Below are 55,087 nucleotides of genomic sequence, written 5' to 3' on the forward strand. Positions count from 1 at the left end.
GGCGTAGTCCGACCAGGCGCGTACGCCGGGGTTGCGCGGCGGCAGCTCGGTGTCGGCGCCGACCAGGCCCAGCTCCTTCTGCCGCTCCAGGCGGTCGGACCGGGTCGCGTCCCAGCCCTTCTCGAAGACCGGCACGTACTTGTCGACGTACTCCTTCGGCACGTGGTGCGGGAAGTGCGGCGCACAGAACGCGACGTACAGGAAGAACGGCTTCGTGGCGTCACCGTTGCGGTGGTCGTGCACGTAGCCGATCGCCTTGTCCACGATGTCGGCGGTGAAGTGGTAGTCCGGGTCGTCGGGCTGCTCGGTCCAGTGGTTGTCCTCGATCAGGTCGGGGCGCCACTGGTTCGTCATCCCGTCGGGGGTGCCGTAGTAGCGGTCGAAGCCACGCTGCAGCGGCCACTGCGCGAAGGGGCCGGCGCCGGTGAACTGGTTCATCGGCGTCAGGTGCCACTTGCCGACCCCGAGGGTCGTGTAGCTCTGCGACTGCGCCATCTCGCCGATGGTCGCGGTGGAGTGGTGGAGCTCGCCGCGGTAGCCGGGGTAGCCCATCGCGAAGTTCGGCAGCAGGCCCATGCCGGTCGCGTGGTGGTTGCGCCCGGTGAGCAGGCAGGCGCGGGTCGGAGAGCACAGCGGCGTGACGTGGAAGTTGGTGTAGCGCAGCCCCTCGGCGGCCAGCCGGTCCGCGGTCGGGGTCGAGATCTCGGACCCGAAGCAACCCAGGTCGGACCAGCCCAGGTCGTCGTACAGGACGTAGACGACGTTGGGGGCTCCCTCGCGGGCTCGCACCGGTGCGGGGAACGACGGCGTCGACTCGGCGAACGTGCGTCCGATCATGGGCTGACGCTAGCAACTATTGGCAACAGTTGTGCCAAATGATAGAACTCGACGCATGACGACCACGGCGTCGCACGTGTCGGTGGCAGTCCCCGTCGACGTGGTCTGGGACCTGCTGGCCGGCTTCGCCGACATCAGCCGCTGGGCGAGCAACGTCTCGCAGAGCAGCCTGCTGACCGCGGGCCCTCCCGGACCGGGGACGGTACGCCGGGTGCAGGTCGGCCGGGCCGCGCTCCGCGAGACGATCACCGTCTGGGAGCCGGGGCGCGAGCTCGCCTACGACATCGCCGGGCTGCCGGCGATCGTCACCGCGGCCAGCAACACCTGGACGCTCGCGCCCGACGGCACCGGCACCGCCGTGACCCTCACCGGCACGGTCGCGACCCGCGGCGGCCCGCTGCTGGACCGGTTGGTGGCGCGTCAGGTCGGCAAGGCCGGCGACCAGCTGACACAGAGCCTCGGGACCTACCTGAGGAGCCAGCCATGACCAGCCCTGCCGAGCAGAGGCCCGACGTGGTCATCCTGATGACCGACGAGGAGCGCGCGGCCCCGCCGTACGAAGGGCCGGAGCTCACGGCCTGGCGGGAGCGCACACTCGCCGGCACCCGGTGGTTCCGTGAGCACGGCGTCTCCTTCGAGCGGCACTACACGGGCTCGCTGGCGTGCGTGCCGTCGCGCCCCACGATCTTCACCGGGCACTACCCGGACGTCCACGGCGTCACCCAGACCGACGGGCTCGGCAAGGCCGCCGACGACAGCCGGATGCGCTGGCTGCCGCGCGGCGAGGTGCCGACGCTGGGCAACTGGTTCCGGGCCGCGGGCTATGACACCCACTACGACGGCAAGTGGCACATCAGCCACGCCGACCTGCACACGCCGGACGGGCGCCGCGTCGAGACGAACACACCCGCGGGCGACGTCATCCCCGACGCGGTGCAGCAGTACGTCGACGCGGATCCCCTGGCGCCGTACGGCTTCTCGGGCTGGGTCGGGCCCGAGCCGCACGGCGCGAGCCTGTCCGACAGCGGCCTGCGCCGCGACCCGCTGATCGCCGACCGGCTGGTCGCCTGGCTCCAGGACCGCTACGCGCGGCGACGGGCCGGCGACGCGGACGCGCTGCGGCCGTTCCTGCTGGTCGCGAGCTTCGTGAACCCGCACGACATCGTGCTCTTCCCCAAGTGGGTGCGCCGGATGCCGATCGCGCCGAGCCCCCTCGACCCGCCGCACGTCACCGAGCCGCCGACGGCCAACGAGGACCTGGCCCTCAAGCCGGCCGCGCAGATCGCCTTCCGCGAGTCCTACCCGTCGGCGTACGGACCACCGTCGGCGATCGGCCGCATCTACCGGTCGAAGGCGCAGGCCTACCGCGACCTGTACTACCGACTGCACGCCGAGGCCGACGCTCCGCTCGACCGGGTACGACGTGCCGTCACCGCCGGCTCGAGCGATGCCGTGCTGGTGCGGACCTCCGACCACGGCGACCTGCTGGGCGCGCACGGCGGGCTGCACCAGAAGTGGTTCAACCTCTACGAGGAGGCCACCCGGGTGCCGTTCATCGTGGCCCGGACCGGCGCTGCTCCGACGAGCGCGGCGACCGTCGCCGACCCGACGTCCCACGTCGACCTGGTCCCGACCCTGCTCGCGGCCGCCGGCATCGACGCCGACGCGGTGGCCGCCGAGCTCCGGCGGGACTTCAGCGAGGTGCACCCGCTGCCCGGCCGCGACCTGATGCCGGTCGTCTCCGACCCGGCGCTCGCCGACGCGGACCGTGCCGTCTACCTGATCACCCGCGACAACATGCTCGAGGGCGACACCGGGCTCTCCGGCCTGGCCCGCCAGCTCGGCCGCAGGGCCGACCCGCCCGCTCCCCTGCGGATCCAGGTCGCCGCCCACGTCGGCGCGAACTTCGAGGGCGTCGTCGCGCGGGTCGATGGTCATCTCTGGAAGCTGGTGCGCACCTTCGACGACCCGGCGACCTGGACCGAGCCCGGCCGACGGCACCTGGCCGCCAACGGCGCGGCCGGCCCGGAGTACCGGACGGTTCCCGTGCCCGACCAGTGGGAGCTCTACGACCTGACGGCTGACCCGGTCGAGGCCCTGAACCGGTGGGACGACCCGACCGCTCAGGCCGCCTTCGACCACCTGCGCGACCGGCTCAAGGAGGAGCAGCGCCGCTGCGTCCCGGAGCGCAACCACCCGTGGCCCTACGTCGCGCGCCGCCAGGGCGAGCCCGACCTGGTGCGCCCGCCGAAGCCGGCCCGTGCGCTGCGTCGGCTCGCGCAGCGCCTCGGCATGCACCCGGACGACGCGGACGCCGTACCGCAGGAGGCTGCTGGTCGTCGGGCGCTGGTGATCGCCACCAACCACGACCGCCTCGGCGACGGCACGCCGACCGGTGTCTTCGCCTCGGAGCTCACGGTCCCCTACTACTACTTCGAGGACGCCGGGATGTACGTCGACGTCGCGAGCCCGCTGGGTGGCGTGATCCCGGTCGACCCGATGTCGCTCAAGCCGGTGCTCCGCACCACGGCCGACGACCGCTACCTCGGCGACGACATCCTGGCCTCCAAGCTCCAGGACTCCCCGGCGATCGCCGACGTCGAGGTCGGCGACTACGACCTGGTCTACCTGGCCGGCGGCTGGGGCGCCGCCTTCGACCTCGGCGACTCGGAGCCGCTCGCCGAGCAGATGACGGCGGCCGCCGCGGCCGGCCTGGTGATCGGCGGTGTCTGCCACGGCCCGCTCGGCCTGGTGAACGCGAAGGCGCCCGACGGACGACCCTTGGTGGAGGGCCGGAAGGTCTCGGCGGTCACCGACAAGCAGGTGCGCGAGCTGCGGATCACCTCGACGCCGAGGCACCCGGAGACCGAGCTGCGCAAGGCCGGCGCCGTCTTCGAGTCCGCGACGCGGTTCCGCGACCCCTTCGCCAACCACTGGGTGGTCGACGGCGACCTGGTCACCGGGCAGAACCAGAACGCCGCCCCGATGGTCGCGCGCGAGATGGTCAGGCTGGTGCTGGCCCGGGAGGACGCACGGTGACCGACTGGACCGACCTCAGCGCCCGCGCCGCCTTCGAGTCGCACCGGTTGGTCGGCTGGATCTTCTGGGACCCGACCGCCGAGGCGGAGAGCGCCGAGCTCGGTCTCGACGTCCCCGGCACCTACTACATCGTCAGTCGGGCAGCGCCGCTCGCGCCGGCCGGCCACCAGGCGGTGGCGGCCGCGTTCTACTCGATCAGCCCGGCCTACATCGAGCTCTCGCTCGCGCTGGCCCGCGAGCGGACGTCGTACGACGCCATCGCTGCGGTCCGCGACCGCGCGGTCGTGCGGGGGCTGCGGGAGTACGTGCCCGAGGTCTGCGACGGCCTGGCCGACCTGGCCGGCCCGCTCTGGGAGGCGGCCGACGCCCTGCCCGGCTCGGGCCGGGTGCTCTTCGCGGCGCACCGCGAGCGGCCGCGCCCCGACGACCCGCTGCTGTCGGCGTGGCTGGCCGTCAACTGCCTGCGCGAGTGGCGCGGCGACACCCACTTCGCGATCCTGACGGCCGAGGACCTGAGCTCGACCCAGGTCGGCGTCCTGCACAACGCGATGATGGACTACCCGCCCGACTGGATCCCGCGCAGCCGCGGCTCCGACGACGCGGCGCTCGAGGCGGCGATGACCGACCTCGAGGCGCGCGGCCTCGCGACCAACGGTCGGGTCAACACCGCCGGCCTGGCGCTCCGCGCCGACATCGAGATGCGCACGGACCGGCTCAGCGAGCGGCCCTGGCGGCTGCTCGGGCTCGAGCGCACCGAGGCGCTGATCGACCTGCTCGCGCCGTACGGCGGGCGCCTGGTGACCCGCATCGACGAGACCGCCGGCCCGCAGTGGATGCCGGCCGCCCGACTGCCCCGCTTCTCCGAAGGAGTCACGCCGTGAAGGTCCTGCGCACCCCCGACGACCGCTTCGAGGGCCTGCCCGGCTTCGACTTCGCGCCCCACTACGCCGACGTGCCCGACGGCGACGGTGGCACCCTGCGGATGCACTACCTTGACGAGGGACCGGCCGACGGGCCGGTCGTGCTCCTCATGCACGGCGAGCCGTCGTGGTGCTACCTCTACCGCACGATGATCCCGGTGCTCGTGGACGCGGGGCTGCGCTGCATCGCCCCCGACCTGGTCGGCTTCGGTCGCTCCGACAAGCCCACCGAGCGCGACGACTACAGCTACGCGCGGCACGTCGAGTGGGTCCGGACGCTGCTGCTCGACGAGCTCGACCTGCGTGCAGTCACCTTCTTCGGCCAGGACTGGGGTGGTCTGGTCGGCCTGCGCGTGGTCGCCGAGCACCCGGACCGGTTCGCGCGGGTTGCGATCGGCAACACCGGTCTGCCGACCGGGCACGAGCCGATGAGCGAGGCGTTCCTGGCCTGGCAGCAGTTCTCCCAGACGACACCGGACTTCGACCTCGGCGCGATCGTGAGCATGGGCGTCGTGACGCCGCCGGCGGCCGACGTCGTGGCGGCGTACAACGCGCCGTTCCCGGACGACTCCTACAAGGCCGGCGCCCGGATCTTCCCGACCCTGGTGCCGACCTCCCCCGACGACCCGGCGAGCGCCGCGAACGTCGCCGCCCGCGAGGTGCTCGCCGGCTGGGAGAAGCCGTTCGTCACGCTCTTCTCCGACAGCGACCCGATCACCGGTGGTGGTGAGCGCTGGTTCCAGGAGCACGTCCCCGGCGCCGCCGGCCAGCCGCACACGACGATCGTGGGCGGCGGCCACTTCCTGCAGGAGGACCAGGGTCCGGAGGTCGCGCGGCGGCTGGTCGCCTTCATCGGCTGATGCGGGTCCGGTAGCGTCTGGTCCGCCAGTCGTGCCACCTCGGTGGTCAGGGAACCCGGTGAGAGTCCGGGACTGACGCGCAGCGGTATGGGTGACGGGCGGGACATGCAAGGCCACTGGGCTCCTCCTCGGTCGACGGGGTGGACCTGGGAAGGCGTCCCGCACCGGTGGATCCCGAGTCCGAAGACCTGCTGGCCCTCACGGCACCTGCCGCGAGGAACCCCGCGGGCTCCGCGCACGAGCCCCTGACCGCGGAGGCCCCACCGTGACCAGCACTCGTCCCCGACGCGACCGGTGCCCGGGCGTCTTCCGCCCCTGGCCCGCCGACGACGGCAACCTGGTGCGGCTCCGCCTCGCCGGTGGCCGCGTCCCGGCCGGCGCCCTGCGGGCGCTGCTCGACGTGGCGGCGGCGTACGGCGACGGGGACGTCCACGTCACCGGTCGCGCCAACCTCCAGGTCCGCGGGTTCGGTGAGGTCACCGACGACGTGGTGGCGGCGATCGAGGGGACGGGTCTGCTGCCGTCGCGCAGCCACGAGCTCGTGCGCAACCTGATGGTGTCGCCGCAGTCCGGACTCGCCGACGGCCGGGCCGACCTGCGGCCCGTGGTGGCGGAGCTCGACCGGCTGCTGTGCGCGGACCCGGTGCTCGCCGACCTGCCCGGGCGCTTCCTCTTCGTGCTCGACGACGGACGCGGCGACCTGCTGGACCGACCCGTCGACCTCGGGCTCGTCGCGCTCGACGACCTCACGGCTCAGCTCCTGGTGGGCGGCCGGTGGAGCGAGGTCGTCCCGATCGCGGACGCACCCGTGGCGCTGGTCTCGCTGGCGGGCGCGTTCCTGGCGGCACGGACGGCCGAGTGGCACCCGGTCGAGCTGCCCGAGCCGCTGGTGCCCGTGCGGCCACCCGACCGCCTGGTCCCGCTGCCCTCCCGACCACTGGCGTACGGCGAGGTCCCGGGCGGCCGTCACGTCCCCGCGGTCGACGGCGTCGTCGACCCGACGCTCGCCGACCTCGACACCGACCTCGTCGTCACCCCGTGGCGCGGTGTCCTGGTGCCGGCATGAGGCGGCCGCGGAAGGCGTACACCTACGTCGACGACGGGCCTGCGATCTACGTCGACTCGTTCGCGACGATCCGCCGCGAGGCCCGGCTGGACGGCGTACCGACCGACGCCGAGAAGCTCGCCGTCCGGATGATCCACGGATCCGGCCAGGTCGACCTCGTCGACGACCTGGTCATCCACCCGGAGCTGGTCTCGGCGGCTCGCACTGCGCTGATGCTCGGCGCGCCGATCCTCACCGACGCGCGGATGGTGGCCATGGGCATCACCGCCGGACGGCTGCCCGCCGACAACCCGGTGCACTGCTTCCTCACCGACCCGCAGGTCCCCGACCTGGCGACGACGTGGGGCACCACGCGTACGGCGGCGGCCGTCTCGTTGTGGGAACCCCTGCTCGACGGGGCCGTGGTCGCGATCGGCAACGCCCCCACGGCGCTCTTCCACCTGCTGGAGATGATCCTCGACGGCGGACCCCGCCCGGCCGCGGTCGTCGGCTGCCCGGTCGGGTTCATCGGCGCGGCCGAGTCGAAGGAGGCGCTGGCGTCGTTCGGCACCGACCACGGCATCGACCTCCCGTTCGTCACCGTCCGTGGCCGCCGCGGCGGCTCCGCGATGGCGTCGTCCGCGATCAACGCGCTGGCCCAGGAGGCGGAGTGACCGCGATACCCGGACGTTTCTGGGGCGTCGGCGTCGGGCCCGGCGACCCGGAGCTGGTCACGCTCAAGGCGGCGCGGCTGATCGCGTCGGCCGACGTCGTCGCCTACCACGCCGGCGTCCGCAAGTCGTCGAACGCGCGGCGCATCGCCGCCTCGCTGATCCCCGACGGGGTGATCGAGGAGGAGCTCCGCTACCCGGTCACGACCGGCGCGACCGAGCACCCGGGTGGGTACGCCGGCGCGATGGCCGCCTTCTATGAGGAGGCCTCCGGCCGGCTCGCCGCCCACCTGTCGGCCGGTCGCGACGTGGTGCTGCTGGCCGAGGGCGACCCGCTGTTCTACGGCTCGTTCATGTACATGCACGACGCCCTGTCCGAGCGGTTCGAGACCGTCATCGTCCCGGGGGTACCCGCCTTCTCGGCCGCCACCGCCGTCGCCGCCTCTCCTCTCGCCCGCCAGACCGACGTGCTCACCGTGCTGCCCGGCACCCTGCCCGAGCCCGAGCTCGCGCGACGGCTCGCCGACACCGACGCCGCCGTGATCATGAAGCTCGGCCGGACCTTCCCCGCCGTACGCCGCGCCCTGGCCGCCGCCGGCCGTCTCGAGCACGCGGTCTACGTCGAGCGTGCGTCCATGGTGGACGAGCGCTGGCTGCCCGTCGCCGACGTCGACCCCGACTCGGTCCCCTACTTCTCGCTCGTCCTGGTCGCCGGCGACTCGCGGCACGGCGCGGGCCGGCGGCCCGACGTTTGGTCACCAACGACAGAAAGAGAGCGCTCCCAGCCTTCGTTTGGTCACCAACGACAGGTCGGCGAGCTGCTCGTGATCGGCCTCGGACCCGGCCCGGAGGCCTGGGTGACGCCCGAGGTCACGGCGGCCCTGGCGGAGGTCGACCACGTGGTGGGCTACGCGCCGTACGTGAACCGCGTCGCGCAGCGGGCCGGCCTCACCCGGCACGCCTCCGGCAACAGCGTCGAGCTGGACCGGGCGCGGTTCGCGCTCGACCTGGCGCTCGCCGGCGAGCGGGTCGCGGTGGTGTCCGGCGGCGACGCGGGCGTCTTCGGCATGGCGTCCGCGGTCTACGAGGCGGCCGAGGACGAGCGGTACGCCGACGTGGCCGTGCGGGTGCTGCCCGGCGTCAGTGCGGTGCAGGCGGTGGCGGCCCGGGCGGGGGCGCCGATCGGCGGCGACTTCGCCGTGGTGAGCCTCTCCGACCGGCTCAAGCCGTGGCCGCTGATCGAGCAGCGGCTGCGCGGGATCGCGCAGGCCGACCTGGTGCTCGCCGTCTACAACCCCGCCTCGCGCTCGCGCACCCACCAGGTCGTGGAGATGCAGAAGGTGCTGCTCGAGCACCGATCGCCCGACACCGTGGTCGTCGTCGGCCGCGACGTCGGGCGGGCCGAGGAGTCGCTCACCGTCACGACGCTCGCGGAGCTCGAGGCCGACACGATCGACATGAAGTGCCTGCTGATCGTCGGCTCGTCGGGCACCCGGGTCACGCGCGGCGCGGTGTGGACCTCTCGGTCGAGTACAGCCACGACTCCCCACCGTCACGAGCCAGCGCCCGGCCGACCAGGATGACCGCCGCCTGACGCAGGCCCGCTGCCTCCACCTGGTCGGCGATGTCCCCGACGGTGCCGGTGAGCACCAGCTCACCGGGCTGCGACGCGCGGTGCACGACGACGACCGGGCAGTCCTCGCCGTACTCGCCCGCGATCTCGGCCATCAGCTCCCGGGTCCGGGTGATCGCCAGGTGCAGCACCAGCGTCGCGCGGGTGGCCGCGAACGCCGCCAGCGACTCGGTCTCCGGCATCGCGGTCGAGCGCGCCTGGGTGCGGGTGAGGACGACCGACTGCGACACGAGCGGCACGGTCAGCTCGCGGCCCACCAGCGCGGCGGCTGCGGCGTACGCCGGCACCCCGGGCGTCACGTCCCACGGCACACCGACGTCGTCGAGCCGGCGGGTCTGCTCGGCGATGGCGGAGTAGACCGACGGGTCGCCCGACGTGAGGCGTACGGCGTCCTGCCCTGCCTCGTGGGCCGCCACCAGCTCGGCCAGGATCGCGTCGAGGTCGAGGTCCTGGGTGTCGACGAGCCGTGCTCCCTCGCGGCAGTGCGCGAGCACGGCGTGGTCGAGGTAGGTGCCCGGGTAGAGGACGAGGTCGGCCGCCGCGAGCAGCGCCGCCGCGCGCAGGGTCAGCAGGTCGGCCGCGCCGGGTCCGGCGCCGACGAAGTGCACGGTCATGGCTTGCTCCAGGTCCACTGGGTCACGGTCCGGGCGGGGCTCCACCCGGTGAACGAGCCGATCGGCGCCGCCTGCTCGACCGCCAGGCGCGTGAGCTCGCCGCCGTGCTCGGCGTACGCCGCCGCAAGCAGCGCCTCGGTCTCGAGCGTCACCCCGTGCACGACCAGGCGACCGCCGGGTCGCAGCCGGTCGCGGCAGAGGTCGAGCAGACCGGGGGCGGTGGCGCCGCCTCCGACGAAGACGGCGTCCGGAGCGGCGAGGTCGGCGAGTGCGTCGGGTGCACGACCCCGGACGACCTGCAGGTGCGGGACACCGAGCCGGGCCGCGTTGCGGCCGACCCGGTCGGCGCGCTCCTGGTCCTGCTCGACGGCGAGGGCTTCGCAGGTGGGGTGCGCGCGCAGCCACTCGACGCCGACCGAGCCGGCGCCGGCGCCCACGTCCCAGAGCAGCTGGCCGGGCTGAGGGGCAAGGCGGGCGAGCGCGCTGGCGCGGAGGTCGCGCTTGGTGAGCTGGCCGTCGTGCTCGAACACGTCGTCAGGCAGCCCGGCGACCCAGGAGCCGACGACCGGGCCGCGCAGGTCGAGGGCGACCACGTTCAGGGCCGACGCTGGACCGACCCAGTTCGCCGCCGTCGCGTCGACCCGCGACTCGCCTGCGGCGCCGAGGTCGCCGAGCACGGCCATCGCACTGTCGGCGTACCCCTGCTCGACCAGGAGCCCCGCCAGCGTCGCCGGGGTGTCGGCGTCGGACGACAGCACCAGGACCCGCCGGCCGGGGGCGAGCTCGCGGAGCACCGCGTGCGGGTCGCGGCCGACGACGGTGACGACCGCTGAGGACTCGGACGACCAGCCCATCCGGGCGCGCGCCAGGGCGACCGACGACACCGCCGGCTCGATCCGCACCGCGTCGGCGCCGAGCAGCTCGACGAGCGTCGTGCCGATCCCGGACATCATCGGGTCGCCGGAGGCGAGGGCGACCACGTCGCGTCCGGCGTACCGCTCCAGCAGGGCGGGCAGGCCCGCGCGCAGCGGCGAGGGCCACGGCACCCGCTCCGCCGACACGTCGTCGGGCACCATCGCGAGGTGGCGGGCGCCGCCGACGACGACCTCCGCGGCCCGGAGCCGCCGCACCGCCAGATCCGGGAGTCCGTCCGCTCCCACGCCCAGGACGGTGATGCGTGGCAGATCGGACACGCGCCAGACCTTAGGGCATGATGCCGCGGTGCTCACCGCGACCGACCCGCTGCCCTACCGGCCACGACGGGTGGCGGTCGCCGGGGTCAGCGGATCCGGCAAGAGCACCCTCGCCGCCCGGATCGGCGAGCTCCTCGGCCTGCCGCACACCGAGATGGACGGGCTGCACCACGGGCCGGGCTGGACCAAGCGTCCGGAGTTCGAGGCCGACGTCGACGCGGTCGTGGCCGCGGACTCCTGGGTGTGCGAGTGGCAGTACGACTACGCCCGCCCGCTGCTCACCCGGCATGCCGACCTGATGGTCTGGGTGGACCTGCCGTTCCCGCTCACCCTGAGCCGCGTCGTACGCCGGACCCTGCGACGGCGGCTGCGTCGCGAGGAGCTCTGGAACGGCAACCAGGAAGGCCCGCTCTGGCACTTCTTCACCGACGACGAGCACATCGTGCGCTGGGCGATCAGCACCCGGAACCTCTACGACGAGCGGGTGCCGGTCGTCGCCGCCGAGCGGCCCGAGCTGCCGATCGTGCGGCTGCGCAGCACGCGCGACGTGGACCGCTGGGTGCACGACGTCGTCGAGCCGCTAGCCTGACCGACGGCACGAGGTGCCCCGACGCTGCAACGGCCGAGGGGAGAATCTGGGAAGCCGGTGAGAGTCCGGCACAGGCCCGCTGCGGTGACTCAGGAACAGAGCTGGGAAGTCCGAAGACCGGCCTCGCGCCACGCATCATCCGATGTCCGTTGGCGAGCGAGCGGGAGCCTCTCATGCCACAGCAGTACCCCTTCAGCGCCGTCGTCGGCTCGGACGATCCCGACGGCATGGCCCTGGCCCTCATCCTCACCACGGTCTCCCCCGAGATCGGCGGCGTCCTGGTCCGCGGCGAGAAGGGCACCGCGAAGTCGACGATCGTCCGCGCCCTCGCCGCCGTCCTGCCGCCGATCGACGTGGTGGCCGGCGACCGGTTCTCCAGCGACCCGCGCGACCCGGCTCCGCTCTCGCCCGACGGGCCGTTCGGGGCTGACGCGGCGACCGAGACCCGCGCCGTACGCCTGGTCGAGCTGCCGGTCGGCGCGACCGAGGACCGGGTGCTCGGGTCCCTGCACCTCGAGCGGGCGCTGTCGGAGGGCAAGGCGGAGTACGAGCCCGGACTGCTCGCCCGGGCGCACCGCGGGATCCTCTACGTCGACGAGGTCAACCTGCTCCACGACCACCTGGTCGACCTGCTCCTCGACGCGGCCGCGATGGGTCGCTCGACCGTGGAGCGCGACGGCGTCTCGGTCGAGCACGCCGCCCGGTTCGTCCTGGTCGGGACCATGAACCCCGAGGAGGGCGAGCTCCGCCCGCAGCTGCTCGACCGCTTCGGGCTGACCGTCGAGGTCGCGGCACCGCGCGACCCCGCGCAGCGGGTCGAGGTGGTGCGCCGCCGGATGGCCTACGACGCCGACCCCGACGGGTTCGCCGCGTCGTACGCCGCCGACGAGCGGGCGCTCACCGCGCGCATCGAGGCCGCCCAGGCGCGGGTCGCCGAGGTCGAGCTCTCCGAGGAGATGCTGCTCCGGATCGCCGAGCTGTGCGCCGCTTGCGAGGTCGACGGCATGCGGGCCGACATCGTCACCGCGCGCACCGCCGTCGCACACGCCGCCTGGCACGGCCGGACCGCGGTCACCACCGAGGACATCCGGGCCGCGGCCCTCCTCGCGCTCCCGCACCGGCGCCGCCGGAACCCGTTCGACGCCCCCGGGCTCGACGAGTCGCTCCTGGACGACGTGCTCGGCGAGGACGAGCCCGAGCCGGACCCGGATCCCGAGCCGCCGGGCGGAGTGCAGGCCGACTCCGAAGGCGACGGGGGTTTCGAGACAGGCGCTAGCGCGCCTTCCTCAACCACCGGGAACGACAGCGCTGGCGCGCCTTCCTCGACGACCGACAAGCCCGGCGCAACCTACCGACCCCAGCTGTTCACCGTCCGCGGCGTGGGCGCCGGCGAGGCGGGCCGGCGCAGCCGAGCGGTCACCGAGAACGGCCGCCGGATCGGCTCGCGCGCCGGCACCAGCGGCGCCCTGCACCTGACCGAGACGGTGCGCGCGGCCGCGCCGTACCAGCGGCTGCGCGGGCGTACGGCGGGCCGCCTCCTGCTGCGCGCCGAGGACCTGCGCGTGGCGACCCGCGAGGGACAGGAGTCCAACCTGGTGCTCTTCTGCGTCGACGCGTCCGGCTCGATGGCCGCGCGCCGGCGGATGGAGCAGGTGAAGGCCGCGATCCTGTCGCTGCTGCTCGACGCCTACCAGCGCCGCGACAAGGTGGGCCTGGTGACCTTCCGGGGCAGCGATGCCGACCTGGCGCTGCCGCCGACGTACTCGGTCGACATCGCGGCGGCGCGGCTGGAGGTGCTGCCTGCGGGCGGTCGGACGCCGCTCGCCGAGGGGCTCCTCGAGGCCGCCCGGGTGCTCGAGCTCGAGCGCGTCCGTGACCCCCGGCGGCGGCCGCTGCTCGTCGTCGTCACCGACGGCCGGGCGACCAGCGGCGCGTCCGCGGTCGAGAGGTCCCGCCAGGCCGCCGGGCTGCTGGCCCGGGCCGGCGTCGCGAGCCTGGTCGTCGACTGCGAGAGCGGCGCGATGCGGCTCGGTCTCGCCTCCGTGCTGGCCGAGCACCTCGGTGCCGAGCACGTCCCGATCGCGGAGGTGAGCGCCGAGGCGCTGACCACAGCCGTGCGCGGGCGGGCCGCCTGATGCCGCAGGGCAAGCCGGACACCGTCCCCGACGACGGGCTCACCACCGCCCAGCGCCGCAACCAGCCGCTGCTGATGGTCAACACCGGCGACGGCAAGGGGAAGTCGACCGCGGCCTTCGGCCTCGCGATCCGCGCCTGGAACCAGGGCTGGGACGTCGGGGTCTTCCAGTTCGTGAAGTCCGCCAAGTGGCGCATCGGCGAGCAGACCGTGCTCGAGCGGCTCGGCGAGCTCCACGACCAGACCGGTGAGGGCGGACCGGTCGAGTGGCACAAGATGGGCGCCGGCTGGTCCTGGTCGCGCAAGGTCGGCGAGGCGGAGGACCACGCCGCCGACGCCGCGGCCGGGTGGGCCGAGATCAAGCGCCGCCTGGCCGCGGAGACCCACGACCTCTACGTGCTCGACGAGTTCACCTACCCGATGGAGTGGGGCTGGGTCGACGTCCACGACGTCGTCGAGACCCTGGTCGCCCGGCCCGGACGGCAGTACGTCGTCGTCACCGGCCGTCGCGCGCACCCCCGCCTCGTCGACGCCGCCGACCTGGTCACCGAGATGACCAAGGTCAAGCACCAGATGGACCGCGGCCAGAAGGGCCAGAAGGGCATCGAGTGGTGACCGTCCCGCCGACGGCCCTGCCGCGCGTGGTCGTCGCCGCCCCGGCCACGGGCCAGGGCAAGACAACCGTGTCGGTGGGCCTGATGGCCGCGCTGCGCCGGACCGGGCTCGACGTCAGCGGGCACAAGGTCGGGCCTGACTACATCGACCCCGGCTACCACGCCCTCGCGTGCGGGCGACCCGGCCGCAACCTGGACCCGCACCTGGTCGGCGAGCACCGCGTCGCGCCGCTGCTGCTGCACGGTGCCCGGGACGCCGACGTCGCGGTCGTCGAGGGCGTGATGGGGCTCTACGACGGCAAGGTCGGCACCCGAGGGTTCTCGTCGACCGCGCACGTGGCGGCCCTGACCGGCTCGCCGATCGTGCTGGTCGTCGACATCTCGCGGTCGTCCCGCTCGGTCGGCGCGGTCGTGCACGGCATGGCGACCTACGACCCGTCGGTACGGCTCGCGGGCGTCATCCTCAACCAGGCCGGCTCGCCCCGGCACGCCGCCGAGGTCGCGGACTCGATCGCGCTGCCGGTGCTCGGCACCCTCGGGCGCGACCCCGACCTCGCCGTACCGTCACGCCACCTGGGCCTGGTGCCCGCGGCCGAGCGCGACGAGGCCGCCCACGCCCTCGATGCACTGGCCGACCGGATCGCCGAGCAGGTCGACCTCGACGCCGTCCTCGCCGTGGCGCGCACCGCACCCGACCTGGACGCCGCCCCCTGGGACCCGACCGCGGAGGTCGGCCCCGCTGGCACCGCACAACCCGTCGTCGCCATGGCCGGCGGTCGCGCGTTCACCTTCCGCTACGCCGAGACCGAGGAGCTCCTCCGGGCCGCCGGGTGCCAGGTCGTGACCTTCGACCCGATGCACCACGCGCACCTGCCGGACGGCACGGCGGGCGTCTACCTCGGCGGAGGCTTCCCCGAGGTGCACGCCCGCGAGCTCACCGGCAACGCACCCCTGCGCCGGGAGCTGAGGGCGGCGGTCGCGGACGGCATCCCGACCGTCGCCGAGTGCGCCGGGCTGCTCTACCTGTGCTCGTCACTGGACTCCTCCCCCATGGTCGGCGCGATCGCGGCGGAGGCCGCGATGACCGAGCGGCTGACGTTGAGGTACCCCACGATGACGGCGACCACCGACAGCCTGCTGACCCGCGCGGGCGAGACCCTGACCGGCCACGAGTTCCACCGCACCCAGGTGACGCCACCCGGTGGCCGGCTCGGCTTCCTCGGGCCGACCCTCTACGCGTCGTACCTCCACACGCACTGGGCCGGCCACCCGCAGCTGGCGCAGCGCTTCGCGGACGCGGTGCACGCGCGTGGATGAGCCCCTCCGGCACCACGGCGACGTCGAGGCCCGCGGCGGCCTGCTCGACTTCGCCGTCAACGTGTACGACGGTCCGCGACCACGGTGGCTCGACGCCGCCCTGCGCGCGGGCCTCGACGCTGCCGGCAGCTACCCATCGGCGACCGTGGCCGAACACGCCGTCGCCACCCATCACGGTCGCGACCCGGACGAGGTCCTCGCGACGGCGGGTGCCGCCGAGGCGTTTTCCCTGCTGGCCCGCCTGTGCCCGTGGCGGCGGCCGGTCGTCGTGCACCCGCAGTTCACCGAGCCGCACGGCGCGTTGCTGCAGGCCGGCCACGACGTCACGCCGGTCGTGCTCGATGAGCCGTTCGCGCTCGACCCGGCGGCGGTGCCCGACGACGCCGACCTGGTCGTCGTCGGCAACCCGACCAACCCCACCGGCGTCCTGCACCCACGGGCCTCGATCACCGCCCTGCTGCGCCCCGGCCGCCTGGTCGTCGTCGACGAGGCGTTCATGGACGCCGTGCCCGGCGAGCCCGAGACCCTCGCCGGCCACCGGCACCCCGGGCTGGTGGTGACCCGCAGCCTCACCAAGCACTGGGGCATCCCCGGCGTGCGCGCCGGCTACCTGCTCGGCGACCCCGCCGTCGTGGCCGACCTACGCCGCGGCCAGGTGCCCTGGTCGGTGTCGAGTACCGCCATCGCCGCGATGCTCGCCTGCTGCACCGAGGACGCAGCCGACGAGAGCCGTCGTCGCGCCGCCCAGATCGACGGGTGGCGCCGCAACCTCGAGGAATCCCTGTCAACCACGGGGATCCGCCACATCTCGTCGCGCGCGAGCTTCGTGCTCGCCGACGTCGGCGCTGGTGTGCACGAGGCGCTGCGCGCCGCCGGCGTCGCCGTACGACGGGCCGACACGTTCCCCGGTCTCGGCCCGCAGTGGGTGCGGATCGCCGTCCGTCCGCCGGAGCGAACCAGATCACTCCTGGACGCTCTGTCCGTGGCGCGCTCCGATGCCCTAGGCTGACGCCGCGGGCACGAGGAAGCCGGTGAGAATCCGGCACAGTCGCGCTACTGTGACACCGCCTCCGAGCGGTGGAGTCAGACCCGAAGGTCCGCTTCCATCCATTCGAACAGGGACGCACGTATCCCTGAGGAGGCACCATGTCGCAGTCGTCTGCCGCACCCATCTCCGGCTCCGCGGTCGAGATCCCGTCGATCCCCTTCCGCGAGATCGCCCCGTGGGCGCTCTTCTTCGGCCTGCTCGGCCTGATCATCCTGTTCTTCATCAGCGCCGACCAGGGCGCCATCTCGGTGCCGTCGGGCAACGCGATCCACGAGTGGGTCCACGACGGCCGGCACCTGCTCGGCTACCCCTGCCACTGAGCGGGGGTCGACGCCATGACAGCACGGGCATTTCTCGTCCGGGGGCTGCTCGTCGGCCTCCTCGCCGGCTTCGCCACGTTCCTGGTCGCGCACCAGGTCGGTGAGCCACACGTCGAGACCGCGATCGCTCTCGAGGAGGCCGCCGCCGCGGCCGAACCAGCCGACCCGGCGGCACACGACCACGAGGACGAGGGCACCACGGTCTCCCGTCACGACCAGCGGACCTGGGGGCTGCTCACCGGCAGCCTCGCCGTGGGCCTCGCCATCGGTGGCATCGTCGCGCTGGTCGCGGCCTCCGTCGTCGGCCGCATCGGCAGCCTGACCCCCGGTCAGTCGACGGCACTCGTGAGCCTGATCGGCTTCGTCTCGGTGGCACTGGTTCCGTTCCTGAAGTACCCCGCCACGCCACCCGCGGTCGGCAACGCCGACACGATCGGTGACCGCACGAGCTGGTTCTTCGGCTTCATGCTGATCTCCGTCGCGTTCGCCGCCTTCTCCTCGCTGCTCGCGATCCGGCTCGCCGACGAGATCGGCACGTACGGCGCGGTCCTCGCGGGCGTCGGCGTCTACGTCGTCGCCGTGGTCGTCGCCGGCCAGCTGATGCCGACCGTCAACGAGATCGGCGACTTCCCGGCCGACGTGCTCTGGTACTTCCGCCGCGCGTCCCTGATCACGCTCGCGACGATGTGGGGCGTCATCGGGGTCGGGCTGACCGGCCTGGTCGGGCGCCTCTACCGCCGCGAGACGGCCACGGTCCAGCGGCGCGAGCTCGCCGCCAGCCTGTGATCGCGGCTCCGTCGGCGGCCGTCGCCGCCGCCGCGACCGAGCGCCTGGCCGGCCTGGCGACCCCTCCGGGGGCGTTGGGCCGGCTGGGTAACCTGGCCGTCTGGATGGCCGCGACCCAGGGCGTCTGCCCGCCGCGCGAGCTGACCAACGTCGGGCTGGTGATCTTCGCCGGCGACCACGGTGTGGCCCGGCACGGCGTCTCGGCGTACCCGCCCGAGATCACCGCCGCCATGGTCCGCACCTTCCTCACCGGACGAGCCGGCGTCTCAGCCCTGGCGAAGGCGCACGACGTCAGCGTGCGCGTGCTCGACCTCGGGGTCGACGACGACCTGGAGGGGGTGCCGGACGGCGTACGGCGGCACAAGGTGCGGCGTTCCTCGGGCGCGATCCACCTCGAGGACGCCCTCACCGCCGACGAGACGCGCCGGGCCCTCGAGGTCGGCGCGTCCGTGGCGCGCGAGGAGGTCGCGGCCGGGGCACAGCTGCTGCTCAGCGGCGACATGGGCATCGGCAACACCACCCCCGCCGCCGCCCTCGTGGCCGCCGGGCTCGGGCTGCCCGCCTCGGAGGTCACCGGCCGCGGTACCGGCATCGACGACACCGCCCTGCGTCACAAGGAGCAGGTCGTCCAGCAGGCACTCGACCGGGCCGGCAGCCGGGTCGCGGACCCCGTCGACTGCCTGACCGCCCTCGGCAGCGCCGACCTGGCCGCCAGCACCGGCTACCTCCTCGAGGCCGCCCGGCTCGGCGTCCCGGTGCTGCTCGACGGCCTGATGGCCGTCGCGTGCGCGCTCACCGCCGATCGGATCGAGCCGGGCGCCGCCGCCTGGTACGCCGCCGGGCACCGCTCCACCGAGCCCGCCCAGTCGCTGGCGCTCGCGAAGCTCGGGCTCGAGCCGGTGCTCGACCTCGGGCTCCGGCTCGGCGAGGGCAGCGGTGCGGTCGCCGCGGTGCCGGTGCTGCGCAGCGCGGTCGCCCTGTTGCGGGACGTCGCGCTGCTGTCGGAGATCCTCCCGGGTGGGTGACGCCTGGCGGCTGGCGGTCGGGACGCTCACGGCACTGCCCGTCGCTCCCCCGCGCCAGGTCACCCGCGACACCGCGCGCGGCGCCATGCTGCTGGCACCGCTCGCGGTGCTCCCGCTCGGTGCTCTGGTCGCGGCCGTGCTGTGGCTCGGCGGGCTCGCCGACCTGCCACCGCTTGCCGTCGCCTTCGTGGCCGTGGGTGCGCTCGCCGCCGGGACCCGGGCGCTGCACTGGGACGGGCTCTCCGACGTCGCCGACGGGCTGACGGCGTCCTACGACCGCGAGCGCTCCCTGGCCGTCATGAAGACCGGCACCAGCGGCCCCGCCGGCGTGGTCGCGACCGTCGTGGTCGCCGGCGTCCAGGCCGCCGCGCTGACGGCGTACGTCGGCTCCGCGCATCTCGCCGTGCTGGCGGGCGCGCTGGTCTGCCTCTCCCGGTGCGCGCTCTGGATCACCTGCTGCACGCGCGTGCCGGCCGCCCGGCCCGATGGCCTCGGCAGCACCTACACCCGCACGGTCCCGCTCCCGCTCGCCGCTCTCGGCGGCATGCTGCTGTCGGTCACCGGCGGGCTTGCGGTCGTCGCGCTGGTCCGCCGGACGACGCGGCGCTTCGGCGGCGTCACCGGGGACGTCTTCGGCGCGGCCATCGAGCTCGCGCTCGCGACCACGCTGCTCACCTGGGCCTGGCTGTGACCGGCTCAGAGCCTCAGCACGCGTCCCGCCACCACGAGGTGCACCTCGTCGCACGCGGCCCCGAACCGCTGGTTGACCGAGCCGAGCAGGTCGCGGAAGACCCGTCCCGAACGGTGCTCCGGCACCACCCCCATCCCGACCTCGTTGGTCACGAGGACCACCGTGCCACCGAGCACCGACACCGCGCGGTCGACGGCCTCGTCGACGTACGCAGCGAGGTCCGGCACCGACGCGTCCCACAGGCCCGCGTCGTCGACCAGCCGGGTCAGCCAGGTGCCGAGGCAGTCGACGATCACCGCGTCCTCGGTCGTCAGCGCCGCCACGAGGTCACCGGTCTCGACGGTCGCCCAGTGCGCCGGGCGGCGGGCCTGGTGTGTCGCGACCCGCGCCTGCCAGTCGTCGTCGTCGCGAGCCGGCCCGGGTGCGACGTACCGAACCGCGGGCTCGCCGTCGAGCAGCGACTCGGCGTGCCGCGACTTGCCGGACCGCACCCCGCCGGTGACCAGGACCCTCATCGATGAACGCTCCCCTCGGGCTCGTGCTCGGCTTCGCCGCCGACCGCTTGCTCGGCGACCCGGCTCGGTGGCACCCGGTGGCCGGCTTCGGTCGCGCGGCGACGGCCCTCGAGCAGGTCACGTACGCCGACCGCCGCGGTCCCGGCGCCGTGCACGTGGCCGTGCTGGTGTGCGGCTCGGCAGCGCTGGGCCGGGTCGTGCCGGTCGCGCTCGCGACCTGGGCCGTCCTCGGCGGTCGCTCGCTGGACCGCGAGGCCGCGGCCGTGGAGGCGTTGCTGGCGGCCGGTGACCTGCCGGGCGCCCGCCGACGGCTCACCCACCTGGTCGGCCGCGACACCAGCACGCTCGACGAGGCCGAGGTCGCCCGGGCCGTGATCGAGTCGCTGGCCGAGAACACCTCGGACGCCGTGGTCGCTCCCCTGGTCTGGGGCGCGGTCTCGGGAGCACCAGGGCTCCTGGCCTACCGCGCCGCCAACACGCTCGACGCGATGGTCGGGCACCGCAACGCCCGCTACGAGCGCTTCGGCTGGTCGGCGGCCCGCCTCGACGACCTGCTCAACCTCCCCGGCTCGCGCCTCACCGCGCTGCTCGCGGTCGCGCTCGGCGACGACCACGCCGGAGCCTGGCGCGCCTGGCGCCGCGACGCCGGCGGGCACCCCAGCCCGAACGCGGGCCCGGTGGAGGCGGCGTTCGCGGGCGCACTGGGGATCCGGCTCGGCGGCATCAACACGTACGGCGACCGGGTCGAGGACCGTCAGGTGCTCGGCGACGGCCAGGCCCCGGGTCAGCACGACATCACCCGCGCTCGCCGGCTGGCGAGACAGGTCGGCCTGGGCGCGCTGGCTGCCGTCGTACCCATCGCGCTGCTGCGTCGACGTCGCTGACCGTCTCCACGCCCGCGGACGCCGGAGGTCGGCGTACGACGACCACGGGGACGCCGAGCGCGGCGGCGGCGTCCAGCTTGGGCCGCGTGTGGCTCCCGCCCGAGTCCTTGGTGACGAGCACGTCGGTGCCGTGCCGCTCCATCAGCGCCAGCTCGCCGTCGCGGGTGTAGGGCCCGCGGTCGCGGAGCAGCTCCCAGGGCGCCGGGAGGTCGACCTCGGGGGCGTCCACGACCCGCGCGAGCACCGCGCGGTCGCGCAGCGGACCGACGAACGCACCCAGCCGCTGGCGTCCGATCGTCAGGAACGGTCGCTCCCCCAGCGTCGCCGCGACCGATGCCGCCTCGTCGTGGTCGTCGACCCAGGTCCACGGGCCGTCCCACCCCGGGCGGGCCAGCCGCAGCAGCGGCACGCGCACGGCGGTCGCGTGCCGCGAGATCTGCGCGGCGTAGGGATGGGTGGCGTCGACGACCGCGTCGAAGTCCTCGGCGTACGCCGCCAGCGCGGCCGCGCCGCCGAACCCGCCGATCCGCACCTCACCGACCGGCAGCCGCGGGTCGGCGACCCGACCGGCGAGGGACGAGACGACCTCGCAACCGCCGTCGACCAGGGCGGCGGCGAGTGCCCGGGCCTCCGCCGTGCCGCCGAGCACGAGCACCCTCATCGACCGTCGCCCGGAGGCAGCACCCGCAGGCCGCCGGGCGCGCCGGTGGTGGCCAGGTCGAGCAGCGCCTCGACGTCGAGGTGGTGCTCGACCAGGTCGCCGAGCAGGTCGAGCCGGCGCTCGCGGGCGGCGCCGAAGCTCACCCCGGACGGCGTCCAGACGTGCCCGGTCAGGCGGGCGACCTCGGTCAGGAAGGCGCCCCGGAAGGCGTCGCTCTCCAGGCAGCCGTGCCACATGGTGCCGAAGACGTGACCGGCGCGGGCACCACCGAGGAACTCCTCGCCCGCACCGACGCTGACCCGGCCGTGGTGGATCTCGTAGCCGTCGACGGGCGCGCCGAGCGCCGTACCGCGGGGCAGCCGGAGCACCTTCTCCGCGCCGAACACCGTGTCGGCGTCGAGCAGCCCGAGCCCGCTGTCGGACGCACCCGGAGGACCCTCGACGCCGTCGGGGTCGCGCACGGTGCGGCCGAGCATCTGGAACCCACCGCAGATGCCGAGCACCGGTCGACCCGCCGCCGCGTGGTCGAGCACCGCCCGGTCGAGGCCGCGCGAGCGCATCCACTCCAGGTCGGCCAGCGTGGCCCGCGACCCGGGCAGCACGATCAGGTCGGCGTCCGCGAGCGAGCGGCCGTCGGAGGCGTAGATGACGTCGACCCCGGGCTCGAGGCCCAGCGCGTCGATGTCGGTGAAGTTGCTGATCCGCGGCGACCGCACGACGGCCACCCGCAGCGGCGCCGGGCCGTCGACCACCCGCCGGTCGCCGACGTCCAGGGTGTCCTCGCTGTCGAGCCAGACGTCGGAGCTGAACGGCAGCACGCCGTACACCCGGCGACCGGTCAGCTCCTCGAGCTCGGTCAGCCCGGGCCCGAGCAACGACTCGTCGCCGCGGAACCGGTTGACCACGAAGCCCGCCACCAGCCGCTGGTCCTCGGGCGCGAGCAGCGCCACGCTCCCGAAGAGCGAGGCGAAGACCCCGCCCCGGTCGATGTCGCCGACCAGGACCGTCGCCAGGCCACCGTGCTGCGCAAGGCCCATGTTCACGTAGTCGCTCGCGCGCAGGTTGATCTCGGTCGGGCTGCCGGCACCCTCGGCGACGACGACCTCGAAGCGCGCGGCGAGGTCGTCGAACGCGTCGTACGCCGCGGCCGCCAGGTGCCGCCGCCCGTCCACGAAATCGCGCGACGAGACCTCGCCCGCCGGCTGGCCGAGCACCACGACGTGGCTGCGCTGGTCGCTGCCGGGCTTGAGCAGCACCGGGTTCATCGCGACCTCGGGCTCGACCTTCGCCGCGAGCGCCTGCACCCACTGGGCCCGCCCGATCTCGCCGGTCCCGGTCGGCGCGGTGACGACCATCGAGTTGTTGGACATGTTCTGCGACTTGAACGGCGCCACCTTCACCCCGCGGCGCACGAACGCTCGGCACAGCCCCGAGGTGACGATGCTCTTGCCGGCGTCGGAGGTGGTGCCCGCGACCAGGAGCCCGGTCATGCGGCGAGCTTCCACTCGGCGAGGACTCGGCAGTCGTGGTTGGCGTAGCGGGCCAGCACCAGCCGGTCGGCCCGGCAGCGCGCGGGCACGGCACCACCCAGCGCCGTCCGCACCGATCGCTCGTCGATCCCGTCGGCCCGCTGGTCGAGGGTCAGGTGCGGCGTCGGCTCCGGGTAGGCGCCGCCGTACGGCGGGCACTGCGGGAACGCCGCGACCAGCCGCCGGGTCAGCTCGCGGAACGGTCCATCCGGGTCGGGCAGCAGGGACAGGATCCCGTGCGCCAGCTCGCCGATCCGGTCCAGCGTGTAGTCGAACGCCGGTGTGGCCGCGGCGATCTCCCCCACCAGCGCGAGGTCGGCGTCGCCCGGCTCGTCGAGGAAGGGCCCGAGTGCCGAGATGTGGGCGTGCACGAACGTCGGGTCCGCGGAGACGAACGACGCGTCGTAGTGCCGCGTCCGGCCGAGCACGAACGGCTCCAGCTCCGGCACCGGGACGACCAGGACGGTATGCGCCATCACGCCTCGCGACGGATCAGGAAGATGTCCATCACCCAGCCGGCAGCAGCCCGCACCCGCTCACGAGCCGCGTCGATCTCGGGCAGCACGTCGCCGACCCGGCCGGCGACGAGCTCCTCCGACGGCGTGCCGAGGTTGGCGCCCCACCAGATCGACCAGCTCTCCAGCCCCTCGAGCTCGATCACCCGGTTGAGCATCACCACGACGTTGTCCTGACCCTGGTCGATCGCCTCGCGCAGCCGACGGCCGCTGGTCACGTGCAGGGCGTGGCCGACCTCGTGCAGCACGATCCGGTGCCGGGCCGCGAGCAGCTGGATGCTGGAGATCCCCGGGAGCACGTCGAGCTCGAGGTCGAGGCGGCCTCGCTCCTGGAGCGACTGGAGGATCCGGATCGTCGAGTCGTAGAACGCCGGGTCGCCCCACACCAGGAAGCCCGCGTCGCCCTCCCGCGACAGCAGCGCCTCCTCGTACGCCGTCTGCCGCTCCTCGTGCCAGCGCGCCACGGCCGCGTCGTACTCCTCCTGCGTGGCGGTGCGGTCCGGGCGACGCTCCCGTTCAGGGTCGTCGACGCGCACGATCACCGGCGACGTGTCGAGGTGCCGGTCGAGGAGCCGCTCCCGGGCGTTGACCAGCGGATCGGGCATGCCGCCGCGCCCGGACTTGTCGGTGACGACGAAGTAGTCGACGTCGCGCAGGGCCTGCACGGCCTCCAGGGTCACCTGGTCGGGATCGCCCGGACCGACGCCGATGATGCGGACCCGCTTCGTCATCCGCGGTCCTCCAGGTCGCCCTCGAGGTCCAGGTAGACCTGCTGCATGGCAGCCAGCGTGGCCGGGTCGGGTGACTCCCACAACCCGCGGTCCGTCGCCTCGTGCAGCCGCTCGACGATGCCGCGCAGCGCCCACGGGTTGCTCTTCGTCATGAACGCGCGGTTGGTCTCGTCGAGCACGTACTCCTGCGCCAGCGACTCGTACATCCAGTCGTGCACGACGCCGGCGGTCGCGTCGAACCCGAAGAGGTAGTCCACGGTCGCCGCGAGCTCGAACGCGCCCTTGTAGCCGTGCCGCTGCATCGCCGAGATCCAGCGCGGGTTGACCACCCGGGCCCGGAAGACGCGGTTGGTCTCCTCCTGCAGCGTGCGCGTGCGTACGGCGTCGGGGCTGGTCGAGTCGCCGACGTACGCCTGCGGTGCGGTGCCGGTCAGCGCACGCACGGTGGCGACCATGCCGCCGTGGTACTGGAAGTAGTCGTCGCTGTCGGCGATGTCGTGCTCGCGGGTGTCGACGTTCTTGGCCGCGACCTTGATCCGCCGGTAGTTGGCGCGCATGTCGTCCGCGGCCGGCGCCCCGTCGAGGTCGCGCCCGTAGGCGAAGCCGCCCCACGCCGTGTAGACCTCCGCCAGGTCCGCGTCGTCGCGCCAGCTGCCCGACTCGATCACCTGCAGGATCCCGGCGCCGTACGATCCCGGCTTGCTGCCGAAGATCCGGGTCGTCGCCCGGCGCTCGTCACCGTGCTCGGCCAGGTCGGCACGGGCGTGCGCCCGCACGTAGTTGGCGTCGTCGGGCTCGTCGAGGCCCGCGACCAGCCGTACGGCGTCGTCGAGCATCGCCACCACGTGCGGGAACGCATCGCGGAAGAAGCCCGAGATCCGCACCGTCACGTCGATGCGCGGGCGGCCCAGCTCGGCCGACGGCACCACGACCAGGTCGCTCACCCGCCGCGACGCCTCGTCCCACTCCGGCCGTACGCCGAGCAGCGCCAGCACCTCGGCCACGTCGTCGCCCGAGGTGCGCATCGCCGACGTGCCCCAGATCGAGAGCCCCACGGATGCCGGGTAGTCGCCGGTGTCGTCGAGGTGGCGCTGGAGCAGCGAGTCGGCCATGGCGACGCCGGTCTGCCAGGCGAGCCGCGACGGCACCGCGCGCGGGTCGACCGTGTAGAAGTTGCGCCCGGTCGGCAGCACGTTGACCAGCCCGCGCAGCGGCGAGCCCGACGGGCCGGCCGGCACGAAGCCGCCGTCGAGCGCGTGCAGCAGCGCGTCCAGCTCGTCCGTCGTACGCCGCAGCCGCGGCACCACCTGCTCGGCGGCGAAGGTCAGCACCCGCTGCACCTCCGGGTCGTCGTGAAGGCCGGTCGCGGCGGCAGGGTCCCAGGACGCATCCTCCATCCGCTGCACGAGGTCGCGCGCCTGCTGCTCGATCGAGTCCACGGCCGTGACCGACTCGCCCTCCTTGAGGCCGAGCGCCATCCGCAGCCCGGGCACGGCGTTCGCGGCGCCGCCCCAGACCTGCGCCGCGCGCAGGATCGCGAGCACCAGGTTGACCCGCGCCTCGCCCTCGGGCGCCTGGCCGAGGACGTGCAGGCCGTCGCGGATCTGGGCGTCCTTGATCTCGCAGAGCCAACCGTCGACATGGAGGATGAAGTCGTCGAACTCCTCGTCGTCGGGCCGCTCGTCCAGCCCCAGGTCGCGGTGCATCTCGGCGGCGTGCATCAGCTGCCAGATCTCGCCGCGGACGGCCGGCAGCTTGGCCGGGTCCATCGCGGCGATGTTGGCGTGCTCGTCAAGGAGCTGCTCGAGGCGCGCGATGTCGCCGTACGACTCCGCCCGCGCCATCGGCGGCACCAGGTGGTCGATGATCGTCGCGTGCGCGCGGCGCTTCGCCTGCGCACCCTCGCCCGGGTCGTTGACCAGGAACGGGTAGACCAGCGGCAGGTTGCCGATCGCGGCGTCGGTGGCGCACTCGGCCGACAGTGCGGCGTTCTTGCCGGGCAGCCACTCCATCGAGCCGTGCTTGCCGAGGTGGACGACGGCGTGGGCGCCGAACCCGTGCTCGACCCAGCGGTACGCCGCCAGGTAGTGGTGCGACGGCGCGAGGTCGGGGTCGTGGTAGATCGCGACCGGGTTCTCGCCGAAGCCGCGCGGCGGCTGGATCAGCAGCACCACGTTGCCCGCCTGGATCGTGGCCAGCACGATCTCGCCGGCATCGTTGGTGAAGAGCCGTCCGGGCGACTCGCCCCAGGCCTCGACGATGTCGTCCATCAGCGCGCGCGGCACGTCGGAGGTCCACGCGTCGTACTGCTGCTGGGTGATCCGCACGTGTGCGTCGGTGAGCTGAGCGTTGGTCAGCCACTCCTCGTCCTGGCCGCCGGCCGCGATCAGGGCGTGGATGAGCGCGTCGCCCGCCTCGGTGTCATCGGCGAGGTCGAGCGCAGGGATGTGCCCGACGTCGTAGCCCTCCTCGCGCATCCGGCGCAGCAGCCGGACGGCGCTGACCGGGGTGTCGAGGCCGACGGCGTTGCCGACGCGTGAGTGCTTGGTGGGGTACGCCGAGAGCATCAGCGCGATCCGCTTCTCCGCGTTCGGGATGTGGCGCAGACGGGCGTGGTTGACCGCGATCCCCGCGACCCGCGCGCAGCGCTCGGGGTCGGCGACGTAGCGCGGCAGCCCGTCGGCGTCGACCTCCTTGAACGAGAACGGCGCGGTGATGATGCGGCCGTCGAACTCCGGGATCGCGATCTGGGTCGCCGAGTCGAGCGGCGTGACGCCGTCGTCGGACGCCTCCCACTCCGCGCGGCTGCTCGTCAGGCACAGCCCCTGGAGGATCGGGATGTCGAGGGCGCGCAGCCGCTCGACGTCCCAGGCCTCGTCGTCTCCCCCGGCGCTCGCGCCGGCCGGCTTGCTGCCACCGGCCGCGAGCACGGTGACCACCAGGGCGTCCAGGCTGCCGAGCGCGTCGTACAGCTCGTCGGGCGCGGAGCGCAGGCTGCCGGCGAACACCGGTACGCCGACGGCCCGGCCGGTCGCGTCGGTCGCGTCGACCAGGGCGTGCGCGAAGGCGTCGTTGCCGCTGATCTCATGGGCGCGGTAGTAGAGCACCCCGACCCGGGGCCCCTCGCCCTCGCGCTCCGCGATGCCCCACTGCGGCACGACGACCGGCGGCTCGAACCCCTCACCGGTCAGCAGCACCGTGTCGGAGAGGAACGCGTGCAGCTGGCCGAGGTTGGCGGGGCCGCCCTCGGCCAGGTAGCGGTGTGCCTCCGCGGCGACCCCGATCGGCACGGTGGAGAGCTCCATCAGCTCGGCGCTGGGCTGTGCCTCTCCTCCGAGCACGACGACGGGCCGGCCGTCGGCGAAGAGCTGGTCACGCCACGGCTCGAGGTCGTGCGGGGAGCCGAGCAGCCGCACCACGACGAGCGCGACGCCGTCGAGGTCGGGCAGCGAACGTGCCGGGTTGGCCCAGACCCAGCCGGCGCCGGACGCCCTGGCCGAGAGGAGGTCGGTGTCCGAGGTGGACAGCAGCGCGAGCTTCATGGTTTCTCCCGGGGTTCTCGCCCCTGTTCGACGGAGGTCCCGTGGCCAGTGTCTGGCTTCAGCGCGAACGCTTCACAGTGGCGGAACCGCCCCGGACTCGCACCGGGTTCCTGCTCCACGAGACGTGTGTCGTCAGCCTAGCGGGCTCCCGGACCAGGCCGCCCACAGCTCGGCGTACCGCCCTCCGGCGGCGACCAGCTCGTCGTGGCTGCCGCGCTCGACGACCCGACCCGCATCCATGACCACGACCTCGTCGGCGGTGACGGCCTGGGTCAGCCGGTGCGCGATCGTGACCGACGTGCGGTCCGCGGTGACGGCCAGCGCCGCCAGCTCGAGGGCGCGAGCGCCGGCCGACCCCGCCTCGGCGGTGGCCTCGTCGAGGACCACCACGAGCGGGTCTGCGAGCAGCACCCGGGCCAGGGCGACCTGCTGCGCCAGGGCGGGCGTCAGCGTGACGGCGCCGTCCCCGACCGTCGTGGACAGGCCGTCGGGCAACGCCTGCACCGACGCCCACGCACCCACCGCGGTGAGCGTCGACTCCAGCTCGTCGTCGGACGCGTCCGGGGCGGCGAGGGTCAGGTTGTCGCGGACGCTGCCCGCGAAGACGTGCACCTCCTGGCTCACGATCGCCACCGCGGGCCGGCCGTCGCCGTCCACGCGCCGCAGCGGCACCGATCCCAGGGTCACCTCGCCGCGGGTGGGCGCGAGCCGACCGGCGATCGCCGCGCCGAGGGTCGTCTTGCCCGCCCCCGACGCACCGACCACGGCGACCCGCCGACCGGGCGCCACGTCGAGCGACACCTCGTCGACGGCGGGCCGCCCCTCGACGTACTCGTGGTGCAGCCCGCGTACGACGAGGTGCGCGTCCTCCGGGCGTCGCGGGTCGTGCACGGGCACCGGTGCCGGGAGCTGGGCGAGCCCGACCAGCCGGACCATCGACGCGCCGACCGACTGGGCCTCGTCGAAGAGACCGATCAGCGCGCCGATCGGGTTGAAGAGCCGGTGGAAGAGCAGTGCCGCCGCCGTGACGGCACCGACGGTGATGGCGTCGTCGCGGACCAGGACCCAGCCGGTGCCGAGGATCAGCAGCAGCCCGGCCAGCTCGGCGCGGTTGTTGCGGGCGTAGAAGCGGGTGAGCATCCAGTAGACGTCGATCGAGATCTGCGCGGAGCGCCAGGACGCCTCGGCGGTGACCGCCTGGTGCCGGTCCGCCAGGCCGAAGCCGCGCAGCGTCCGGCTCGCGTGCACGCCCGTCAGCAGCGCCTCGGCCCGGGCACCGTTGGCCTCGCGCTCCCGGCGGTAGTAGGGGCCTGACCGCGGCAGGTACCAGCGCAGCCCGAGCACGTAGAACGGCACCGCTCCCAGCCCGGCCAGGCCGAGCCGCCAGTCGAGCGCGAAGAGGCCGGCGGAGGTGAAGACGACCGCGATCGCCGAGGTGACCAGGATCGGGACGACCTCGGTGAACGACTCGGTGACCAGGCGTACGTCGTCGCTGATCCGCGAGAGCAGGTCGCCCGAGCCGGAGGCCTCGATCTCGCTCGCCTCCAGGTCCAGGGCGCGCTCGACGACGGTCTCTCGGAGCTCGGCCAGGGCGGGCTCCGCCGTCCGCGCCATCAGGGCGATCGACAGGGCGGTCGCGAGGCCTCCGACCACGGCGGCCGCGAAGATCCACAGCGCGGCGCGCACGATGTCACCACTGTCGCCACCGGTGTCGACCACGTCGACGATCCGGCCGAGCTGCCAGGGCCCGACCAGCCCCGCCAGTCCGGCGACCACGAACGCGAGCGAGCAGAGCAGCAGCGGCCAGGGGTGCGACCGGACCAGCCGCCAGGAGAAGGCAGCGGCCTCGCGCGGCGTGGAGACGGGCAGCAGGCTCATCGCAGCACCGCCGTCCGGTAGGCCTCGTCGCGGACGAGCTCAGCGTGGCTGCCGACCGCGACGACGCGGCCAGCGACCAGGTGCACCACCCGGTCGGCGCGCGCGAGCAGGGCGGGGCTGCTGGTGAGCAGCAGGGTGGCGCCGTCGGTCCGCCGTACGCCGTCCAGGCGTGCGGCGATGCGCTCCTCGGTCACCGCGTCGACCGCGGTCGTCGGGTCGTGCAGCACCAGCACCGGCGGGTCGGCCGCCAGCGCCCGGGCCAGGCCGAGGCGCTGCCGCTGCCCGCCCGAGAGCGTGGTGCCGTTGACGGTGACCGGCTCGTCGGGCAGGTCCTCGGCGGCCGAGGCCGCGAGCACGGCGGCGAGCCGCTCATCGGGGACGGCCTCCCCCGGGTCGACGTTCGAGCGCAGGCTGCCCTCGAAGAGGTCGACGTGGTGCTCCGCCACCGCCAGCAGCCGGCGGATCTCCTCGATCCGCAGCTGGGTCAGGGGTACGCCGGCCAGCCGGACCGCGCCGGCGGTCGGCGCCGACTCGGCGCGGAGCAGGTCCATCAGCGCGGCCGCGTCGGCCGGCTCCTCGGCGACCACGGCGACGAGCTCGCCGGGCGCGACGTCCACGGACACCTCGCTCAAGGTGCCGTGCGTGACGTCGTCGAGCGCCAGCCCACCCGCCCCGGGAGCAGCCCACTGGTCGCCCACGTGCACCAGCGGGGCCGCACCGAGCAGCTCGACGATCCGCCGGGCCGACGCCCGGGAGCGAGCGATCGCGGCGACCAGGTAGGCGACCATCCCCATCGGTTCGGCCACGAACTGCGCGAGTCCGACCACCGCGACCAGCTCGCCGATCGACATGTCTCCCGACAGGGCCCGCTGCCCGGCCAGCAGCGCGACGGCCGCGAGGAAGGCGATCCCGAGGCCGTCGGTCACGCCGTACAGCAGTCCCTCCCAGCGCGCGGCCGAGATGCTCGCGCCCATCGCGTCACGGCTCTGGGTCCGGTAGCGCCGGTGGGCGACCCGCTCGGCGCCGATCCCCTTGAGCGGACGCAGGCCGCGGACCAGGTCGGTGGCGAGGCCGTTGGCCCGGCCGACCGCCTCCTGACGCACGTGGGCGCGGTGCGCGAGCCGAGGCGCGAGCACCTGGGTCGTCAGCAGCACCAGCGGCACGCCGACGAAGACGACCGTCGCGACCAGCAGGTCGATGGTGGCGAGCACGACCGCGCTCACCACCAGGCCGACCAGCCCGACGACGGTGAAGGTCAGGTGCCGGAGCACCGTCGCGACCGCGTCGGCGTCGCCGGTCGCGATCGACAGCACGTCGCCGGGCAGCCGGTCGGTCCGGGCGCCCCGCGGCGAGAGCACCAGCGCGGACACCTCCGTGCGCAGCGCGTGGCTCTCCTCTTGGAGCGCGCGGAAGCCGACCCGCGAGCCCAGCCGGTAGGCCGTGCTCAGCACCGCGAAGTGCACTCCGAGCACCAGACCCCACAGCACCATCTGCTCTGCGTCGCTGGTCGCCACCGCCCGGTCGATCACGACACCGATCAGGACCGGTACGGCGGCCTCGCACACCTGCCAGACCATGAGCAGGCCGACCGCGCCGGTCAGTCGCCTACGCTGGCGGGTGATGGTGCGTCGGACGAGCCCACCCGGAGTCGCCGGTGGAACGGGCATGCGGCCTGCTTTCGTGGTAAGGGTACCCTTACCTTAAGACGTCGACGAGAGGAACCCACGCGTGGCCACCTGGCACGGACAGGTCGAGAGCACGGAGCGACTCACCCCCACCCTGGTCCGAGTGGTGCTCGGCGGTGAGGGGCTCACCGGGTTCTCGGTGCCCGAGGCGACCGACACCTACGTCAACCTCGCGATCCCGCCCGCGGGTGCGCCGTACGACGCGGTGTTCAGCCCCGCCGAGGTCCGCGAGACCCACCCCAAGGAGACCTGGCCGGCCCGCCGCCGCTACACCGTCCGCGACTGGGACGACGCCGCCGGGCTGCTCACGCTCGACTTCGTGGTGCACGGCGACGAGGGCGCGGCCGGGCCGTGGGCCGCGAACGCCCGCCCGGGCGACGTGCTGGTGTTCGAGGGGCCCGGCAGCGGCTACGCGCCGGACCCGTCAGCGGACTGGCACCTGCTCGTCGGCGACGAGTCCGCCCTCCCCGCGATCGCGGCGTCCCTCGCCACCATCCCGGCCGGCACCCGCGCGGTCGTGCGGCTGGTCTGCGACGGGCCCGACCACGAGGTCGCGCTGCCCTGCGCCGGTGACCTCGACCTGGTCTGGCTGCACCGCACCGGTGCCGTCGACGACGTGGACCTGCTCCCCGACGCGGTGGCCGACGTCGACTTCCCCGCCGGACGGGTCCACGCGTTCGTGCACGGCGAGGCCGACGAGATCCGCGCGATCCGCAAGCACCTCATCAGCGACCGTGGGGTCGCGCGCGCCGACATGTCGTGCTCGCCGTACTGGCGCCGCACGATGACCGACGAGGCCTGGCGTGCGGTCAAGCGTGACTACGTGGCGGCGATGGACGCCGACGTCGCCTGACCGCCCGCCAGGGCACTACTGGTCGTAGCGGATGACCCCGCGGATGTTCTTGCCATCGCGCATGTCCTGGTAGCCCTGGTTGATCTCGTCGAGCGAGTACTCCTGGGTGACCATCTCGTCCAGCTTGAGCTTGCCGTCCATGTAGAGGTCGAGCAGGCGCGGGATGTCGTAGCGCGGGTTGGCGTTGCCGAAGATGCAGCCGACGAGCTCCTTGCGCATCATCGACATCTCGAAGAGGTTCAGCTTCACGTCGTCGGCCATCATGTTGGCGACCGAGGTGACGACACCGCGACCGGCCTTCTTGACCAGGCTCATCATCGGCGCGATCAGGTCGCCGGTGGCGAGGCCGACCGCGAGGATCGCCTTGTCGGCCATCGCGCCCTGGGTGATCTCGTTGATCAGCGGCTGCGCGTCGGCCATCGAGGCTGCGGTGTGCGTGGCGCCGAGGGTCAGGGCCTTCTCGCGCTTCCAGTCGACCGGGTCGATCGCGATGACGAACCGGGCACCGGCCATCGCCGCACCCTGGACGGCGCTCATGCCGATGCCGCCGAGGCCCATCACGGCCACGGTCTCGCCGGACTGCACGTCCGCGGCGTACGTCGAGGAGCCCCAGCCGGTCGTCACGCCGCAGCCGACGAGCGCGGCCTTCTCGAGCGGGACGTCCTTGCGGATCTTCACCGCGCTGTCGACGTTCACGACCGTGTACGGCGAGAACGTGCCGAGCCCGACCATGATGCCGAGGTCGCGGCCGTCCTTGGCGTGGTGGCGGTAGGAGAAGTCCGAGAGCTGCATGCCGCTGAGCAGGAACGCGCCCAGGTCGCAGAGGTGCTGGTGGCCCGTCGAGCAGGACGGGCACTTGCCGCAGGACGGGATGAAGCTGAAGACGACGTGGTCGCCGACCTCGAAGCCGACCGTGCCCTCGCCGACCTCTTGGACGACGCCGGCGCCCTCGTGGCCGCCGATCACCGGGAACTGCTTGAGGCCGAACGCCTCCGCGAGTTCCGGGTCGAGGACCATGTCACCGGTGACCATGTGCTCGTCCGAGTGGCACAGGCCGGAGGCGGCGAGCTTGACCAGGATCTCGCCCTTCTTGGGCGGGTCGAGCTCGATGTCCTCGACGCTCCAGTCGGTGTGCGGCTCCCACAAGATGGCGGCGCGGGTCTTCATGCTGGCTCCTCGGGAAAGTAAGCGCGGAAAGTAGAACGCGTTCTTGTCCCTGCAAACTAGCCCCTCGTGTGGCGGCTGTCACGCGAATCAGGCGCGCAGGTACGCCACGAATCCCGGGTTCGTCAGCGCCCACGGCCCGCGCGCCGCGCGGACGGCGTCGATCGCTGCGTCCGGCGTGCTCCCGAGCCGCACCAGCGCGCTCGCGACGACCAGCCCGGAGCGGTTCAGCCCTCCCGAGCAGCGCACCAGCACCCGCCGTCCGTCGCGTACGGCGTCCGCGACCTGCGCCGCCACCTCGTCGACCCGGGCGCCGGTCGCCGGGTCGATCGCAGCGTCGGCGAGGCGGAGCACCACGTGCTCGACGCCCTCGCTCGGGCCGTAGCCCGGACGGGTCGCGAGACTCACGACCAGGTCGAACTCGTCGCCGACGACGCACGCCGAGCCGGACTGCGACAGGACGTCGTGGCCGCCCTGGAAGAGCCCGGGAACCACCTCGTTCCACGGGTCGACACAGAGCGGCATCGACGACGCGCGACCGGTCCCCCGGCACGCCGCGCAGTCCGGCATCGACGCCGGCTCGGCGTAGCAGGCGTGGCAGAGCACGCCCGCAACCTACCCGTCAGCGACGCTCAGGCGGCGAAGCTGATCTGGCTCTCGACCGCGGCGAGGACCTCCGGGGTGATCTCCGTGATCCCGTGCGCGCTCGCGGCGTGGGCGGCGACCTGGCCGAGCATCGCGCCCCGGTCGGAGTTCTCGAACCGGGCGGCGCAGCCCGGCATCACGTCTCCACAGGCAAGCTTGAACATCGTTGTCCTTCCACTCAGGGTCAGCGGCGTGGGATCCGCACCCAGAGCACGGCGCCGTCCTGGTCCTGATCGGCACCCAGCGTCCCGCCATGAGCAACAACGAGCGCCCGCGCGAGGTAGAGCCCGATCGTCACGCCCGTGCCGTCGTCGTTGAGGTCGAAGGGCTCGAAGAGCGCCTGCAGCACCTCGGTGTCGATGGGGTCCGCCTCGCGCACCACGCGCAGCTCCAACCAGGGCCCGATCTCGGCGACCTCGAGCCGCAGCGAGCGCGGCACCGGGATCGAGCGACCGGCCAGCCAGAGGTCACGGAGCACCCGACGGAAGTGGTCCGGGTCGACCGTGACGCCCACGTCGCCGCCGAGGCCCGCGATCTCCCCGAGCCCCTCCAGGTCGGCCGCGAGCTCGCCGATCGTGACGTACGTCGGCTCGAGCCGCGTCAGTCCGAGCGAGGACGCGGCGAGCAGCTCCACGTCGATGATCCGGTCCGCGAGGCGCGCCAGCGCGTCCGCGAGCTTGGCGAGCGAGCTGGCCACCATCTTCGGAGGCAGGTCGTCCTCCTCGAGCATCGCGACCCAGCCCCGGGCGACGGTCAACGGCGTACGCAGCTCGTGCGCGAACGCCGCCAGGAACCGGTCCCGCTGGTTCGCCGCCTCCGGGTCGGGCGTGTTGGTCACCTGCGCCGCGCCGGCCTCGACGAACGCCGCCACCCACCGGTGCACCAGCGCCGGGTCGACCGACCAGCGCGCCGCCACCTCGCCGGTGCTGCGCCCGCCGAGCACCTCGAGGACCGCCTGCACCCGCGGGTCGTGCTCGTCACGGGCGCGACCGCCCTCGAGCACCTCCGGACGCCACGCTGCTCCTTCGGACATGGCTACCTGATCGGTCGCGCAGAAGCCGACCTGAGCGGCCCGTTTGGCTGTGACTCCCGACGGGCAGAACCTGTCAACCCAGCAACCCGCCCCGCCGTGGAGGACGTCATGACCAGCTCGCCCCGATCCATCGCCCGACGCCTGCTCACCACCGCGGCGGCGCTCACTCTCGGCGGCTCGCTCGCGCTTGTCGACACGGCCCCGGCCCACGCCACGGCGTACGACACGATCGTGATCAAGGACCGCAAGAACGACACCGGCTACGAACCCGACTACCACTTCCCCGACGTCATCCGCACGACGTACCAGCACGTCGGCACCGGCAAGGACGCCACCTTGCGGGTGCTGGTCCAGCTCCGCAAGGACGTGCGGTGGAACCGGCTCGACCAGCTCTCCTTCGACGCCAACCGCACCCAGGTCCACGTCTACGACGCAAACGATCGCGGTCACTACGTCCTCGCCCTGTGGCCGCGCGCACCGCACGGCAACGAGCGCGTGTGCCGCGTCTGCGGACTCAAGCTGAACAAGGACAAGCGCAACGTCCTGATGACGATCCCGTACTCCAAGCTCGGCCAGCCCTCCAGCATCAAGCTCGGGGTCCTCTACATCGCCCAGGGCCTGGTCCAGGACCGCGTGGCCAAGCCCTCGCGACCGCTCTACTGAGCGCCTGGAGACGCAGCAGAGGCCGCCTCCCGCGAGTGCGGGAAGCGGCCTCTGACCTGCAGTTTCTCCGGTCGGGCTGACAGGATTTGAACCTGCGACCCCTTGACCCCCAGTCAAGTGCGCTACCAAGCTGCGCTACAGCCCGAACGGCCGCCGCCTCGTGAGCAGCGAACCGGCGTGAACACTACCGCAGCCCGGGCGTTCGACCGGCATCGGGTGCCGCTTTCACGCCTGTCTCGGACCGCCTCCGTCGCTTATGTGATTCCCGTCACACGCAGCCTGGTCTAGTCGTACGTTCTAGACGTTTCTGGCTCCGGGGGAAGAGGGAGGCACCACCATGAACCGCAGCAGCAAGGTGATGATCGGCGTCGGCGCTGCCGTCGCCCTGGTGGTCGGAGCGACCGGCGGCGCCGTCGGGGTACAGCTCGTGACCAGCGCGCAGATCAAGAACGGCACGATCCAGACCGTGGACCTCAGCCCGGCGGTCGTGCGCCAGCTCAAGCAGGCGGGGCCCCGAGGCCCCGCAGGCCAAGCCGGGTCGGACGGCGCGGACGGCACGAACGGGGCCCAGGGGGTCCAGGGCATCCAGGGCATCCAGGGACCGCCCGGCCCGGCGGCGTCCGACCAGCTCGGCGCCCTGGCCGCCGACGCGAGCAGCGCGGCCACCACGGTCGCCAACATCGGCGGCACGTTCGGGAAGTTCACCGCGACGGTGCGCGCGACCGAGCTCGACTCGTTCACGCTGCCGGCCGGCACCTACCAGCTCAGCGCCGACGGGTTCTTCCACTCGACGGCGGTGGTCTCGGGCCTCACCAGGCTCCAGCTGGCGTTGCGGATCGACGACGGCACCGACTGGGGCGTGGACGTGGGCACCTGCTTCACCGACTCCACGAGTCCGCTCGCAGACCGCGAGTCGAGCTGCCAGACGACCCGGGTGATCGACCTCGCCGCGCCGACCGAGATCCTGGTCTACGCGTTCGGGTACGCCGACAACCAGGGCTCGGCCGACAGCGGCAAGTTCCAGGCCGTCTCGCACGTCTCGGCGATCCGGGTGGACTGAGCTCGGGAGGGTCCTCAGCCCATCGACTTCTGGCCGTCGATGGTCTCGCGGATGATGTCGGCATGGCCGGCGTGCTGGGCGGTCTCGGCCACGATGTGGGCGAACACCCGGCGCGCCGACCAGCTGGCGCCCGGCTCGAACCACGGCTGCGCCGGGAGCGGCTGGCGCGAGTCGAGGTCGAGCTCCGGGTTGGCGAGCAGCGCGTCGGTCGCCTCGGCGACCTCGTCGTACGTCGCGAGCAGGCTCGGCAGGGTCTCCCCCTCGAGCATCCGGAACCCGTCGGTGTACTCCTGGACCGAGGCCGGGGGGTTGCTCCAGTCGATGCTCTCCCAGTCGATGTCGGGCTGCTCGGCCGGGCCCTCGACGATGAAGTCGGCCCAGGTCTTCTCGACGAGCGTCACGTGCTTCACGAGGCCGCCGAGGCAGAGCGCGCTGGCGGTCGGGGTGGCCGCTGCCTGCTCGTCGGTCAGGTCGCGCACGGTGAACCGGAAGAGGTCGCGGTGCTTGGTCAGGAGGTCGAGGAGGTCGTCGCGTTCTGTGGTCATGCCACGACTCTAGGAACGCAACAGGTCAGGATCTGTCCTCAATGAGAGGCGACCTGGGCGGAGTTCTTCGAGACCCGCAACGAGGAGGTGTCGACCGCGACGAACGCCGACGCGGGGATGCCTTTGAGCTCCTCGATCAGCCGCTCCGGCCAGTGCCGGTTCTGCTCGCCCTGGAAGAACCACGGCGACCCGTTGTCGGCGAGCACGAGGCCGTAGGTCTTCATCGCCCGCACCACCGCGACGGTCGCCGGCGAGAGGCCCGCGGTCGAGAAGCCGGCCTTCAGCCGGAACCGGGCACCCATCGGCGGGAAGGCCTGGCTGGCGCGCGAGCCGGCGTCGTGCCGGGCCGGCCAGAGGTGGTGCCGGCTGGTCACGTCGGTGGTGAACCGGATCGCGTGGTCGACCCGGCCCGCCTTCACCTCGGCCCAGCGCAGCAGCCCCGGCAGGATCGGCAGCCCGGCGGCATCGGCTGAGGTCCAGCCGTCGGGGCGCAGCGCGTTGGAGCGCAGCGACCACACCGCCCCGGAGCCCGCCACCCAGCGACCTCCGCTGGTCCGGGTGTTCCAGGTCTCGTAGAGCTTGCAGGCACCTCGGTCGACGACGACCGTGTGCTTGTCGCCGTCCGAGCCGCGGCCGCCCTCGACCCGGGTGTCCTTGCCGAGCGGGTAGCGCACCCGATCGCTCTCGTCGGCGTAGTCGAAGCGCACCCGCACCTTCGCGTGCGACGGCTTCACGACCGTGACCGGGATGCCGTAGGCGGGCCCGTCCCCGTACGACGGCCCGAAGTCGGGGTGCAGGTCGCGGTCGGTGGACATGTGCGAGAGCCACTGCCGGCTGCGGGCGTGGACGGGCAGTCCGCTGACGTCGGCGTTCCACCAGTTGTCCACCGGGAAGACCCGGCAACCGCCCACGGCGCGCTCCACCGGCGCCGGTTGCGCGGCTGCGTTCGGGACCACCACCAGCGCAGTGCTCACCAGCAGGAGGACGATCAGTCGTCGCATCCGACGACGGTACTACCGCTTGCGCTTCTCCCGCGGCCGCTGCTGCAGCACGATCGGGGTCCCGACGAAGCCGAACTCCTCGCGCAGGCGGCGCTCGATGAACCGCTCGTACGACGCGTCGAGCTTGCCGCTCGTGAAGAGGACGAACGTCGGCGGCGCGGTCGAGGCCTGGGTGCCGAAGAGGATCCGCGGCTGCTTGCCGCTGCGGACCGGGTGCGGGTGCTCGGCGACCAGGCGACCGAGGAAGCCGTTGAGGGCACCGGTCGAGATCCGGGTCTCCCACCCGGCGAGCGCCTTGTCCAGCGCGGGCACCAGCCGGTCGATGTGCCAGCCGGTGCGGGCCGTGAAGTTGATCCGCGGCGCCCACTGCACCTGCACGAGCTCACGCTCGATCTCGCGCTCGAGGTAGTAGCGGCGCTCCTCGTCGACGAGGTCCCACTTGTTGAAGGCGATCACCAGGGCGCGGCCGGCCTCGCGGACGGTCTGGAGGATGCGGACGTCCTGCTCGGAGATCGACTGCTCGGCGTCGAGCACGAGGACGGCGACCTCGGCGCGGTCGATCGCGGTCGAGGTCCGCAGCGACGCGTAGTACTCGTGGCCCGACGCCTCCTTGACCCGCTTGCGCAGGCCGGCGGTGTCGATGAAGCGCCAGACCTCGCCACCGAGCTCGATCAGCTCGTCGACGGGGTCGACGGTCGTGCCGGCGACGTTGTCGACGACGACGCGCTGCTCCCCCGCGAGCTGGTTGAGCAGCGACGACTTGCCGACGTTGGGCTTGCCGACGATCGCGACGCGACGCGGTCCGCCGACCTCGCCCAGCCGCTCGGGCGGGGGCTCGGGCAGGGCGGCCAGCACGGCGTCGAGCATGTCGCCCGATCCGCGGCCGTGCAGCGCCGACACCGGGAACGGCTCACCGAGCCCGAGGTTCCACAGCCCGTAGGTCTCCGCCTCGGTGCGCTGGTCGTCGACCTTGTTGGCGGCGAGCACGACGGGCTTGCCGGAGGCGCGCAGGATCCGCACGACCGCCTCGTCGTGATCGGTGATCCCGACCGTGGCGTCGACGACGAAGAGCACGGCGTCGGCGAGGCGTACGGCGATCTCGGCCTGCGCGGCGATCGAGGCGGCGAGGCCGCGGGCGTCCGGGTCCCAGCCGCCGGTGTCGACGACGGTGAAGGCGCGCCCGCTCCAGTTGGCGTCGTAGGACACCCGGTCCCGGGTCACGCCCGGGATGTCCTCGACGACGGCCTCGCGCCGACCGATGATCCGGTTGACGAGGGTCGACTTGCCGACGTTGGGCCGACCGACGACGGCGAGGATCGGGACCGGCCCGGTGTCCTCAGCCACGCCCTCCGCTGCATCGAGGGGGGCCGGGTCGTGCTCGGTCATGGTGCTCCTTCATCGGTGACCCCGGTGGCGGGGTCTGGATCTACGTCAGTGGGCGGCAGCGGACCCGGGAGCTCCCGGCCGGTCGACGCGCGCGCCCGGTCCAGCTGGACCAGCATGTGCTCTCGGAGCAACAACGAGGCCTTCTCCACTTGTTCCCGGGTCCGGGGCCAGGGCACGGCCTCGAGCCGGTAGGCCTCGCCGAAGACGACGTCGACGACCGCCCCCCGCTTCGGCAGCGAGCCGCTGGTGCCGCCGGGCTCGCGGCTGCCGAGCGTCGTCACGGGTACGACGGGGGCTCCGGAGACCAGCGCGAGGTAGGCCGCACCGCGGTGGAACCGCTCGAGGTCCCCGGCGCCGCGGCTGCCCTCGGGGTAGATGCCCACCACCCGGCCGTCGCGCAGCGCCTTGAGACAGGTCTTCACCGCGCGCGGGTCGGTGTTGAACCGGTCCAGCGGGACCTGCCCCGACGCCCACAGGAACCGCCCCATGAAGCCCCGGAACATCTCGATCTTGGTCAGCACGTGAGCGGGACGGGGCGCGAAGATCGCGAGCAGCGGACCGTCGATGACGCCGACGTGGTTGGAGGCGAAGATCACCGGCCCGGTGGCCGGCACGTGGGCGGCGTCGTGCACCTGCACGTCGTACCGCCGACGGATGACCCAGCGCGCGAGCGGCCGCAGCGTGTGGAGCAGGAAGCGCGGGGCGCCCTTGACCTGGTCGCTGCGGGGTCGCTCGAGGTGCGGGTCGGTCACGGGTGTGCCCCCACGTCCTCGACGAGGGCCACGACCAGGCCGATGACCTCGTCGAGGGTGTACGGCGTGGTGTCGATGTGCACCGCGCCGTCGGCCATGGTCAGCGGGGCCGTCGCCCGGCCGGAGTCGATCTTGTCGCGGGCGAGCAGCGACTCCTGCGTCGCGGCGACGTCGGCGCCACCCTGCTCGGCGGCCCGGCGGACGGCGCGGGCGGCGGCGTCGGCGCTGATGTAGAGCTTCACGGGAGCGTCGGGGACGACGACCGACCCGATGTCGCGGCCCTCGACGACGATGCCGCTCTCGGCGGACTCGGCCGCGATGACGGCGCGCTGGAGCTCGAGGAGACGGGAGCGGACCTCGGGGACGGCGCTCACCGGCGACACGGCCGCGTTGACCTCGTCGCTGCGGATCGCGGTCGCCACGTCGACGCCGTCGACGGTGATCGTCGGCGCCAGCGGGTCGGTGCCGGAGACGATCGCGGGCTCGGCGCAGCGAGCGGCGACCGCTGTCGGGTCGTGGACGTCGACGCCCGCGCGCAGCAGCCACCACGTCATCGCGCGGAACATCGCACCCGTGTCGAGGTAGCGCATCCCGAGCCGGTCGGCGACGCCGCGCGAGGTGCTCGACTTGCCCGATCCGGAGGTGCCGTCCACGGCGACGACAAGACCAGGGGCAACCGAGCGCGCAGAGCTGTTCACGGGGCCGCAGCCTACCGGTGTGTCACCCAACCGCGGGATTCGAGCGACGCGAGCAGGTGCTCCGCCCGGGTCTCGTCGACGAGCAGCTCCACGAGACCGACCTCGCGGCCCAGGTCGTGGTCGATGTGCACGTCCTCGATGTTGACGTCGCTCTCCCCCGCCGCGGCGAAGAGCCGGGCCAGGACGCCGGGCTCGTCGGGCACGGAGACGAACACCGAGGCGGTCGGTCGCACCGGCCCGCCGTGCTTGCCCGGGATCGCCCGGGTGCCGTCGACGCCGCGCTCCAGCAGCTCCCAGAGCCGGGCCCGGTCGGCGTCGGTGAGGGCGCTGATCATGGCGTCGAGCCCGACCCGCACCTCGGCGAGCAGCTCGACGACCGCCGCCGAGTTGGCGGCCACGATCTGCCCGTAGAGCTCCGGGCTCCCACCCGCCACCCGCGTCACGTCGCGCACGCCCTGGCCCGACAGCTTCAGGTAGTCGGCGGGCGCGTCGGCGAGCCGTCCCGCGGCCAGCGACGCCAGCAGGTGCGGCACGTGCGAGGTCCGGGCGACGGCGCGGTCGTGGTCCTCCGGGCTGAGCCGCACCACCACGGCGGCGCACAGCTCGGCGAGCTGCTCCACGAGCGCGACCCCGTCGGGGTCGGCGTCCGGGTGCGGCGCCACGGCCCACGGGCGGCCCTCGAACAGGTCGGCGGTCGCAGCCAGCGGGCCGGAGCGCTCGCTGCCGGCCATCGGGTGCCCCCCGACGTAGCGGCGTACCCCCGGTTCGCCGGCCACGGCCGCGAGCGGGCCGGTCTTGACGCTGCCGACGTCGGTCACGACGGCGTCGCTGTCACGCAGCGCCTGGGCGATGGCCGCGCCGAGGTGGTCGGGCGGCACCGCGACGACGACGAGCTGGGGCCGGTCGCCCTCGACCCGGGGCCGCCCGGCGCCGAGCGCGGAGGCGGTGCGCACGTGGTCGGCCGAGACGTCGGTCAGCAGCACGTCGAGCCCGGCCCGGCGGCACGCGAGCGCGACCGAGGTGCCGAGCAGGCCGACACCGACGACCTCGACAGGTCCGACCAGGCCGTCACTCATCGTCGGGCACCGCTCGCACCCGGGTCAGGTCGCGGCGCAGCGCTGCGGCTCCGTGCAGGTAGACGTGCGTGATGTCGGCGCGCGGGAGGTCGGTCTCGACGTGCGCCATCATCCGCACGACGCGCGGCATCGAGCCCTCGATCTCCAGCTCGCGCGCGCAGATCAGCGGCACGTCGCCGAAGCCGAGCCGCCGCGCGGCGTACGCCGGGAACTCCGAGTGCAGGTCGGAGGTCGCAGTGAAGATCACCGAGATGAAGTCGTCGACCTCGAGCCCGTTGGACTCCATGACGTCGGTGACCATCTCCGCCACACGCTCGAGCATGTGGTCACGCACGTCCTCGTCGAGCTGGGTCGCTCCTCGCACTGCCCTGACTGCCACGCGGGCAACACTATCGAGGCTGGTAGCTCCCGAAGGACCAGTGGTTGCCCTCTGGATCCTCGACGCTCCCGCCGCGGCCGCCGTAGTCCTGGTCGACCATCTCCCGCACGACCGTCGCGCCGGCCGCGACGGCGCGGTCGAACACGCCGTCCGGGTCGTCCATGACGAGGTACGCCGCGGAGCCGCCGGCGTTGCCGACCGCACCGTCGGGGCGCTCGCTGCCGAACATCAGGCCGCCTCCCCCGTCCGGCCAGAGCCACTCGGCGTGGACGACGGTGCCCGGGTCGGTCTCGTCGCGGTAGGTCGCGTGCTCGACGAAGCCGATCACGCTCAACCACGCGATCATCCGGTCCGCGTCGCGGAAGGTCATGGTGTGCCAGAGGCGGATGTCCGCTGCGTTGCTCATGCCCTCATCGTCACGGCTCGGCGCGGCCCAGGTCTTGAAGGAACGGGAACTCCTCGCGCAGCCAGGTCGTCGGCGGGCAGCCGGCCAGATCGACCCACTCCCGGCTGAGGTGCGCCTGGTCGGCGTACCCGCAGTCGTGGGCGACCGCCGCCAGCGGGCGGCGCCCCAGCTGGGCGCGCGAGCGCTCGAAGCGCCCGACCCGGCGGACCTCCTGCGGCGTCAGCCCGCACTCGCGCCGGACCAGGGTCGCGAGGTGCCGGCGGCTGTAGCCGACGTCGTCGGCGACCTGCTGCACCGTCGCGCCGCGCGTCAGGCCGGCCAGCGCCCGGCCGACCTCGGCCCGGGCGGCCGGCGCGCCGCGGTGGGCGAGCTCGGCGAGGAGCGCCCGCGCGACGAGGGTCGCGCGCAGGTCGGCCGGGCACTCCGCCAGGCGCTCGGGCAGGTGCCTCAGCCGGGGCGCCACCTCGGCGAGCTCGAGCATCTCCCCGGACAGCTCGGCGGCCGGCAGGCCGAGGAGCGCCCGGGCGCCGATCGGGGTCAGACCCAGCTGGACCCCGCGCTGGTGTCCGTCATGGTGGATCTCGGCGGGCCGGGCGTGCAGGCCGGACACGCTCGACCACCGCGTCTCCCGGCTGGAGGGCACGCCGCGCCAGCCCACGTCGAGCGGGTCCCCGACCGGGAGCACGAGGGTGAGCGTCGTCGACGGCAGCCCCCGGTGCACGCCGGGCGCACCGAGGTCCACGTCGTACGCCGTCAGGGAGGCGACGTACGGCGCCAGCGCGGGCGCGACCGGGGCCATGTGACCCACGCTACGACGAGGTGCCCGCAGGGGTGAGCCGCGAACGCCACCAATCCTGTAGACATCTGGGGTGACCACGATCGACGACCCCCCGATCCTCGCCGTCAGCGACGAGCTGGTCGGCGCGACCCGCGTCGTCCGCTGCGCCGGCGAGATCGACCTCGCCACCGTGCCCCAGCTCCGCGACCGGGTCAGCCGGCTCCAGGTCGACGGCCCGCCGCACCTGGTGATCGACCTGACCGGGGTCACCTTCATCGACTCGCTGGGCCTGGGCGCGCTGATCGGCGCGCACAAGCGGGCGCGGGTGCTCAAGGGGTCGCTGGTGCTGGTGCCCAGCGAGGCCGCGACCCGGGTGTTCGCCGCGACCGCGCTCGACCGGGTCTTCGAGCTCCGGGCGTCCGTCGACGAGGCCCTCGCGGGCTAGGGTGCGTCTCCTTATCCGGCGCCGTCGCGAGCAGGATTTCGCGCCGTATCTGGCAAGGCGGAGGTGCGAAGGCGGGACGGAGTCCCGTCGAGTCGCCGACAACGCGGCCAGATCGGATGCGAAAGCCTGCGTAGCAGGCGCTCCCGGATAAGGAGCCGTGCCCTAGAGCTGGGTGCTGTCGAGCAGCTCGCCGAGCTCGTCGAGCGTGAGGTCGCGCATCTCCCCCGACAGCAGCCCGCGCAGCACGACCGGGCCGAGCTGGGTGCGGGTGAGACGGCGCACCGGGTAGCCGATGTGGTCCATCAGCCGCCGCACGATCCGGTTGCGGCCCTCGTGGATGACGATCTCGACGATCGACTTCTCCTTGCCGGCCTCGATGATCCGCGCCTTGCTCACCGTGACCGGGCCGTCGTCGAGCGTCACGCCCTCGAGCAGCTGCTTGAGGGTGCGCCGGTAGATCTCGCCCTCGACCTCGGCGACGTACGTCTTGTCCACCTCGTACGACGGGTGCGCCAGCCGCTGCGCGAAGTCGCCGTCGTTGGTGAGGATGATCAGCCCGGCCGTGTCGGTGTCGAGCCGGCCGACGTGGAAGAGCCGCTCGGGACGGTCCGCGACCAGGTCGCCGAGCGAGCGCCGGCCCTCCGGGTCGGACATCGTCGAGACCACGCCCCGGGGCTTGTTCAGCACCAGGTAGACCTTCTCGGAGACCGGCGGCAGCCGCTTGCCGTCGACACGGATCACCGCCGTGCGCGGGTCCACCTTGGTGCCGAGCCGGGTGACGACCTCGCCGTCGACCTCGACCTTGCCGTCGAGCATCAGCTCCTCGCACTTGCGGCGGGACGCGACGTTCGACATCGCGAGCAGCTTCTGGAGCCGGATCAGCCCGTCGTCGTCGGTCTGGATCTCGCTCACGTGGGCTCGGTCCCACCGTCGGGCTCGGTGCCGTCGCCGCTGTGCGGCGAGGGGTGCCCCTCGGGAGCCGGCTCGCTCAGCACCGGGGCCGGCGCGACCATCTCGGCGAGCTCGTCCTCGAGGTCGGCCATGTCGGGCAGGTACGGCGCGAGCTCGGGCAGCTCGTCGAGCGAGGAGACACCGATCCGCTCCAGGAAGTAGCCGGTCGTGCGGTAGAGGTTCGAGCCGGTCTCGTGGTCCTGGCCTGCTTCTTCGACCAGGCCCCGGTTGAGCAACGTGCGCATCACGCCGTCGACGTTCACGCCACGGATCGCGGAGACCCGGGCCCGGGAGACGGGCTGCTTGTAGGCCACGACCGACAGCGTCTCGAGCGCCGCCTGGGTCAGCCGGGCCTGCTGGCCGTCGAGGATGTAGCCCTCCACGACCGCGGCGAACTCCTCGCGCGTGTAGTAGCGCCAGCCGCCGCCGACGTTGCGCAGCTCGAAGCCGCGCACCTGCTCGTCGTACTCGGCGGCGAGCGCGCCCAGGGCCTCGGTGACCTCGGCGACCGGGTAGCCCACCGCCGTGGCCAGGCTGACCGTCTCCATCGGCTGGTCGGCCACCATCAGCAGCGCCTCCAGCGAGGGCCGGAGCGCGGCGAGCGGCACCGCGATCGTCTCGTCGGCCTCGGTCGTCACCTGCGACTCGGTCTCCGTCTCAGTCATCGTCGTTCTCCTGCTCCAGCGCTTCTCGTACGTCGGCCACCTCGGTCTGGGCCTCGGGCGGTGCTCCGTCGAACTCGTCGGTGACCAGCTCGTCCACGTCGGTGTCGTCGTCCCCGGTCCACCGTACGGTCAGCTCGCCGAGCGGGGTCACCTGCTCGAAGCCGACCGCGCCCTCGCGGAACAGCTCCAGCAGCGAGAGGAACCGGGCGACCGTGGTCAGCCGGCCGGGCGAGTCGCCGCACAGCGCGCGGAACGTCATCGACCCGCTGCGCCGCAGCCGCTCGACGACCAGGGCCGCCTGCTCGCGCACGCTCACCTTGGCCGCGTGGATGTGGTGCAGCGACAGCTCGAGCACCGGCTTGGGCTCCAGGGCCTTCGCGGCGAGCTGCGCGAACTGGTCGAGCCCGATCCCGATCAGCACCTCGGGCAGCAGCCCGGCGTACCTCTCCTCGAGGCCGACCGCGCGCGGGTGCCGCTTGGACTCGGCCGCGAGTCGCTGCTCGAGCACGGACGCGACCTGCTTGAACGCCTTGTACTGCATCAGCCGGGCGAAGAGCAGGTCGCGCGCCTCGAGCAGCGCGAGGTCCTCCTCGTCCTCGACGTCGCCCGACGGCAGCAGCCGCGCCGCCTTGAGGTCGAGCAGCGTCGACGCCACCAGCAGGAACGACGTCGTCTGCTCGAGGTCCCAGACCGGCCCACCGGCCTTCACGTGGGCGATGAACTCGTCGGTCACCTTCGACAGCGCGACCTCGGTGATGTCGAGCTTGTGCTTGGCGATCAGGTTGAGCAGCAGGTCGAAGGGACCCTCGAAGTTGTCCAGGTGCAGGGCGAACTCGGGGGCGGAGACCGGCGTGGTCTCCCCCGCCACGACGGTGGCGCCGGGCTCCTGGATGTCGGCGGTCATCCCTCGGTCAATCGACGGACGAGGGCGCTGTCGTCACCGTTGGCCTCGAAGTCGGCGAGCACCATCGCGATCGCCTCGCGCACCAGGCGTCCCCGGTCGACGGCCAGGCCGTGCGAGCGGCGCAGGCCGAGCCGGGCGTGCTCGATGTCGAGCAGCTCGTCGGACGTCACGTAGACCGTCATCTTCTCGTCGTGCCGCACCCGTCCGCTCGGCTTCTTCGGCGCGGAGGTCTCCTCCTCCGCAGCCGCGGGCGCCGGGTCGGCGGGCGCGGCCTCGACGGAGGACGGCTCCGCGCCCTGCGCCGTACGGCGGAAGAGGTCGTCGGCCGCGGGCAGGCTCACTCGTCGGGCCAACGAGCCAGCACCTCCTTGGCCAGCTGACGGTAGGAGTCAGCGCCGGCGGAGCTGGAGGCGTACGCCGTGATCGGCTCGCCCGCCACGGTCGCGTCGGAGAACTTCACGGTCCGCCGGATCACGGTGTGGAAGACCGTGTCGCCCCATGCCTGGACCAGCCGCTCCATGACCTCGCGGCTGTGCAGGGTGCGGCCGTCGTACATCGTGCCGAGCACGCCGTAGATCTCGAGCTTGGGGTTGAGCCGCTCGCGGACCTTGTCGATGGTCGTCTTGAGCAGGGCCACGCCGCGCAGCGCGAAGTACTCGCACTCCAGCGGGACGATGACGCCGTCGGAGGCCGTCAGCGCGTTGACCGTCAGCAGGCCGAGGGAGGGCTGGCAGTCGATGAGGATGACGTCGTACGTCGCGAGCGCGGGCTCGAGCACCCGCTGCAGGGTCTGCTCCCGGGCCACCTCGTGCACGAGCTGCACCTCGGCGGCGGACAGGTCGATGTTGGACGGCAGCAGGTCCATGCCGTCGATGCCGGTCTTCACGACGACCTCGTCGAGGGTGACGTCGCGGTCCATCAGCAGGTTGTAGATGCTGAGGTCCATCTCGTGGGGGTTGAGCCCCAGCCCGACCGACAGCGAGCCCTGCGGGTCGAAGTCGACCAGCAGCACCTTGCGGCCGTACTCGGCGAGCGAGGCCCCGAGGTTGATCGTCGTCGTGGTCTTGCCGACGCCCCCCTTCTGGTTGCACATCGACACCACGCGGGCGCGGCCGTGGGTGGCCACCGGTCCTGGCTCGGGCAGGTCGGGCATCGGACGCCCGGTGGGTCCGAGCTTCGGCTCGGCACCCGCGGGGCGCTCGAAGGGCAGGGGGTCGGACACGGGCAGCTCATCTCGCGGATCGGGGGAAGGCAGGCTGTCGGGAAGGTGGGGCGTGCGGATCTGGGGCGGCATCTCGCCGGCAGCGGACGGTCCTCCGAAGGTCCCACCTGAGCTCATCCGACGCTCCTCCCCGACTTGTCGACACGGCGACTTGTGGTCGACTTCCGGCGAGCCTAGGACCGCCCTCCGACAGCGACAACAGTGGGGCGGAAACCCCCAAGCAGACTGGGAAATCTGTGCACTCGGGCCCGCGTGGGTGCACAGGGCAGGTGTCGCCTGTGCACTTACCTGTGGAGGAGATCCTCGTACTCGGGGTGCTTGCCGATCCAGCTCTTGATGAAGGGACACAGCGCCAGCACCTCGTGTGTGCCGGTCGCGCGCACGTCGTCGAGCGCGTAGCGGGCCAGCGCCGAGCCGACGCCGTGGCCCTCGAACTTCGGGTCCACCTCGGTGTGCGTGAAGATCACCAGCCGGTCGGTCAGGTCGTACGCCGCGAAACCGGCCAGCTCCCCGTCCAGGTGCGCCTCGTAGCGGTGCTCGGCGGGGTTGTGGGAGGTCTCGACGTCGGCCATGGGCCCAGCCTACGGGCGGGTCACCAGGTGCAGCCGTCGCCCGGACGCTCGCCGATGTTGTGCATGCCGGTGATGTCGCCGGCGCCGAACCGGTAGTTGAGCGACGTGGCGACCGGGGCCATCACCTCGCGGCTGCCCGGGTCGGACGCCGCGTGGCCCAGGCCCATGGCGTGCAGCGTCTCGTGCATCATGATCTGGCCCCAGCCGGACCCGTCGAAGCCGGACGCGACCTGGGAGGCGCCCTTGTCCAGCGTCAGGTAGCCGTTGGCCATCCGCCAGTCGACGTCGAGGGCGGCCGCCCCCTGGCTGGTGGCGTAGCCACCGCCCACCCCGACGGTCGATCCCTGGAGGTCGTCGTACTGGGCCGCGCTCGCCCACGACACGAAGAGGTCGGCGTCGTCCGGGAAGGTCGGGTGGTTCTGCCCGCGGTAGCTGAAGGAGCTGGTCCCGACGTACTTGAACTTCAGCCCGGAGACACCGGAGATCTTCGCGATCGCCCGGGTCACGTCGGCGCGCGCGTCGTAGGCCTCGCCGTCGGGGTTGTACCGCCACGTGATCACGGTGCAGGGGTCCCACCGGACGCTGTCCTTGCCGAACAGCGAGGACCAGTCGTTCTTGGACCCGGCGGCGTCGTACCCGTTGGGCAGCGCCTCGGCGGCGTCGTAGTCGTCGGTGCCCGGGACCGTCGGCCCGGTGCCGCCGGTGCCGCCGGAGCTGCCAGAGGTCTTGGTGACCTTGACCTTGAGGCTGCCGGTGACGAGCCCGCGGAGACCGCCCGCCGCCGGCGCCTGGGCCCGGAAGACGCGGGTGGCCGCCGTCGTGCCGGCCGGCAGCCGGAACGCGAAGCTGCCGGTGCGCGCCGACCTGGTCCGGGCGACCACCTTCCAGCGACCGCTGCGCTTCTCGGCCAGCTGCACCGCGCGCGGCTTCTTTGCCACGACGACGTCGCCGGCGAACCGGATCGCGGTCCCCGTCCTGGCCGTCTTGGGCGCGCTGACGACGATCGGCGACGCCTTCCGGAGCTGGACGGCGTCCTGCCCGGAGGTCGGGTCGGCGGCGGGCGCCGACGGGGTCGAGCCCAGCAGCGTCACGACGGGGGCCAGGGCGGCCACCGCGACGAGGGCGCGCCGGACGGAGAACATGAGGGTCACGCTGCCATCGATCGGCAGGCGTCGCTGCCAGTTGCGTGAAACTGCGACTTCCGCCGCGCGGCCACCTAGACTTGCGGGGTGCAACGGTGGGGGGCCGTTCGGCTCGTGCTATCGGGGTTGCTCACGGGGGGCTTGATCGCGTCCGGGGTGACCCCTGTCGACGCGCGCTCGCACCAGCCGCACCGCGTGAGCGTCACGGCCGAGGTCGGTCCGGCCACGGTGCCGGTCGGCGAGCCGGCGACGCTCTCGGCCCGGCTCCGCCCGGCGCAGAAGGGCGTGCGCCTGCTGGTCCAGCGTCGCGCCACCGGACGGTGGGTGACCCTGGCCCGTCCCCGGACCGACGCCGCCGGGCGCGTCGCCGTGCGCCTCTCCACCGCGACCGTCGGCGTGCAGCAGCTCCGGGTGCTGCGCGGCTCCCCGCGTCCCGCACTGCGAGCGGTCTCGCGGCCGGTTACCGTCACCGTCGTGACCACGTCCAGCTGCACGCCCCGGGTCGCCCTCGTCGACCAGCAGGCAACGGACGGGGCGCGCTGCCTGGCCGCCCGCCTGGACCGCTGGCAGTCGGCGTCCGCCATGGGTGCCGGCCAGCAGCTCAACGTCTCCAACAGCGAGTACGCCGCCCCGCTGACAGCACTCGGCGCCCGGCCGGTCCACGTCGTCGGTCTCGACCTCAGGGAGCTCGTCGACAGCGAGGGCTACGGCTTCGCCGTACGCCCTCTCGACTACCTCAGCGGGCTGGCCCAGGAGGGCGCGGTGCTGAGCGTCTCCTGGCACCCGGACAACCCCTGGACGGCCGGGCCCTACAACGACCCTCGTCCTGCGAACCTCGACCAGCTCTTGGCCGACACCCCCGCCGCGACGGCGTTCTGGGCCGACTTCGACGCCGGCATGCAGCTGTTCGAGGCGCTCCAGGACCAGGGTGTCGCCGTCGTCTTCCGGCCGCTGCACGAGGCCAACGGCGACTGGTTCTGGTGGGGGCACCCGGAGGCCGCGACCTACCGCGCGCTCTGGTCGGCGATGCAGGCCCGCGCAGCGGGCCTCGGCGTGCACAACGTGCTCTGGGCCTACAGCTTCAACGCCGACACCGGGACCAACACGACGGCACCGGTCGGGCTGCTGCCGACGCGCGTCGACCTCGCCGGCATGGACAGCTACAGCCGGCCGGGCGAGGCACTGCCGACGACGGGGTACGCCGCGGTCGCCGCGAAGGTCCGCCGGATGACGTTCACCGAGGTCGGCCCCTACGAGACCCACGACGCGTCCTGGGACCCGGCAGCCGTCACCCGCGCCGCGCGGAGCCTCGCGAACCCGCCGATGTGGTCGATGTTCTGGTTCGACGACGGCACCGGCGTCAAGCAGCTGTCCTCGCTGACGCACGGCCGGTCCTGGCTCGACTCGTGCCGCAGCGGGTTCTGCTCCGTCGACTGACCCTGTTCACCGCGTCCTCGCCCCGACGTCACCTGGCCCCGTTTCGATCGAGGCATGACTTCTCGGATCATGCTCGGCGCCGTCGGCGCCGTCCTCACCCTGCCCCTGCTCACGGTCGCGCCCGCCCAGGCGCACGACCACCACGACCACGGCACGCGCCACGGTCACGGCCACCACGCGGTCCCGCAGGTCTTCGGCCACCGCGGCGCGTCCGGCTACCGGCCCGAACACACGCTCGCCTCCTACCGCCTCGCGATCGAGCTCGGCGCCGACTACGTCGAGCCCGACCTGGTCTCCACCAAGGACGGCGTCCTGGTCGCCCGCCACGAGAACGAGATCAGCGGCACCACCGACGTCGCCGACCACCCGGAGTTCGCCGACCGCAAGGCGACCAAGGTCATCGACGGCCGCCCGGTCACCGGTTGGTTCACCGAGGACTTCACCCTCGCCGAGCTGAAGACCCTCCGCGCCAAGGAGCGGCTCCCCCAGGTGCGTCCCGAGAACACGGCGTACGACGGCCGCTTCGAGGTCCCGACGTTCGCCGAGGTGCTCCGCCTCGTGCAACGCGAGGAGCGCCGCACCGGCCGCACCATCGGCGTCGCGCCGGAGACCAAGCACCCGTCGTACTTCGACTCGATCGGCCTCTCCCTGGAGGAGCCGATGCTGCGCACGCTGGACCGCTTCGGGCTCGACTCGAAGCGCGACAAGGTCGTCATCCAGTCCTTCGAGGTCGGCAACCTGCGCCAGCTCGACCGGCAGACCGACCTGCCCCTCGAGCAGCTCGTCGACGCCGCCGGCGGCCCGTTCGACCAGCCGGGCACGACGTACGCCGCGATGGTGACGCCGAGCGGCCTGCGGTCCATCTCGCGGTACGCCGACTGGGTCGGTCCCAACAAGGACCTGGTGCTCCCCCGCGACCCGGCCACCGGTGCCACCGGCGAGCCGAGCGACCTCGTCGACGACGCCCACCGGGTCGGCCTGAAGGTCGTCGTGTTCACGCTCCGCAACGAGAACCAGTTCATGGCGACCAACTTCCGGATCGGCACCGACCCGAACGCCGACGGTGACATCCACGCGGAGATCACGGCCTTCCTCGACGCCGGCGTCGACGGGCTCTTCGCCGACTACCCGGACGCCGCCGTCGCCGCTCGCGACGACTGGCTCGACGAGCGCGGCTAACCGCCGAGGCGATGCATCGCCACGGTCGAGAGCACCAGCTCCCCGGTCTCGTCGGACGCCTCGACGTCCACGACCCCGTCGATCACCCAGTCGTGGTGGCCCTCGGGGTCGTGGATCGTCTGGCGCACCTGCCACGACGTCCCCGACTCGGTGACCACCAGCAGCGCCGGGCCGTGGGCGTCGGCGTCCGTCAGCACCTCGTCGTGCTCGGCGTAGTACTCCTCGATCGCCTCGTCCCAGGCAGACCGGGTCATCACGACCTCGGCCGGCGGGTCGGTGCGGTCCGCGGCCGAGCGCTCGAGCCGCATCAACCCGTCGAGGTCGTCGCGCGCGACCAGCTCGACGCGACGCCACATCGCGTTGCGGATCATCACCCGGAAGGCGCGGGTCTGCTTGGAGATCGCCCGCGGCGAGGGCGGCGGCTCGTGGTGGGCGACGTCGCTCCGCACGTGGTCCGGGTCGTTGAGCGCCTCCCACTCGTCGAGCAGCGACGAGTCGGTCTGCCGCACCGTCTCCCCGAGCCACTCGACCAGGTCGTCGAGCTCGGGCGTGCGGTGCGCCTCGGGCACGGTCTGCCGCAGCGTCCGGTAGGCGTCCGTGAGGTAGCGCAGCACCAGGCCCTCCGACCTGGCGAGCTGGTAGCGGCTCACGAAGTCGGTGAAGCTCATCCCCTGCTCGTACATCTCCCGCACGACCGACTTCGGGTCGAGCGCGTCCTCCCGGAGCCACGGGTGCCGCTCGCGGTAGATCTCGTACGTCGCGCCCAGCAGCTCGGCCAGCGGCTTCGGCCAGGTGACCTCCTCGAGCATCTGCATCCGCTCCTCGTACTCCAGCCCGTCGGCCTTCATCTCCGCGACCGCCTCGCCGCGCGCGACGTGCTGCTGCTGGAAGAGGATCTGCCGCGGCCCCTCGAGCACCGCCTCGATGACCGACACGATGTCGAGCGTGTAGGTCTCGGCCTCCGGGTCGAGCACGTCGAGCGCCGCCAGCGCGAAGTGCGCCAGCGGCTGGTTGAGCGCGAAGTCCACCGGCAGGTCGACGGTCAGCACGTAGCGGCGACCGAGCTCGTCGACCTCGTCGAGGCGGGTCAGCACGCCCGACCGGACCAGCGACCGGGCCAGCCGCAGCGCCCGTCGGGCCAGCCGCAGCTGCTGACGGCGGTCCTCGTGGTTGTCGGTCAGCAGCCGGCGCATGACGGTGAACGCGTCCTCGTCGCGGGCGAGGACGTTGATCAGCATCGCGTTGTCGACCTTCATCCGCGACACCAGCGGCTCGGGCTGCCCCTCGACGAGCTTGTCGTAGGTCTGCTCGGTCCACACGACGGTCCCCTCGGGCGGCTTCTTGAGCTGCACCTTGGAGTTCTTGCGCCCGGCCGCCTGGCGCTCGGCGATCTTCGCCTTGGCCTTCTCGTTCTCGATGACGTGCTCGGGCGCCTGCACGACGACGTACCCGGCCGTGTCGAAGCCGGCGCGCCCCGCGCGGCCCGCGATCTGCAGGAACTCCCGGGTGCGCAGGATCCGTGAGCGGCTGCCGTCGAACTTCGCGAGGCCGGTGAAGAGCACCGTCCGGATCGGCACGTTGATGCCCACCCCGAGCGTGTCCGTGCCGGAGATGACCCGCAGCAGGCCCGCCTGGGCGAGCTGCTCGACGACCCGGCGGTAGCGCGGCAGCATCCCGGCGTGGTGGACGCCGATGCCGCGCCGCAGGAGCTTGGAGAGGGTCTTGCCGAAGCCCGCGCCGAACCGGAAGCCGGCCAGCCGCTCGCCGATCTCGTCGCGCTGCTCGCGGTCGGCCGCTGCCCAGCCGGCGTTGAGCAGCGAGGTCGCGTGCTCGACGGCGTCCTTCTGCGTGAAGTGCACGACGTACACCGGCGCCTGTCCGGTCGTGACCAGCTCCTCCAGCGTCTCCGCGAGCGGGGTGAGCTGCCACGAGAAGCTCAGCGGCACCGGTCGTACGGCGTCGTCGACGACCGTCGTCTCGCGCCCGTTGCGCCGGGAGACGTCGGCGGCGAGCTCGCTGACGTCGCCGAGCGTGGCCGACATCAGGAGGAACTGGGCCTGCGGCAGCTCGAGCAGCGGCACCTGCCACGCCCAGCCCCGGTCCGGCTCGGCGTAGAAGTGGAACTCGTCCATGACCACGAGCCCGACATCGGCGTGCCGGCCCTCGCGCAGCGCGATGTTGGCGAGCACCTCGGCGGTGCAGCAGATGATCGGCGCGTCCGGGTTGACCGAGGCGTCGCCCGTCAGCATCCCGACGTCGTCGGCGCCGAAGACCTCGCAGAGGGCGAAGAACTTCTCGCTCACCAGCGCCTTGATCGGCGCGGTGTAGAACGAGACCCGGTCCTCGGCCAGCGCCGCCCGGTGCGCCGCCTCGGCGACCAGCGACTTGCCCGAGCCGGTGGGCGTCGCGAGCACCACGTTGTCCCCCGCGAGCAGGGCCAGGATCGCCTCCTCCTGGTGCTCGTAGAGCGTGAGTCCGCGGTCGGCCGCCGCCTGCGTGATGTCGTCGAGGAGGTCAGTCACGGGCCCTCGGATGCGCCGTCGCGAAGACCTCGCGCAGGTTGTCCACGGTCACCAGTGTGTACACCTGGGTGGTCGTCACCGACGCGTGCCCCAGGAGCTCCTGCACCACGCGTACGTCGGCGCCGCCGTCGAGCAGGTGCGTCGCGAACGAGTGCCGCAGGGTGTGCGGCGAGACGTCCTTCGTCACGCCGGCCCGGTCGGCGGCCTTGACCAGCACCGACCACGCCGACTGCCGCGAGAGCCGGCCGCCCCGGGCGTTGAGGAAGAGCGCGCCCCCGTTGGTCGAGCCGGTCGAGACCCCGGCGAGCTCCGGTCTGGCCCGCACCAGGTAGG

At 73.2% G+C, this 55,087-nt stretch carries 54 protein-coding genes, 1 tRNA gene, 1 pseudogene and 3 riboswitches (2 of these 59 running past the window's edge); of the genes and pseudogenes, 22 read left to right on the top strand and 34 right to left on the bottom strand.

The window, feature by feature from the left end:
* On the bottom strand, window positions 1–837 hold the 5' portion of the coding sequence (locus ACFPYL_RS14105; protein WP_379155208.1) for an arylsulfatase. The gene continues 900 nt to the left of window position 1, outside the view; the window shows 837 of its 1,737 coding nt (coding positions 1–837); its start codon is at window positions 835–837; its stop codon lies off the left edge, out of view.
* A gap of 55 nt (window positions 838–892) precedes the next feature.
* Here ACFPYL_RS14105 and ACFPYL_RS14110 point away from each other — a divergent pair, with 55 nt between their 5' ends.
* From ACFPYL_RS14110 to ACFPYL_RS14140, 7 genes are all read left to right on the top strand, one after another.
* Window positions 893–1,324 carry an SRPBCC family protein gene (locus ACFPYL_RS14110; RefSeq protein ID WP_379155210.1) on the top strand — a complete coding sequence of 144 codons (432 nt, stop codon included), beginning with the start codon at window positions 893–895 and terminating at the stop codon, window positions 1,322–1,324.
* Window positions 1,321–3,876, top strand: a complete 2,556-nt coding sequence (locus ACFPYL_RS14115) for a sulfatase-like hydrolase/transferase (protein ID WP_379155212.1) — start codon at window positions 1,321–1,323, stop codon at window positions 3,874–3,876. The genes ACFPYL_RS14110 and ACFPYL_RS14115 overlap by 4 nt, the downstream gene beginning before the upstream one ends.
* Complete coding sequence (locus tag ACFPYL_RS14120; RefSeq protein ID WP_379155214.1) at window positions 3,873–4,757, top strand: SCO6745 family protein; 885 nt, start codon at window positions 3,873–3,875, stop codon at window positions 4,755–4,757. Before ACFPYL_RS14115 ends, ACFPYL_RS14120 begins: the two co-directional genes overlap by 4 nt.
* Window positions 4,754–5,656: a haloalkane dehalogenase gene (locus ACFPYL_RS14125; protein ID WP_379155216.1), complete on the top strand. Its 903-nt coding sequence runs from the start codon at window positions 4,754–4,756 to the stop codon at window positions 5,654–5,656. Before ACFPYL_RS14120 ends, ACFPYL_RS14125 begins: the two co-directional genes overlap by 4 nt.
* A 9-nt stretch (window positions 5,657–5,665) precedes the next feature.
* A riboswitch (cobalamin riboswitch) is annotated at window positions 5,666–5,866 on the top strand.
* Window positions 5,867–5,921: 55 nt separating this feature from the next.
* A complete protein-coding gene (locus ACFPYL_RS14130) occupies window positions 5,922–6,722 on the top strand; it encodes a nitrite reductase (RefSeq protein WP_379155218.1) in 801 nt (266 codons plus the stop codon).
* Complete coding sequence (locus ACFPYL_RS14135; protein WP_379155221.1) at window positions 6,719–7,375, top strand: precorrin-8X methylmutase; 657 nt, start codon at window positions 6,719–6,721, stop codon at window positions 7,373–7,375. The genes ACFPYL_RS14130 and ACFPYL_RS14135 overlap by 4 nt, the downstream gene beginning before the upstream one ends.
* The gene (locus ACFPYL_RS14140; protein ID WP_379155224.1) at window positions 7,372–8,955 is read left to right on the top strand and encodes a precorrin-2 C(20)-methyltransferase; all 1,584 of its coding nucleotides are present in this window, start codon (window positions 7,372–7,374) and stop codon (window positions 8,953–8,955) included. Before ACFPYL_RS14135 ends, ACFPYL_RS14140 begins: the two co-directional genes overlap by 4 nt.
* Here ACFPYL_RS14140 and ACFPYL_RS14145 read toward each other — a convergent pair.
* Complete coding sequence (locus ACFPYL_RS14145; RefSeq protein WP_379155226.1) at window positions 8,870–9,619, bottom strand: cobalt-precorrin-4/precorrin-4 C(11)-methyltransferase; 750 nt, start codon at window positions 9,617–9,619, stop codon at window positions 8,870–8,872. The two genes, ACFPYL_RS14140 and ACFPYL_RS14145, sit on opposite strands and share 86 nt — an antisense overlap.
* A complete protein-coding gene (gene cbiE, locus ACFPYL_RS14150; RefSeq protein WP_379155229.1) occupies window positions 9,616–10,812 on the bottom strand; it encodes a precorrin-6y C5,15-methyltransferase (decarboxylating) subunit CbiE in 1,197 nt (398 codons plus the stop codon). Before cbiE ends, ACFPYL_RS14145 begins: the two co-directional genes overlap by 4 nt.
* A 28-nt stretch (window positions 10,813–10,840) precedes the next feature.
* Between cbiE and ACFPYL_RS14155 the strand changes: the two genes are divergently transcribed.
* The 8 genes and pseudogenes from ACFPYL_RS14155 (at window position 10,841) to ACFPYL_RS14190 (ending at window position 19,336) form a co-directional block, all read left to right on the top strand.
* Window positions 10,841–11,401 carry an AAA family ATPase gene (locus tag ACFPYL_RS14155; RefSeq protein ID WP_379155232.1) on the top strand — a complete coding sequence of 187 codons (561 nt, stop codon included), beginning with the start codon at window positions 10,841–10,843 and terminating at the stop codon, window positions 11,399–11,401.
* A riboswitch (cobalamin riboswitch) is annotated at window positions 11,396–11,541 on the top strand. Its footprint overlaps the gene before it by 6 nt.
* A 33-nt stretch (window positions 11,542–11,574) precedes the next feature.
* Window positions 11,575–13,536 carry a magnesium chelatase subunit D family protein gene (locus ACFPYL_RS14160; protein ID WP_379155234.1) on the top strand — a complete coding sequence of 654 codons (1,962 nt, stop codon included), beginning with the start codon at window positions 11,575–11,577 and terminating at the stop codon, window positions 13,534–13,536.
* Entirely contained in the window at window positions 13,536–14,150 is a 615-nt protein-coding gene (gene cobO / locus ACFPYL_RS14165; RefSeq protein ID WP_379155237.1) for a cob(I)yrinic acid a,c-diamide adenosyltransferase, read from the top strand. Before ACFPYL_RS14160 ends, cobO begins: the two co-directional genes overlap by 1 nt.
* Window positions 14,147–16,475: pseudogene (locus ACFPYL_RS14170) on the top strand (cobyrinate a,c-diamide synthase). The gene cobO and the pseudogene ACFPYL_RS14170 overlap by 4 nt, the downstream one beginning before the upstream one ends.
* A gap of 137 nt (window positions 16,476–16,612) precedes the next feature.
* Entirely contained in the window at window positions 16,613–16,834 is a 222-nt protein-coding gene (locus ACFPYL_RS14175; protein WP_379155240.1) for a CbtB domain-containing protein, read from the top strand.
* Window positions 16,835–16,849: 15 nt separating this feature from the next.
* Window positions 16,850–17,620: a CbtA family protein gene (locus ACFPYL_RS14180; protein ID WP_379155243.1), complete on the top strand. Its 771-nt coding sequence runs from the start codon at window positions 16,850–16,852 to the stop codon at window positions 17,618–17,620.
* Complete coding sequence (gene cobT / locus ACFPYL_RS14185) at window positions 17,617–18,645, top strand: nicotinate-nucleotide--dimethylbenzimidazole phosphoribosyltransferase (RefSeq protein WP_379155245.1); 1,029 nt, start codon at window positions 17,617–17,619, stop codon at window positions 18,643–18,645. The genes ACFPYL_RS14180 and cobT overlap by 4 nt, the downstream gene beginning before the upstream one ends.
* Complete coding sequence (locus ACFPYL_RS14190; RefSeq protein WP_379155248.1) at window positions 18,638–19,336, top strand: adenosylcobinamide-GDP ribazoletransferase; 699 nt, start codon at window positions 18,638–18,640, stop codon at window positions 19,334–19,336. The genes cobT and ACFPYL_RS14190 overlap by 8 nt, the downstream gene beginning before the upstream one ends.
* Before the next feature lie 5 nt (window positions 19,337–19,341).
* On the opposite strand, the gene ACFPYL_RS14195 is transcribed toward ACFPYL_RS14190, so the two are convergent.
* Window positions 19,342–19,851 (bottom strand): bifunctional adenosylcobinamide kinase/adenosylcobinamide-phosphate guanylyltransferase, encoded by a 510-nt coding sequence (locus ACFPYL_RS14195; protein ID WP_379155251.1) that lies wholly within the window; start codon window positions 19,849–19,851, stop codon window positions 19,342–19,344.
* Between the two features lie 2 nt (window positions 19,852–19,853).
* Here ACFPYL_RS14195 and ACFPYL_RS14200 point away from each other — a divergent pair, with 2 nt between their 5' ends.
* Entirely contained in the window at window positions 19,854–20,735 is an 882-nt protein-coding gene (locus ACFPYL_RS14200; protein ID WP_379155254.1) for a cobalamin biosynthesis protein, read from the top strand.
* Here the strand turns inward: ACFPYL_RS14200 and ACFPYL_RS14205 are convergent.
* From ACFPYL_RS14205 to ACFPYL_RS14235, 7 genes are all read right to left on the bottom strand, one after another.
* Complete coding sequence (locus tag ACFPYL_RS14205) at window positions 20,647–21,396, bottom strand: cobalt-precorrin-6A reductase (RefSeq protein WP_379155258.1); 750 nt, start codon at window positions 21,394–21,396, stop codon at window positions 20,647–20,649. The genes ACFPYL_RS14200 and ACFPYL_RS14205 overlap by 89 nt on opposite strands.
* Window positions 21,393–22,886 carry a cobyric acid synthase gene (locus ACFPYL_RS14210; RefSeq protein WP_379155260.1) on the bottom strand — a complete coding sequence of 498 codons (1,494 nt, stop codon included), beginning with the start codon at window positions 22,884–22,886 and terminating at the stop codon, window positions 21,393–21,395. The genes ACFPYL_RS14205 and ACFPYL_RS14210 overlap by 4 nt, the downstream gene beginning before the upstream one ends.
* Complete coding sequence (locus tag ACFPYL_RS14215) at window positions 22,883–23,401, bottom strand: 2'-5' RNA ligase family protein (protein ID WP_379155263.1); 519 nt, start codon at window positions 23,399–23,401, stop codon at window positions 22,883–22,885. Before ACFPYL_RS14215 ends, ACFPYL_RS14210 begins: the two co-directional genes overlap by 4 nt.
* On the bottom strand, window positions 23,401–24,171 hold the full coding sequence (cobF, locus tag ACFPYL_RS14220; protein WP_379155266.1) for a precorrin-6A synthase (deacetylating): 771 nt from the start codon (window positions 24,169–24,171) through the stop codon (window positions 23,401–23,403). The genes ACFPYL_RS14215 and cobF overlap by 1 nt, the downstream gene beginning before the upstream one ends.
* Window positions 24,168–27,713: a cobaltochelatase subunit CobN gene (cobN, locus tag ACFPYL_RS14225; RefSeq protein ID WP_379155269.1), complete on the bottom strand. Its 3,546-nt coding sequence runs from the start codon at window positions 27,711–27,713 to the stop codon at window positions 24,168–24,170. Before cobN ends, cobF begins: the two co-directional genes overlap by 4 nt.
* 26 nt (window positions 27,714–27,739) lie before the next feature.
* Window positions 27,740–27,869: riboswitch (cobalamin riboswitch) on the bottom strand.
* Window positions 27,846–29,591: an ABC transporter ATP-binding protein gene (locus tag ACFPYL_RS14230; protein ID WP_379155272.1), complete on the bottom strand. Its 1,746-nt coding sequence runs from the start codon at window positions 29,589–29,591 to the stop codon at window positions 27,846–27,848. (Overlaps the previous riboswitch by 24 nt.)
* A complete protein-coding gene (locus ACFPYL_RS14235; protein ID WP_379155275.1) occupies window positions 29,588–31,258 on the bottom strand; it encodes an ABC transporter transmembrane domain-containing protein in 1,671 nt (556 codons plus the stop codon). The genes ACFPYL_RS14230 and ACFPYL_RS14235 overlap by 4 nt, the downstream gene beginning before the upstream one ends.
* A 61-nt stretch (window positions 31,259–31,319) precedes the next feature.
* Between ACFPYL_RS14235 and ACFPYL_RS14240 the strand changes: the two genes are divergently transcribed.
* A complete protein-coding gene (locus tag ACFPYL_RS14240) occupies window positions 31,320–32,129 on the top strand; it encodes a siderophore-interacting protein (RefSeq protein WP_379155278.1) in 810 nt (269 codons plus the stop codon).
* A gap of 15 nt (window positions 32,130–32,144) precedes the next feature.
* Here ACFPYL_RS14240 and ACFPYL_RS14245 read toward each other — a convergent pair whose 3' ends face one another.
* From ACFPYL_RS14245 to ACFPYL_RS14260, 4 genes are all read right to left on the bottom strand, one after another.
* The gene (locus ACFPYL_RS14245; protein ID WP_379155280.1) at window positions 32,145–33,296 is read right to left on the bottom strand and encodes an NDMA-dependent alcohol dehydrogenase; all 1,152 of its coding nucleotides are present in this window, start codon (window positions 33,294–33,296) and stop codon (window positions 32,145–32,147) included.
* An 87-nt stretch (window positions 33,297–33,383) separates the two neighbouring features.
* Window positions 33,384–33,899, bottom strand: coding sequence for a protein-tyrosine phosphatase family protein (locus tag ACFPYL_RS14250; protein WP_379155283.1), 516 nt, complete (start codon window positions 33,897–33,899; stop codon window positions 33,384–33,386).
* 26 nt (window positions 33,900–33,925) lie between these two features.
* Window positions 33,926–34,102, bottom strand: coding sequence for a DUF1059 domain-containing protein (locus ACFPYL_RS14255; protein ID WP_379155286.1), 177 nt, complete (start codon window positions 34,100–34,102; stop codon window positions 33,926–33,928).
* 20 nt (window positions 34,103–34,122) lie between these two features.
* The gene (locus ACFPYL_RS14260) at window positions 34,123–34,971 is read right to left on the bottom strand and encodes a sensor histidine kinase (protein WP_379155288.1); all 849 of its coding nucleotides are present in this window, start codon (window positions 34,969–34,971) and stop codon (window positions 34,123–34,125) included.
* A gap of 108 nt (window positions 34,972–35,079) precedes the next feature.
* Between ACFPYL_RS14260 and ACFPYL_RS14265 the strand changes: the two genes are divergently transcribed.
* Window positions 35,080–35,634: a hypothetical protein gene (locus ACFPYL_RS14265; RefSeq protein WP_379155291.1), complete on the top strand. Its 555-nt coding sequence runs from the start codon at window positions 35,080–35,082 to the stop codon at window positions 35,632–35,634.
* A gap of 71 nt (window positions 35,635–35,705) precedes the next feature.
* Here the strand turns inward: ACFPYL_RS14265 and ACFPYL_RS14270 are convergent.
* Window positions 35,706–35,779: transfer RNA gene (locus ACFPYL_RS14270), tRNA-Pro, on the bottom strand.
* Between the two features lie 192 nt (window positions 35,780–35,971).
* Between ACFPYL_RS14270 and ACFPYL_RS14275 the strand changes: the two genes are divergently transcribed.
* Window positions 35,972–36,694, top strand: coding sequence for a collagen-like triple helix repeat-containing protein (locus ACFPYL_RS14275; RefSeq protein WP_379155293.1), 723 nt, complete (start codon window positions 35,972–35,974; stop codon window positions 36,692–36,694).
* Window positions 36,695–36,708: 14 nt separating this feature from the next.
* Here the strand turns inward: ACFPYL_RS14275 and ACFPYL_RS14280 are convergent, their stop codons facing one another.
* The 9 genes from ACFPYL_RS14280 to ACFPYL_RS14320 are packed head-to-tail and all read right to left on the bottom strand — an operon-like array spanning window position 36,709 to window position 43,736.
* Complete coding sequence (locus ACFPYL_RS14280) at window positions 36,709–37,239, bottom strand: DinB family protein (RefSeq protein WP_379155296.1); 531 nt, start codon at window positions 37,237–37,239, stop codon at window positions 36,709–36,711.
* A gap of 38 nt (window positions 37,240–37,277) precedes the next feature.
* Window positions 37,278–38,240 carry a hypothetical protein gene (locus ACFPYL_RS14285; RefSeq protein ID WP_379155298.1) on the bottom strand — a complete coding sequence of 321 codons (963 nt, stop codon included), beginning with the start codon at window positions 38,238–38,240 and terminating at the stop codon, window positions 37,278–37,280.
* 12 nt (window positions 38,241–38,252) lie between these two features.
* Window positions 38,253–39,626 (bottom strand): ribosome biogenesis GTPase Der, encoded by a 1,374-nt coding sequence (gene der / locus ACFPYL_RS14290; RefSeq protein WP_379155301.1) that lies wholly within the window; start codon window positions 39,624–39,626, stop codon window positions 38,253–38,255.
* Window positions 39,623–40,378, bottom strand: coding sequence for a lysophospholipid acyltransferase family protein (locus ACFPYL_RS14295; protein ID WP_379155304.1), 756 nt, complete (start codon window positions 40,376–40,378; stop codon window positions 39,623–39,625). The genes der and ACFPYL_RS14295 overlap by 4 nt, the downstream gene beginning before the upstream one ends.
* Window positions 40,375–41,076: a (d)CMP kinase gene (gene cmk / locus ACFPYL_RS14300; RefSeq protein WP_379155307.1), complete on the bottom strand. Its 702-nt coding sequence runs from the start codon at window positions 41,074–41,076 to the stop codon at window positions 40,375–40,377. The genes ACFPYL_RS14295 and cmk overlap by 4 nt, the downstream gene beginning before the upstream one ends.
* Window positions 41,077–41,087: 11 nt before the next feature.
* The gene (locus ACFPYL_RS14305) at window positions 41,088–42,152 is read right to left on the bottom strand and encodes a prephenate dehydrogenase (protein ID WP_379155309.1); all 1,065 of its coding nucleotides are present in this window, start codon (window positions 42,150–42,152) and stop codon (window positions 41,088–41,090) included.
* Window positions 42,145–42,531 (bottom strand): chorismate mutase, encoded by a 387-nt coding sequence (gene aroH, locus ACFPYL_RS14310; protein ID WP_379155312.1) that lies wholly within the window; start codon window positions 42,529–42,531, stop codon window positions 42,145–42,147. Before aroH ends, ACFPYL_RS14305 begins: the two co-directional genes overlap by 8 nt.
* A 10-nt stretch (window positions 42,532–42,541) precedes the next feature.
* Window positions 42,542–42,937 carry a VOC family protein gene (locus ACFPYL_RS14315; protein ID WP_379155315.1) on the bottom strand — a complete coding sequence of 132 codons (396 nt, stop codon included), beginning with the start codon at window positions 42,935–42,937 and terminating at the stop codon, window positions 42,542–42,544.
* A 10-nt stretch (window positions 42,938–42,947) separates the two neighbouring features.
* Complete coding sequence (locus tag ACFPYL_RS14320) at window positions 42,948–43,736, bottom strand: helix-turn-helix domain-containing protein (RefSeq protein WP_379155318.1); 789 nt, start codon at window positions 43,734–43,736, stop codon at window positions 42,948–42,950.
* A 70-nt stretch (window positions 43,737–43,806) separates the two neighbouring features.
* Here ACFPYL_RS14320 and ACFPYL_RS14325 point away from each other — a divergent pair, with 70 nt between their 5' ends.
* Window positions 43,807–44,160 (top strand): STAS domain-containing protein, encoded by a 354-nt coding sequence (locus ACFPYL_RS14325; protein WP_379155321.1) that lies wholly within the window; start codon window positions 43,807–43,809, stop codon window positions 44,158–44,160.
* A 162-nt stretch (window positions 44,161–44,322) separates the two neighbouring features.
* Here the strand turns inward: ACFPYL_RS14325 and ACFPYL_RS14330 are convergent, their stop codons facing one another.
* From ACFPYL_RS14330 to ACFPYL_RS14360, 7 genes are all read right to left on the bottom strand, one after another.
* Window positions 44,323–45,072 (bottom strand): pseudouridine synthase, encoded by a 750-nt coding sequence (locus ACFPYL_RS14330; RefSeq protein WP_379155324.1) that lies wholly within the window; start codon window positions 45,070–45,072, stop codon window positions 44,323–44,325.
* Entirely contained in the window at window positions 45,069–45,776 is a 708-nt protein-coding gene (scpB, locus tag ACFPYL_RS14335) for an SMC-Scp complex subunit ScpB (RefSeq protein ID WP_379155326.1), read from the bottom strand. The genes ACFPYL_RS14330 and scpB overlap by 4 nt, the downstream gene beginning before the upstream one ends.
* Window positions 45,769–46,680, bottom strand: coding sequence for a segregation and condensation protein A (locus tag ACFPYL_RS14340; protein ID WP_379155329.1), 912 nt, complete (start codon window positions 46,678–46,680; stop codon window positions 45,769–45,771). Before ACFPYL_RS14340 ends, scpB begins: the two co-directional genes overlap by 8 nt.
* Complete coding sequence (locus tag ACFPYL_RS14345) at window positions 46,677–47,033, bottom strand: hypothetical protein (RefSeq protein WP_379155332.1); 357 nt, start codon at window positions 47,031–47,033, stop codon at window positions 46,677–46,679. Before ACFPYL_RS14345 ends, ACFPYL_RS14340 begins: the two co-directional genes overlap by 4 nt.
* Window positions 47,018–47,902, bottom strand: a complete 885-nt coding sequence (locus tag ACFPYL_RS14350; protein WP_449289715.1) for a ParA family protein — start codon at window positions 47,900–47,902, stop codon at window positions 47,018–47,020. The genes ACFPYL_RS14345 and ACFPYL_RS14350 overlap by 16 nt, the downstream gene beginning before the upstream one ends.
* Before the next feature lie 284 nt (window positions 47,903–48,186).
* Window positions 48,187–48,474, bottom strand: a complete 288-nt coding sequence (locus ACFPYL_RS14355) for a GNAT family N-acetyltransferase (RefSeq protein WP_379155334.1) — start codon at window positions 48,472–48,474, stop codon at window positions 48,187–48,189.
* A 20-nt stretch (window positions 48,475–48,494) separates the two neighbouring features.
* Window positions 48,495–49,616: a hypothetical protein gene (locus tag ACFPYL_RS14360; RefSeq protein WP_379155337.1), complete on the bottom strand. Its 1,122-nt coding sequence runs from the start codon at window positions 49,614–49,616 to the stop codon at window positions 48,495–48,497.
* 195 nt (window positions 49,617–49,811) lie between these two features.
* Here ACFPYL_RS14360 and ACFPYL_RS14365 point away from each other — a divergent pair, with 195 nt between their 5' ends.
* Entirely contained in the window at window positions 49,812–51,053 is a 1,242-nt protein-coding gene (locus ACFPYL_RS14365) for a glycosyl hydrolase (RefSeq protein ID WP_379155340.1), read from the top strand.
* A gap of 54 nt (window positions 51,054–51,107) precedes the next feature.
* Entirely contained in the window at window positions 51,108–52,232 is a 1,125-nt protein-coding gene (locus tag ACFPYL_RS14370; RefSeq protein WP_379155343.1) for a glycerophosphodiester phosphodiesterase, read from the top strand.
* Here ACFPYL_RS14370 and ACFPYL_RS14375 read toward each other — a convergent pair.
* Together ACFPYL_RS14375 and xerD are read right to left on the bottom strand one after the other, a co-directional pair.
* Window positions 52,229–54,754 carry a DEAD/DEAH box helicase gene (locus ACFPYL_RS14375; RefSeq protein ID WP_379155346.1) on the bottom strand — a complete coding sequence of 842 codons (2,526 nt, stop codon included), beginning with the start codon at window positions 54,752–54,754 and terminating at the stop codon, window positions 52,229–52,231. The two genes, ACFPYL_RS14370 and ACFPYL_RS14375, sit on opposite strands and share 4 nt — an antisense overlap.
* Window positions 54,747–55,087, bottom strand: partial view of a site-specific tyrosine recombinase XerD gene (gene xerD, locus ACFPYL_RS14380; protein WP_379155348.1) — the end only. 592 nt of this gene lie beyond the right edge of the window; only the last 341 of its 933 coding nucleotides appear in the window; its start codon lies off the right edge, out of view; it ends in the stop codon at window positions 54,747–54,749. Before xerD ends, ACFPYL_RS14375 begins: the two co-directional genes overlap by 8 nt.

This window comes from Nocardioides hankookensis, from assembly GCF_042658885.1.
Lineage (GTDB): Bacteria > Actinomycetota > Actinomycetes > Propionibacteriales > Nocardioidaceae > Nocardioides > Nocardioides hankookensis.

What these genes read in the sequence shown, in the direction of transcription:
- ACFPYL_RS14110 (WP_379155210.1), top strand. Translation starts at nt 893, where the DNA reads ATGACGACCACGGCGTCGCACGTGTCGGTGGCAGTCCCCGTCGACGTG.
- ACFPYL_RS14115 (WP_379155212.1), top strand. Translation starts at nt 1,321, where the DNA reads ATGACCAGCCCTGCCGAGCAGAGGCCCGACGTGGTCATCCTGATGACC.
- ACFPYL_RS14135 (WP_379155221.1), top strand. Translation starts at nt 6,719, where the DNA reads ATGAGGCGGCCGCGGAAGGCGTACACCTACGTCGACGACGGGCCTGCG.
- ACFPYL_RS14145 (WP_379155226.1), bottom strand. Translation starts at nt 9,619, where the DNA reads ATGACCGTGCACTTCGTCGGCGCCGGACCCGGCGCGGCCGACCTGCTG.
- ACFPYL_RS14160 (WP_379155234.1), top strand. Translation starts at nt 11,575, where the DNA reads ATGCCACAGCAGTACCCCTTCAGCGCCGTCGTCGGCTCGGACGATCCC.
- cobO (WP_379155237.1), top strand. Translation starts at nt 13,536, where the DNA reads ATGCCGCAGGGCAAGCCGGACACCGTCCCCGACGACGGGCTCACCACC.
- ACFPYL_RS14175 (WP_379155240.1), top strand. Translation starts at nt 16,613, where the DNA reads ATGTCGCAGTCGTCTGCCGCACCCATCTCCGGCTCCGCGGTCGAGATC.
- ACFPYL_RS14180 (WP_379155243.1), top strand. Translation starts at nt 16,850, where the DNA reads ATGACAGCACGGGCATTTCTCGTCCGGGGGCTGCTCGTCGGCCTCCTC.
- ACFPYL_RS14195 (WP_379155251.1), bottom strand. Translation starts at nt 19,851, where the DNA reads ATGAGGGTCCTGGTCACCGGCGGGGTGCGGTCCGGCAAGTCGCGGCAC.
- ACFPYL_RS14200 (WP_379155254.1), top strand. Translation starts at nt 19,854, where the DNA reads ATGAACGCTCCCCTCGGGCTCGTGCTCGGCTTCGCCGCCGACCGCTTG.
- ACFPYL_RS14205 (WP_379155258.1), bottom strand. Translation starts at nt 21,396, where the DNA reads ATGAGGGTGCTCGTGCTCGGCGGCACGGCGGAGGCCCGGGCACTCGCC.
- ACFPYL_RS14210 (WP_379155260.1), bottom strand. Translation starts at nt 22,886, where the DNA reads ATGACCGGGCTCCTGGTCGCGGGCACCACCTCCGACGCCGGCAAGAGC.
- ACFPYL_RS14215 (WP_379155263.1), bottom strand. Translation starts at nt 23,401, where the DNA reads ATGGCGCATACCGTCCTGGTCGTCCCGGTGCCGGAGCTGGAGCCGTTC.
- cobF (WP_379155266.1), bottom strand. Translation starts at nt 24,171, where the DNA reads ATGACGAAGCGGGTCCGCATCATCGGCGTCGGTCCGGGCGATCCCGAC.
- cobN (WP_379155269.1), bottom strand. Translation starts at nt 27,713, where the DNA reads ATGAAGCTCGCGCTGCTGTCCACCTCGGACACCGACCTCCTCTCGGCC.
- ACFPYL_RS14230 (WP_379155272.1), bottom strand. Translation starts at nt 29,591, where the DNA reads ATGAGCCTGCTGCCCGTCTCCACGCCGCGCGAGGCCGCTGCCTTCTCC.
- ACFPYL_RS14235 (WP_379155275.1), bottom strand. Translation starts at nt 31,258, where the DNA reads ATGCCCGTTCCACCGGCGACTCCGGGTGGGCTCGTCCGACGCACCATC.
- ACFPYL_RS14245 (WP_379155280.1), bottom strand. Translation starts at nt 33,296, where the DNA reads ATGAAGACCCGCGCCGCCATCTTGTGGGAGCCGCACACCGACTGGAGC.
- ACFPYL_RS14255 (WP_379155286.1), bottom strand. Translation starts at nt 34,102, where the DNA reads ATGTTCAAGCTTGCCTGTGGAGACGTGATGCCGGGCTGCGCCGCCCGG.
- ACFPYL_RS14260 (WP_379155288.1), bottom strand. Translation starts at nt 34,971, where the DNA reads ATGTCCGAAGGAGCAGCGTGGCGTCCGGAGGTGCTCGAGGGCGGTCGC.
- ACFPYL_RS14265 (WP_379155291.1), top strand. Translation starts at nt 35,080, where the DNA reads ATGACCAGCTCGCCCCGATCCATCGCCCGACGCCTGCTCACCACCGCG.
- ACFPYL_RS14275 (WP_379155293.1), top strand. Translation starts at nt 35,972, where the DNA reads ATGAACCGCAGCAGCAAGGTGATGATCGGCGTCGGCGCTGCCGTCGCC.
- ACFPYL_RS14280 (WP_379155296.1), bottom strand. Translation starts at nt 37,239, where the DNA reads ATGACCACAGAACGCGACGACCTCCTCGACCTCCTGACCAAGCACCGC.
- ACFPYL_RS14285 (WP_379155298.1), bottom strand. Translation starts at nt 38,240, where the DNA reads ATGCGACGACTGATCGTCCTCCTGCTGGTGAGCACTGCGCTGGTGGTG.
- der (WP_379155301.1), bottom strand. Translation starts at nt 39,626, where the DNA reads ATGACCGAGCACGACCCGGCCCCCCTCGATGCAGCGGAGGGCGTGGCT.
- ACFPYL_RS14305 (WP_379155309.1), bottom strand. Translation starts at nt 42,152, where the DNA reads ATGAGTGACGGCCTGGTCGGACCTGTCGAGGTCGTCGGTGTCGGCCTG.
- ACFPYL_RS14315 (WP_379155315.1), bottom strand. Translation starts at nt 42,937, where the DNA reads ATGAGCAACGCAGCGGACATCCGCCTCTGGCACACCATGACCTTCCGC.
- ACFPYL_RS14320 (WP_379155318.1), bottom strand. Translation starts at nt 43,736, where the DNA reads ATGGCCCCGGTCGCGCCCGCGCTGGCGCCGTACGTCGCCTCCCTGACG.
- scpB (WP_379155326.1), bottom strand. Translation starts at nt 45,776, where the DNA reads ATGACTGAGACGGAGACCGAGTCGCAGGTGACGACCGAGGCCGACGAG.
- ACFPYL_RS14340 (WP_379155329.1), bottom strand. Translation starts at nt 46,680, where the DNA reads ATGACCGCCGACATCCAGGAGCCCGGCGCCACCGTCGTGGCGGGGGAG.
- ACFPYL_RS14355 (WP_379155334.1), bottom strand. Translation starts at nt 48,474, where the DNA reads ATGGCCGACGTCGAGACCTCCCACAACCCCGCCGAGCACCGCTACGAG.
- ACFPYL_RS14360 (WP_379155337.1), bottom strand. Translation starts at nt 49,616, where the DNA reads ATGTTCTCCGTCCGGCGCGCCCTCGTCGCGGTGGCCGCCCTGGCCCCC.
- ACFPYL_RS14370 (WP_379155343.1), top strand. Translation starts at nt 51,108, where the DNA reads ATGACTTCTCGGATCATGCTCGGCGCCGTCGGCGCCGTCCTCACCCTG.